The sequence below is a fragment of the Magnetococcales bacterium genome, from assembly GCA_015228815.1.
Taxonomy (GTDB): domain Bacteria; phylum Pseudomonadota; class Magnetococcia; order Magnetococcales; family UBA8363; genus UBA8363.
The window spans coordinates 1-57671 of sequence record JADGCV010000023.1; the positions used below are offsets into that span (position 1 = coordinate 1).

The following is a 57671-nucleotide window of genomic DNA, read 5'->3' on the forward strand; positions in this document are numbered from 1 at the left end:
ATCAAACTCTCCTAATTTATCTCCCTTAGGAGCTTTCGTCTCGCTCTTACTGTCCCCTTTCAAAGTCCATCTTCTCAGATGCCTTCAAAGGGACGCTCGCATTCACTCATTTGGCAATTGACTTGGTTCCTGCTTCCTGTTCCTCTCCTTACGAATCAAAACAAGAACTTAACCTTTGTCTCTACCTGATGTGAACGCATTCTTTGCTTCTTCTCCCCTGGACCCTTCAAACTTCAAGGCCAGGGTTCGTTGACGCACGTCATGCGCCCACACCTATGGTTACACCAGATTGTCAAAGAGCGTTTAAAGGCATACTTCCAATGCCGTGGCATCCACAATCCAACCTTGGGACACTCACTCGGAACCTTCTTTACAGTGATCTTCTCTCAAACTTGTTTTCAGAACATCACCTCCAGAGCCAGTAACTCTACCAAACCACACATCGACCGTCAACAGAAAAAACAAGCAAATCTTCTTTTTTTGAACTTTTTTGCTAACTCACTGATAAAAAAGAATATATTCGCGGACAAACTTCACCCCGAAAAACGCCAGAACCAAAAACAGATACCCCGAGACAATCCACTTCGCCCCCTTCATCCCACGCCATCCCCAGTAGTGCCGACCCACAAACAAAATCAACAAACTCAACCACGTCGCCCAGGTCAACACCACCTTGTGATTGAAAGCAAAGAACGTTCCATGATGCTCCCAGGAATAGACCCCCCCGGAAACAATCGACAGCGAAAGCAGCGCAAACCCCACGCGAACCATTTGATACAGCGTTGTTTCCAATCGATTCAACGCGGGCAGGATGTCGAACAGACGGCCCAGGTGTTTGCTCTTCAAGGCATGATCCTGAAAGGCGTCCATCAGCGCAAATATGGCCGCAATCGTCAAAATTCCGTAGGCCAAGAGCGACATCACCAGGTGGGCGATGAGCATCGGTTCCGTCACCGTCAGAATTTCGATGTTTCGCGACGCGGGCAGCACCCTGGACGCAAGAACCGACAGTGCAAGCATGGGCAATACCACAATCCCCGCCGCCGGCGCCTCCACCCCGGGCAGGCGGCAGCCCAGCAAATAGAGCATGGCCACCGCCAGGGATACAAATTCAAGCGATGTCTTCAAGTTGAAGGAGACCTCGCCATGATGGATCATGAGGGTACTGGACATCGCCGCCACATGGGTGAGAAAACCAAGAGCGACGAGCCACCACCCCATCCGCGAGGGGGCGCCATGGCCGCGGATCTGCCGGTAGGTGACAAGAATGGCCCCAACCCCATAGGCAATCGTGACCCATCCAATGACAAGGTGGTCCATCCATTCACTCATGGTCGCTCCTTCTTTCCGGGTTAAGGTGGCTTGGGACCTTTATTCCCTGGCTGCGGTTTCGATCTTACCCTTTTTTGTGGATTCACGCACATGAACCTTGATCATCCTTTGTCCATCGTCGTTGTCGCCGCCGGCAGTGGCCAGCGTTTTGGCGGACCCAGGCCGAAACAATATCTTGATCTGGCGGGCCATCCCATCCTGTTTCATACCTTGAAGGCCTTTCATGATCATCCGGCCATCGGCGCCATCCTCCCGGTGATCGCCCCGGACGGGGAGGCATTATGGCAACGCTGGCTCGGTCCTCTGCTCGCCCGATTGCCTCGGGTTCTTTCTCCGGTTCGCGGGGGGGCGACCAGACAGGAATCGGTCTGGCGGGGACTGGCCGCCCTTGCCCTTCCTGCCGACGCATGGGTGGCCATTCACGATGCGGCGCGTCCGTTTCCCGGAAAAAAACTCCTCGACCGTCTTCTGGAGGGGCGAAAGGATCATGTCGCCCTGATCCCTGCCCTTCCTGCCGCCGATACCGTCAAATCGGTCGATCCCGGCAGCAACATCATCCTGGAAACCCTCGATCGATCTCGGATATGGTTGGCGCAGACGCCGCAATTGTTTCACCATGGAACCATCCTCGACCTTCACGAACGCGCCCGCGCCGCCGGTTTTGTCGCCACCGACGATGCCTCGCTCGCTGAATGGGGAGGAATTGCCGTCCGCGTTGTCCCCGGGGACCACCGCAACATCAAAATCACCCACCCTTGGGACCTGGAGTTGGCCAATAAATGGCTGGAGGAGAATCAATCATGAAACTGCGGGTGGGTCAGGGACTGGATGTCCATCGCTGGGTCGAGGGACGGCCCTTGATGCTGGGAGGTATCCATGTTCCCCACGATCAGGGGTTGCTCGGCCATTCCGATGCCGACGTGTTGTTGCATGCCATCATCGATGCCCTCCTCGGGGGGGCGGGACTGGGTGACATCGGTCGCCATTTTCCCGATACCGATCCCCTCTACAAAGGAATCGACAGCAAGCGTCTTCTTGCTCATGTCTCCGAAATGATCCAATCGAACCATTGGACAGTCCTCAATGTCGATGCCACCGTCATCTGTCAACGTCCCAGGCTCGTCCCCTTCATGCCTCTGATGTCCCAAACCATCGCCGGTCTCCTCGGCATCGACAGCGACGTGGTCAACGTCAAGGCGACGACCACCGAAAAACTGGGCTTCACCGGACGCAACGAAGGGGTCGCGGCCCAGGCGGTCGTTCTTCTGATGGGGACGATGCCTATTCCATCCTGATGCCAACAAAAAAACGTCGCCGAGAACCCGACTTCGGGAACCAATTCCCCCCGCATCGTGTCCAAGATCAGGGGAAGACGAATAGGGTGTCCGCGTGTCTCGAACTTCCCCCACGAACGGCCCATGTCGTGGCCCGATCATGTCAACCCCATTCCCGTGCAATGGGGCATGACGACCAGACCACAGTCATCGTGCGACCGATACCAGCAAGGCCGGCCGCAATCCTTTCAAGGGAGGTTGCCATGTACCGAAAAACTTTGCTCGGCGTCCTGGATCGGGAAGATTGGCAGGCGCTCAAGGAAATCACCACGACGGTCAAGGTCAGGGAAGGCAAAATCCTGTTCGAGGAGGGAGAACCGGAAGGGTACATCTACTTTATCCGCAAGGGCTGCGTCTCACTGGGACACCTTTCCGACACCCATGAATGGGTCGATTTCGGGATCTATGGTGAAGTCGAAGTCCTCAAACAGATGGAGATGAAACAACTGGAAAACTCCGTTTGGCGCAACCGGATCGTCCTCAAACGGGGCGAAGTGGTCGGCGAACCCGTTGGAACATCGCTGCCCCATCATCACCTTTCGGCACGCTGCGATGCCGACTGCGAACTGCTGCAAATCGATACCGACAAAATGGAACAACTGCAAAAAAAACATCCACACCTTTTCAACAGCCTGAACATGTTCATGAAAGAACATCTTCAGGCCCTCGGCGCATGAAAGGAGGTGCGCCATGATCCGTGCCTACATGGTGTTCAGTGGTACAGGCCCCATCCTGGTTCTGACCCGGTCCGCCGACGGCATGCAATCGGAACGGGCAAAAACCTATTTTTCCGAGAAAGGGATCGATAAATACATCGCCATCGAGGTCTCGGCGGAACATGCCGAAAAAAAATACGGCACCCGTTTTCACACAACCGCCGCATGGTTGCAATCCGAAGAGGACATCCGGGTCCTGGATATCGAAGGACACCATGTCTTCTACAACTTTGAATACGAGGAGATGGGTGAACCGGTCTATGTCTAGGTCGGACAACACGACGGGAAGGGGTGATCCCTTCCCGTCGCCACGCCATCGTCGCGCTCAGAACAATTCACCGGTATAGCCCTTTCCGGCCACCGGAAGCGAAGCCCCGGTCCCGCCAAACACCGCCCCGGCGCGAAACCCGACCGGCAACATGCTGCCCCGGCTTCCCCGGTGTCCCCGCCAGGGTTCAAGCTCGTTCAAGAGCATGTTTTTCTTCCCCGAATCCAGCGTCACCCCCTGATCCGGGTCGAACGTGACGACATCCACCAACATCTCTTCCCGCGCCAGTTTCATGATCCGCACCCCCTTCCCCTTGGCCAACACGGGAAACTCGTCCAGAGTGCATACCAGCAGGGTACGACCACGACTGATGGCCGCCACCATCCCCCCCATCACCGGATGGACATGGAGCAGGACATCCGCCTCATCCTTATACGAAAGCACCTGTTTTCCGGCGCGAAAATTGGTCAGCAGATCCTTTCCAAGAATGCGAAACCCCTGTCCCAGGCGCGTCGCGACAAAATATTCCCGTTCCGCCTCCACCGCCATCCCCCAGACCACCCCATCCCCCGAATCCAGATCGAACAGCACCGACATCGGGTCGCCGAATCCCTTGCCATCGGCCAGACGGTAGGCCAACATCGAATAAACCTTGCCCGACCGCCCGAAAAAGGAAATCTGTTGGGTCGAAACAGCGGAAAAGGCGCGCAATAAATCATCCTCCGCCTTGAACCGGACCTTTTCCACCACCGACGGATCCTGGCCCTTGATGGACTTGACCCATCCCTTGCGCGACAGAATCACCGTGACCGGTTCCTTCTGCACCAGATCCTCCGGACGCAAGGTGATCTCCCTGGCGGCCTCTTCCAGGGTTGTCCGCCGGGGATCGGCGAAGGCCTTTCGGGTCCGGACCAGATCCTTGCGGACATCGCCCCACATTTTTTTTTCGTCGGCCAGCAATCCGCGCAACACGACCGCCCGTTCCTCCTTCTCGGCGATCTCCTTGCGAATGGCCATCTCTTCAAGCCTGCGCAGCGAACGCAGGCGCATGTTGAGAATCGCCTCGGCCTGCCCCTCGTCCAGCCCGAACCGGGCCATCAACGCCGGGGCCGGGTCATCGTGTTCCTTGATGATGGCGATCACCTCGTCAATATTGAGGTACACCACAAGATAACCGGCGAGAAGGTGCAGTCGTTGATCGATTTGCGCCAGTTCATGCCGGGCACGCCGGGTATGCACTTCGAACCGATGGAACAACCATGCCTGCAACAACGACTTCAAGTCCATCACCTCGGGCCGCATCTGCCGGGTGATGACGTTGAAATTGATGGTGACCCGGGTTTCCAGTTCGCTGTTCTTGAACAGATAGGCCATCACCATCTCGGGATCGAGACGGCTGCTGCGTGGCTCCAGAACGATCCGGATCGCTTCGTCGGACTCGTCGCGCACATCCACCAGAAAAGGGCATTTTCGTTCGGTGATCAGCAGGGCGATCCGTTCGATCAGCCGTGATTTCTGAACCTGATAGGGAATCTCGGTGACCACCACCTGCCACTGGCCATATTCAAGAGGCTCCTTGTGCCACCGCGCCCGAAGACGCAAACTGCCCCGACCCGTCTCATAGGCCTCGCGCCGCTCCTCCAGGTCCGAAACCAAAAGTCCACCCGTCGGAAAATCAGGCCCGGGAACCAGATTCAGAAGCGTCGCCACCGTGCATTCGGGATCGTCGATGAGGGCCATGCAGGCATCGAGGATTTCGCCGACATTGTGTGGCGGAATCGACGTGGACATCCCCACCGCGATCCCCGTGGAGCCATTGGCCAAAAGATTGGGAAAACGGGCGGGAAGGACCCGGGGTTCCGTCATGGAGCCATCATAGGTCTCGTTGAAGTCCACGGTATCCTGGTCGAGGTCCTCCAAAAGGGCCATCGCCACCCGGGTGAGCCGGGCTTCGGTATAGCGCATGGCGGCGGCACCATCGCCATCGATGTTGCCAAAGTTTCCCTGGCCATCCACCAAAGGATAGCGGGCGGCAAATTCCTGGGCCATCCGCACCATGGCGTCATAGGCCGCCTGATCGCCATGGGGATGATATTTGCCGATGACGTCACCCACCACCCGCGCCGACTTCTTCGGCGGCAGCGCCGGTTCAAGATGAAGCCCCCGCATCGCAAAAAGAATACGCCGGTGGACCGGCTTCAGGCCATCGCGGACATCGGGCAGGGAACGGCTGATGATCGTCGAAAGGGCGTAGGCAAGATAGCGGCTTTCCAGTTCCAACCGGATCGGCGCATCCTGGATTCGATCATCCGCGGCCATCAAACCGGCTCGGCCCCCGAGGACAGATTTCCCAACCTTCCCGCCATCCCATGTTTGGGAGGAAGGCCCGACTTCGACCGCAAGGTATCTTCCAACTCGTGCAGCAGGCCGGGATTTTCCTTGAGGTATTTCTTGGCGTTTTCCCGCCCCTGACCGATCCGTTCACTGTTGTGGGAATACCAGGCCCCTGACTTTTCGACAAGATTCTGCTCGACCGCCATGTCCAGGACCTCCCCTTCCAGAGAAATTCCCTCGCCATAGTTAATGTCGAATTCGACGCTGCAAAACGGCGGCGCCATCTTGTTCTTGACCACCTTGACCTTGGTGCGACTGCCGACCACCTGGTCACGATCCTTGATCGAGTTGACACGCCGGATGTCCAGACGGACCGAGGCATAAAATTTAAGGGCATTGCCGCCCGTGGTTGTTTCGGGCGAACCGAACGACACACCGATCTTCATCCGGATCTGGTTGATGAACAGCACAATGGCCCGCGACCGGGAAATCGAGCCGGTCAATTTGCGCAACGCCTGCGACATGAGACGGGCCTGAAGTCCCATGTGGGCATCACCCATTTCCCCTTCCAGTTCCGCCTTCGGCGTCAACGCCGCCACCGAATCGACCACCACCAGATCGACCGCCCCCGATCGAATCAGCATATCGACGATTTCCAGCGCCTGTTCCCCGGTATCGGGCTGGGAAATCAGGAGTTCATCGACATTGACCCCAAGTTTCCGGGCATATCCCGGATCCAGGGCATGTTCCGCATCGACATAGGCCGCCACCCCCCCCTGACGCTGCACCTCCGCCGCCACATGCAAAGCCAGAGTCGTCTTTCCCGACGCCTCCGGGCCGAAAACCTCGCACACCCGACCGCGGGGCAGCCCGCCAATCCCAAGGGCAAGGTCCACACTCAACGAACCGGTGGAGACGGTCGCGACATCGGGAACCACCTGGTCCCCCATACGCATGATCGAGCCTTTGCCGTATTGTCGTTCAATCTGCGCCAAGGCCGCTTCCAATGCCTTGGCCTTCTGTGGATCAATGGACATCGAAAAGCTCCTCCTGTTTCAACCCTGGTCCGTAATGCCGCCGCGTTCGGGCAATCAATCCCATTCCCGCACCGGGATCCCTCATCCCATCCATCCCCGATGCCCAACCACATTATCAGATTTCGCCAAATAGACAATGGCCCCGTCTCCCTCCTCCAAGGGTTGCATTCGTCTCTTTAAAAATTGACCTTGAATTGAGAATAATTCTTATATGCCTTTCCCAGGAGGCGAACACGCTTGTCCAGGGAGAAAATGCCATCTCATTTCCACTCGCTCATTGCATCGAAAAGCACTATCTTCGCATTATGAACAGTGCGCACCAGAAGGATACCCATGAACATCGTCGATGATATTCGGCCACTGACGGAATTCAAGCGCGATACCGCGCAATTCGTTGCCCATCTCCGGGAGACGGGTCGGCCCGCCGTGTTGACGGTGAACGGCAAACCTGCGCTGGTGGTCATGGATGCCGCGGCCTGGCAGGAGGCACAGGATCAAATCGAGTATGCACGCACCGTGACTGCCATTCGCCAGGGACTGATTCAAGCCCGTGCCGGACAGGGCACGGAAGCGGCACTTTTTTTCGAGTCTCTTGGCGTCAAGGAACCATGAAGCGTTACCGCGTGGTCATCACTCCCAACGCGGCGGACAACCTCCACAAAGCCCATGAGTGGTTCAAGACGGAAAATCCACGTCATGTCCGACATGGCCGACGGGATCATTGGCAAAAGTAGTCAGGTCGTTCCCCCGCACAAAGATCCGATCCCGATTGCCGCCATCCATCCGATCACGCTACCATGTCCCATCTTAAGGCCCCGGATCCTCCGGGAGCGCCATCACTCCACGCGGCGCCCGAATTGCGCGACCACGATCGCCGCATCGACTCAAGTACCAAGGAAATCTTCCCATGGAAATCTCCGAACTTCTCGCCTTCAGCGTCAAGAACAAGGCCTCCGACCTGCATCTTTCCGCCGGAATGCCACCCCTTATCCGGGTCGATGGCGACATCCGCCGCATCAATGTCCCCCCCCTGGAACACAAGGAGGTTCACGACCTGGTCTATGACATCATGAACGACAAGCAACGCAAGGCCTACGAAGAAACCCTGGAGGCCGATTTTTCCTTCGAGGTCCCCAAGCTGGCCCGATTCCGCGTCAACGCCTTCAATCAAAATCGCGGCGCCGCCGCCGTGTTCCGTACCATCCCCTCCGAAATCCTCAGCCTCGAACAACTCAACTGCCCCGCCATTTTCAAGGAATTCGCCGAAACCCCCCGCGGCATCGTCCTCGTCACCGGTCCCACCGGCTCGGGTAAATCCACCACCCTGGCCGCCATCATCGATTACAAGAACAAAAACGAATACGGTCATATCCTCACCATGGAAGACCCCATCGAATTTGTCCATCAATCCCAGAAATGCCTCATCAACCAACGCGAGGTCCATCGCGATACCCACAGTTTCGCCAACGCCCTCCGTTCCGCTCTGCGCGAAGACCCCGATGTCATCATGGTCGGCGAAATGCGCGACCTGGAAACCATCCGCCTCGCCCTCTCCGCCGCCGAAACAGGACACCTGGTGTTCGGCACCCTGCACACAACCTCCGCCGCCAAAACCATCGACCGCATCGTCGATGTCTTTCCCGCCGCGGAAAAAGACATGATCCGCACCATGCTCTCCGAATCCCTCCGGGCGGTCATCTCGCAAACCTTGCTCAAGAAAAAAGGGGGCGGACGGGTCGCGGCCCACGAAATACTCGTCGGAACCCACGCCATCCGCAATCTGATCCGCGAAAACAAGGTCGCCCAGATGTATTCCTCCATCCAGACGGGTCGGAACTTTGGCATGCAAACTTTGGAACAATGCTTGCAAGAACTCGTGGACAAAAAATTGATCACCAAGGAGGCGGCCAGGGAAAAGGCCAATGTCAAGGACTCCTTCAAATAGATCAACATCCAGAACGTTGCGACGCGCGGGGAAAGCCTCATGAAGAAATTTCTGCCACCCACATCCATGGCCTGTCTTGTCCTGGCCACAAGCCTTGGCGGCTGTCTGGCGCCACCACCGCCACCTGCGCCGGTCCCGGTCATGCCCGTGGCGGGACTTCCGGGGGCGCCGATCATGACGGAACTCCTGCCGCCGAAAATCGATGCCGAAATCGATCTGATCCGCATGAGCCATGCCGTCACCGATGCCCTGGTCGCCGAACTGCGCAAGAATCATCCCTCCTTTCACCGCCGCAAACCGATCCTTGTCGCCAGTTTCGTCGATCGCAACAGCCTGGATTCCAGTTCGGAACTCGGATTGCTGATTTCCGACCATGTCTCCTCGCGGTTCACCCAGCAGGGCTTCCGCATCATCGAGCCCAAGCTGCGGGAAAATCTGGCCATCCGCAAGGACAAGGGTGATTTCATCCTGTCACGCGACGTGGAAAAACTGGCCCAGGAAAACAAGGCCTATGCCGTCGTTGTCGGAACCTATACCGAAACACGCGATCTCCTTGATTTCACCGCCAAGCTCATCCAGATCGTCGATCGTCAAGTCCTGGCCTCGGTCGATGCCAAGATACCCCTGGGAACCACCACCCGCGATCTGTTGTTGAATACCGGCGGTGGCACCCCCATGTCCATTGTGGAACGTTGACGCAAGGGGAGTGGACCTTCATGTTGCGTTTCCTGTTGACCTTTCCTCTGCTCGGCTTCGGACTCTTGACGGGGGGCTGTCTGCATGACACCGAGTCCTATCCCCTGGTGTCGCAACCCTTGACCCTCTATCAGGCCCCCGACCTGAAAATGACCGTCTACATGGCCGCCGATTCCATGATCAACGCCGTCCACGAAAAGATGCACAAGCGGGCCGCCATTCTTCCCGCCAGTTTCGTCGATGAACAGAACATGGACCAGACCACCCCTCTGGGGCGACTGCTGTCGCGACAGATGTCGGCACGGTTCACCCAGGCGGGGTATCGGATCCTCGAAGTCAAACTTAGGGATAACCTGTTGTTGCAAAAAGGAAAAGGACAATTTCTCCTTTCCGACGAGGTTGCCAAGATTCGCGACACCCACGAAGCCCACGTTGTCCTGGCCGGCAGTTATTCCGTCGCCAAGAATCGGGTCTTCGCCAATGCGCAACTGATCCGGATCGGCGATGGCGTCATCCTTGCCGCGGAAGATTTCAGCATGCCCCTGACTCCCGATCTGCGCCGGCTCCTCCAGGTTTCGCAGTTCTGATCGTTTGATGCAGACCTCTTTGGCCACATTTTTCCCTGCCATTCCCTTGTCACGCCCGGGAGGAGGTTCTCCCCCCGGGTCCTTTTCACACCCACGCCCCCTTTTACACCGTGATTGATCACCAGTATCCTAAGGTCGTCGGTTCACCTGCCCACACACGCGCCATGAAACCGACACCCCATGCGTCATCATTGCCGCGCCCTAAGTCCGCAATCAATGATCCACGTCTCAAGAAAAAATATTGAAGAAGAAAAGGGGTCTGTGGGATTGCCCCAAGATTTTGACTTTAAACAAAATCAAAAACTGAGGAATGAAGCTTTTTATTTAAGTTCAACAACAAAATCAAAACCCTGGGGGCAATCCCCCAGACCCCTTTTTTTTTCAATAATCCAGAACCGGGGAAGCATCATGTTCATCTTGATCTTGAGGAGACGGGTTCATGGAACGCGATCAAGCCATTAAATTCATGTTGGACGCCTTGAAGGCGATGAAGTCCCAGGGAGGATCGGATCTGTTCATCACGGCAGGCTTTCCCCCCGCATGCAAACTCGATGGCATCCTGACCCCCCTGACCAAACAACCCCTGGAAGCCAGGGATTCCAACATCCTGGTCCGCGCCATCATGAATGATCGCCAGATCAAGGAATTCGACGCCACCCGGGAATGCAATTTTGCCATCGCCCCCCCAGGCATTGGCCGTTTCCGTGTCAACGCCTTCGTCCAACAGGGACTGGCAGGCATGGTCCTGCGCACCATCACCACCGACATTCCCGATTTTCAACAACTGGGTCTGCCTCCCATACTCAAGGAAGTCATCATGGCCAAGACCGGGCTGGTCCTGGTCGTCGGCGGCACCGGATCGGGTAAATCAACCACCCTGGCGGCCATGATCGGCCTGCGCAACAAGGAAACCCATGGCCACATCATCACCATCGAAGATCCCATCGAATACGTTCATCCGCATATCAACTGCATCATCACCCAGCGCGAAGTCGGCGTCGATACCGACTCCTGGCATGCCGCCCTGAAAAACACCCTGCGCCAAGCCCCCAACGTCATTCTGATCGGCGAAATACGCGACCAGGAAACCATGGAACACGCCATCAACTTTGCCGAAACCGGACACCTCGCCCTGTCCACCCTGCATGCCAACAACGCCAATCAGGCCCTGGATCGCATCATCAACATGTTCCCCTCCGAAAAACGGCAGCAGCTCCTCATGGATCTGTCGCTGAACATTCGCGCCATCATCTCGCAACGATTGTTGCGCAAAAAATCCGGGGGACGGGTCGCCGCCATCGAAATCATGCTCAACTCACCGCTCATTTCCGATCTGATTTTCAAGGGAGAGGTCGTCGGCATCAAGGAAATCATGTCCCGATCCAACGAACTGGGGATGAAAACCTTCGACCAGGCGCTGTTCGATCTGCATGAAACAGATCAGATCAGCTATGAAGATGCCCTTCGTTCCGCCGATTCCGCCAACGAACTCAGACTCCGGATCAAACTCGAAGGAAAAGCATCAAAGAATAAAAGTCATGATTCCGGACTCGAAGGTCTTTCCCTCGTCGATAAAGAGGGCGAACACTGATTCGGTCCATCAGCCAATCAGGAATCCAAAGCCATGGACATCACTCCCCATCTGCACCTGATGATACAAAAAAAAGGTTCCGATCTTTTTTTCACCCCCGGAACCACCGTCAAAATGAAACTTGACGGCCAACTGGCCGCCATCGGCAAGGAAATTCTGACCCCCGAGGTTGTCACCGCTGCGGTCATGGGAATCATGACCGACGAGCAAAAAAAGATATTCGCCGAAAATCTGGAGGTCGATTTTGCCATCGCATTGGACGACAAAGGGCGTTTCCGGGTCAATGCCTTTCGCCAGAAGGGTCATCCCGCCATGGTGTTGCGCCTGATCTCCGCCGAGGTCCCCAACATCGATGCGTTGCATGTTCCCGAGATTCTCAAGGAACTGATCATGCACAAGCGGGGTCTGCTCCTCATGGTCGGGGGGACCGGCTCGGGAAAGTCCACAACCCTGGCCGCCATGCTCGACCATCGCAACGCCAATGCCGGCGGCCATATCCTGACCATCGAGGACCCCGTCGAATATGTCCACCCCCACAAACGTTCCATCGTCAACCAGCGCGAACTGGGTCCCGACACCCGATCCTATGCCAATGCCCTGAAAAGCAGCCTGCGCGAGGCTCCCGACGTCATCCTCATCGGGGAAATTCGTACCCGGGAAACCATGGAGGCGGCCCTCGAACTCGCCGGAACCGGGCATCTGGCCATTTCCACCCTGCACGCCAACAATGCCTATCAGGCCTTGACCCGGATCATCAACATGTTTCCCCAGAGTCACCACAAACAATTATTCATGGATCTTTCCCTGTACCTGCGGGCGATCCTGTCGCAACGACTGATCCGCTCCAGGGATGGCAAACGGCGCGCCGCCGTCGAGGTCATGGTCAATACCCCCCTGATCGCCGAAAACATTCTCAAAGGCGATATCGAAGCGGTCAAAGAGGCCCTGGAAACAGGATCGGAAAAGGGAATGCAATCCTTCGATGCCGCCCTTCTCCAGCTTTATCGCGACGAAATCGTCACCCTGGAAGAGGCCCTGGCCAACGCCGATTCCAAAGCCAACCTTGAAGCCCGGCTGCATTTTGGATGATCCTTCATGGAAAAACTTCCAACCGATCCAATGTATCGGAAAATCGATCCACCATAGTCAATGGAAGACGGCCTGCAGGGAATCGGCTTTGAAAATCTTCCGTGCCCAGACGTTGATGTCGTCCAATTTTGCCGATTCCACATGTTTTTGAACAGATTCCGGAATCAGGCCAAAACGCTCTTGGAGCAGTTCGAGCAGCATTTCAGCCTTGCCGTCATGACGGCCTTTCTCTTCGCCCTTCCGCATTCCAATTCGTTCCACGCTTGTGATATAAGGCATCTTTTGGTTCTCCTCGAAGTTGGATAAATTGACCCAGAATTGGTTGTCCAACTCTTCTGGCAGGTTCAGCACCCAATCATCATCGCCGACCTGTTCCGCAGCCGAACCATCTTGCAGATGGGAATCCTGGTTTTGCGACACCAACTGGCGGTCCTTCAGGGGAATCAACCTCGTCGCTCGATGGATTTGATCTCCATGAGCGACAGGTCTTTATACAGGATTCCAAAGCCAACCGAAGCCCGGCTGCATTTTGGATGATCCTTCATGGAAGAACTTCCAACCGATCCAATGTATCGGGAAATCGGTCCACCATCATGATCAATGCCGCTGCGGTTGGTGGTGGTTTCGTTCTGCCCTGCTCCCAATTCTTCAAGGTCGCTTCCGAAATGCGAAGCCTTCTGGCAAAAACCCCTTGCGACATTTGTCCACGCACCTTGACAATGAAAGCTGGCTCCACCTCCACCGGTGGTTTGGGTGCCACACGGTAGTGCTTCAGGGTCACCTTGCCTTTCTGAAACTCGTTAATATCGTTAATACCGTCAACCAGTTCATCGAACAGTTTGCGCCTGACCATGGGTCCATCCCCTCACAAGCTGATTCAAAGCCTTGATTTCATCTTTGGTGAGGTCTTCAACATCACCTTTCCAGTACAAGGTAAGCAGGTAAATCTCGCATTTGGCCACGTGGTGGAAATAAATGATCCGAAGTCCACCACGTTTGCCAGTGCTGTGTTCTTTCGATTGCCACCTGACTTTCCTGATACCACCACTCCCTGGGATTTTATCCCAAAATTTCGGGTTTTTTATCAACTCCTGCTGCAATTCAGAAAACAAACTGTCCGTTAAATATTTTGGTAAATGGCGTGTAAATACACGAGTTTCTATAAATTCTACAATACCTCCTTTATTGAAATCAGCAAATCCGTCAAATGGACCTGGAAAATGAAATCTTTAAAAATGTACACTAACAACGTATTTGTTATATGGATCTTCATCACGGACCATCAACTAAGAATGAACAGCGATTTCAAAGCTGGAAGAACTGTCATGATAACGATCAAGGCCAACATCCAAGTGAAATTACATTACATTCAAACCCTCATGCCAAGGAGCAGGTTGCCATCCAGATTGTCACCCTCCCGACGAAACGATTGGCCGTGACGGCATAATCGCTCAACTACCGTGCATCCAGCGCCCGCCGCGCCGCATCGGCCAGGAATCCGGAGCGGCTCATCCCCAGATCCTTGGCCGCATGGTCAATCCGCATGACCAGATTTTCCGCCATGGAAAGGTTGATGCGAATCCAACGCGCCGGAATTTCCACCCGAACCAGAAAACGGGTGATTTCCGGTTCGTCGTCCGGTTCCGGCTCAGGCAACACCTCATTCAACCGATCCAACGGGGTTGGATCCGGCAATGGATCTTCATCACGGACCATCAACTCGATATGACCGGTCAATGCCTCTTCAGCATGCATGGCCGCATCATGAATGGAGTCACCATGAGTGGTGCATCCAGGGAGGTCTGGAAAAACTACGCCGTATCCATCTCCCCCACGGTACATCACTGCTGCGTAGTGTCTTATTTCCATTCATTTTTCTCCTTATCGAATCTTCTGGATCGCTTGCTTCTCGATGGATTTGATCTCCATGAGCGACAGATCTTTTACAGGATGCCGAACCGTCACCTTACCCGGCAAAGTCGGGTGCTTGAAATGGTGATGATCGCCACGGACCGAATCGAGCAGCCAACCCGCCTTGTTCAAGACTTCGATCACTTCCCTGCTGCTCATGCTCTTCCCCATCGCCATCCACTCCCGTTGACCACTGTTTTACGTATACGATGCGCAATATAAGATCCATCGTCAAGAGGATTTTCAAGCGTTATCTACTCAAGAAACCTTGTATCTATTGACAGGAACAACCTCATACCAAAAAAAAACCGGATCCCATCCTGGCGACGGGATCCGGGTCGATTCAACAAAGCGGATGCGACGCGGATTTACATATCCATGTCACCCATGCCACCGCCCGGAGGAGCCGGAGGGACCGCCTTCTTGGGAAGTTCCGCCACCATCGCCTCGGTGGTGATCATCAGGCCGGCGACGGACGAGGCCGACTGAATGGCGGTCCGGACCACCTTGGTGGGATCGATGACCCCACGGGCGACCAGATCGGTATATTCATCCGCCTGGGCATCGTAGCCGAAATGGCTGTTGGCCGATTCCAGGATCTTGTTGACCACCACCGAACCTTCCTGGCCGGCGTTTTCGGCGATGATCCGGGTCGGCTCTTCGAGGGCGCGCCGGACGATGCGTACTCCGGCCATTTTGTCCTCCCCGTCCAACTTCAAATTCTTCAGAGCGACCGAACACCGCAACAGGGCGACACCCCCCCCCGGAACGATCCCCTCTTCCACCGCGGCCCGGGTGGCATGGAGGGCATCGTCCACCAGGTCCTTGCGCTCCTTCACCTCGACCTCGGTCGCGCCACCCACATTGATGACCGCCACCCCACCCGCCAACTTGGCCAGGCGTTCCTGGAGCTTTTCGCGATCATAATCGGAAGTGGTCTCCTCGATCTGGGCACGAATCTGGTTGACCCGGGCCTTGATCTGATCGGGCTGGCCACCGCCACTGACGATGGTCGTCTCCTCCTTGGCGATGCGCACCGATTTGGCCCGGCCAAGCATGGACACATTGACGTTTTCCAGCTTGATCCCAAGATCCTCCGACACCACCGTGCCACCGGTCAGGATCGCGATGTCCTCCAGCATCGCCTTGCGCCGATCACCAAAACCGGGAGCCTTGACCGCGGACACCTTCAAACCGCCGCGCAGTTTGTTGACCACCAGGGTGGCCAGGGCATCGCCCTCGACATCCTCGGCGATGATGAGCAGCGGCTTGCCCGATTGCACCACGCTTTCCAGCACCGGCAACAACTGTTGCAGGCTGCTCACCTTCTTTTCCACCAACAGCAGATAGGGATCGTCGAGTTCGCACAACATCTTGTCGGCGTTGGTGACGAAATAGGGGGAAAGGTAGCCGCGATCGAACTGCATCCCTTCAACCACTTCCAGCGAGGTTTCCATCACCTTGGCTTCCTCGACGGTGATCACCCCTTCCTTGCCCACCTTGTCCATCGCCTCGGCGATCATCCGGCCCACGTTGGCATCGCCATTGGCCGAAACCGTCCCCACCTGGGCGATTTCCTCCGATTTGGTCACCTCGCGGGAAAGTTTTTTCAATTCGGCGACCACCGCCTCGGCGGCGGCATCGATCCCGCGACGCAAATCCATCGGATTCATTCCCGCCGCAACCGACTTCATCCCCTCGCGGGCAATCGCCTGGGCCAGTACCGTCGCGGTCGTGGTCCCGTCGCCGGCGGCGTCCGCCGTCTTGGAGGCCACCTCCTTGACCATCTGCGCCCCCATGTTTTCGAACTTGTTCTCCAGTTCGATCTCCTTGGCGACACTGACGCCATCCTTGGTCACCCTGGGGGCGCCCCAGGATTTGTCCAGGACCGCGTAGCGCCCCTTCGGTCCCAGGGTCACCTTGACGGCGTTGGCCAGGGTGTTGAGCCCCTTGATCAGAGATGCGCGGGCATCCCCGCCAAATTTTACCTCCTTGGCTGCCATTGTTCCGATTCTCCCATGCAATGTGTCACTGTCGTTTCATGAACCGTCGCGTACAAAAGCGCACGGCGATCAACCAATGATGCCCAGCACGTCCGATTCGCGCAGAATCAGGTACTCGTCGCCATCCATCTTGACTTCGGTACCACCATACTTGCCAAACAGGATCCGATCCCCCACCTTGACATCCATCGGACGAACCCGCCCCTCGTCATCCACCGCCCCCTTGCCAGCGGCGATCACCTCTCCCTGAATCGGCTTCTCCTTGGCGGTATCGGGAATGATGATCCCGCTCGCCGTCTTCTGTTCCTCTTCCACCCGCTTCACCAACAGACGATCATGCAAAGGGCGAAACTTTGTTTTCATGACGCATTTTCTCCTTCCCAAAGCCTTCTGACATTCAAACCGTCCCTGGACCATACCGGTCACATTCATTCTGGTTCCGGAGCATACGGTCCAATCGATCACCTTCGCCCCATGCGACACCATGTCGCACACGGCCATCATACGCAAAAGAATAGTTGATACCCTGTTTTCCCGCCGTTGTCACACATCTTTCGTCCAGGGCCAGGCGATCGACGACATCGCCAACCGCAGCCAAGACAGGCGAATAAATAGGAAGTCCCACGCCCTTTTCAAGGGGGACGCTCATTTTTTTTCCCGTCTCCCGCCGCATCCTCAGCGAAAAAGAGGCAACGTCGCCATCGCTGCCAACAACAGAAAAAAAATACCGGAGACCCGGTTCACCGTCCGGAGCGAAACGCGACGCAACAGTTTCTGTCCAACGACCACCGCCAACAAGACCGATCCCCCCTCCCCCATCGTCGCCCCGATCCATACCGGTAGCGCCGGCGCCATCGCCGCCAGTCCCGCCGCGGCAATCTGGGTCTTGTCCCCAAGTTCCGCCAGGAACACCATCAGGAAGGCCATGAGAAAAATTCCCCGGCCACCGGTTGCCGTCGGCATCCCCGCCCCCTCCTCCGCCCCGGCACCGCGCAGCGCCTGAATACCAAAAAAGGCGAAAAGAACCGCCACTCCCATGGTCAACCAATCCTCCGGAACCAGTCGGGTCAGCGCCGCGCCAAAAACCACCGCCAGGGCATTGAGCACTCCAAATGCGGCCATGGCCCCCAAAGATACCCAACCCCCATGAAAACGAGACGCCAGGGTCATGCACACCAGTTGGGTCTTGTCTCCAAGTTCGGCCAGAAACACGATCAGAAAGGACGTACCGACCGTTGATGTCCATCCGGCCAGCGCCTCCATCGATGGGCCAGTCGCCATTTGTTCCATATCCACCTCCATGATCAAAACCACTGTCGATTGTATTAATGGTACAAATTTTGCTTGATTCTAAACAAGAATCATGGACAAGAATCATCAACAGGGAATGTCGCCATGATCCACAATGCAAACACCCTTCCTCCCCCAGCCACCGCCGGAACCCCGCGCCGCGACATTCCGGCAGCATCGCAAAAAAGGATGATGGCCAGGAATGAACGCACCGGGTGAACCTTCAATCGCGATACTCCTCGCCTTCGGCGCCTCCTGGGCGTGGCTGGGTCTCCTTCGCCCCCTGGCCCCAGCGATGGGATTGCTGGATCGTCCGGGCGGTCGCAAACAACATTCCCACCCGACCCCCATGGTCGGCGGCATCGCCATGTTCCTGTCCTTCTGGCCAGGGGTATTCCTCCTCGACCTCCCGCCAACCCCGATCCAACGCCTGTTCCTCGTCACCCTGCTCGTCATCGTCATCGGCGCCTGGGATGATGCCCGGAAACTGCGCGTCCGCCATCGCATCGCCGCGGAACTGGTGACGGGACTCCTCCTTTGCGCCGGTGGCGGCGTCACCGTCGTCACCCTGGGCAACCTGCTCGGTCTGGGAACCCTCGACCTGGGCATCCTCGCCGTCCCCTTTTCGGTCGTCTGTTTCATCGGCGTCATCAACGCCGTCAACATGGCCGATGGCATCGATGGTCTGGCGGCGGGAACCTGTCTCGTCTCCACCATCATCATGCTCACGTTGTCCTGGTGGCGCCACCGCTTCGCCGAAGCCTGGATCCTGGCCCTCCTCGTCGCCGCCCTGATCCCCTTCTTCTGTCTCAACGCCCGCCTGTTCACCAACAAAGCCCTCGTGTTCCTCGGAGATGCGGGCAGCCTGTTTTTGGGAACGACCATGGCCTTCTTCACCATGACCCTCTCCCAGGGAGAAAACCCCGCCTTCAAACCGGTCGTCGCCCTCTGGCTGATCGCGGTGCCGCTGATCGACATGTTCGCCTCCTTCCTGAGACGCCTCCTGGCCGGTCGTTCGCCATTCTCTCCCGACCGGCATCATGCCCACCATCTTCTGCGGCAACTGAAATTCAGTGAAAAAAGCGCCACCGGAATCCTCATGGCAACAACCTTCACCCTCGCCATCCTCGGAGTCGTCCTGGAACACCTCGGCGTCCCGGAAGTACTGATGTTTCTGTCGCTGCTGCTGTTGTACGCCCTCTATTGCGCGTTCACCATCCACTTTTGGCAACGCCATGTCTGAACACCGCATCCTTCACCCGCTTCCCGGATCGATTCCCCCCCGGCGGGCCATCCCCGGAATCCTCCTGCTCCTGTCATCGATCCTCGGTCCCGCGCGGCAAGGATTCGCCGATGAACCGCGTGGCATTCCCGTGGGCATCTTCAGGACCAAACCCAAGGTGACCCTGTCAAGCACCTGGGAAGACAACATCTACAAATCGGAAAACAATCCAACCCATGACTTCATCACCGGCATCGAACCCGAAATCACCCTGGTCACCCACTGGCGCAAGGACCGCTACCAGATTTCCTGGAAGGGAAAACATCAGGATTACCTGAACCATAACCGCGAAGATCGCACCGATCATACCCTCGCCGCCACGGCGGAATGGTCGCCAAACCGCAAAACGGTCCTCAACGTCGAATATCAGTTCAAGGATTCCCATGACGAACGCGGCGCCCCCGGTACCGGTACGGTCAATCCCGCCACCCCGCCCAACGAATGGTTCGAAAACATACTCTCCGCTTCCGCCCAGTGGACCTCGGGACGCTTCAGGACGGTGCTCGATCTGGAACGGGGCTTCAAGGATTCGCAAAACAACGGTCAATCCCTTCAGGACCGCTATTGGGATGCCGTCGATCTGACCCTCATGTTTGCCCTCGCCCCAAAAACAAAACTGTTGGTGGAAACCGGATTGAAGGACATCACCTACGACACCAATCCGCAAAACAACAGCCTCGAAAGCCGCATCCTCGCCGGCGTCACCTGGTCCGCCACCGCCAAAACCGAGGGGGGCTTCAAAATCGGCGCCATGCACAAGGAAATGGACGACGAAAACAAACCCGATGGCAATGGCATCACCTTGTCCAGCGATGTCACCTGGAAACCCCTCTCCCGCTCCATGGTCCACCTCCTGGCCAAACGCGGGTTTGACGAGGGAGAAACAGGCGCGGAACATTTCATCGCCACCGATTTCAAACTCGACGCCAGCCATGATATTCGTCCAAAAATAAAACTCAAGGGAGACATGGGCTTCAACAATTCCGACTATGCCGGATCGAAGGACGAAGACTTGTGGACCGCAGGCATCGGTCTTGACTATAAATTACCCAAGTGGTTTTTCGTCAGTGGACGCATCGGCCACAGCAGCAAAAACTCGACCGAGGCGGATGCCGATTACGACAGCGATCTGTTGACGATCGCCCTGACCGGATCCCTGTGATGAAATTCCATGGTCGCCGCACTCCGCACGGTTAGATGGACGCTCCGATCCGGCCCGCGATTGCTGCTGTTGGCGTTGGCGAAACTGGCCCTTGTGTGGTGTTTCGTCCAGTTGGCGGTGATGGCGGGGCCGGAAAACCTGGAAGAGAGCGATTACCGCCTGGGGGCCGGAGATGTCATTCAGATTACCGTCAACGATGAACCCGACCTGACCCTTCAGTCCAAGATTTCGCTCAATGGCAAAATTTCCTTTTCCTTCCTCGGCGAAATCCATGTCTCGGGACTGACCGTCAAGGAATTGGAGGAACTCCTGCGGGCCAAACTTCTGGACGGCTACCTATTGAAGCCGGTCGTTTTCGTCTCGATCGTCGAACACCGGATCTACTTTGTCAACGGCGAGGTGGACAAGGCGGGCGGCTACCCCTTCAAGCCCGGTCTGACCGTCCGCAAAGCGGTCGTTCTGGCCGGGGGGTTCACCGAGCGGGCCGACCGCGACCGGATTGTCGTCATCCGCGGCAACGACCCGTTATACAAGGAACGGCCCATCGGCATGGACGACCGGATCTATCCCGGGGATATTCTGACCATTCAGGAAAGTTTCTGGTAGGAATCGATCATGGACGCGGTGTCAGACATGGGGGACAACCTTCCGGTGATGGAAACCGGCACGGTCCGCAACCAGCGCCGCATGCTTCCGGCACTGTCGGAGGAGGATCGCGACCAGGTCGTCCCCCTGCGCCAATACTGGTTGATCGTCCGCAAGCGCAAATGGCAGATCCTGATGGTCGTGTTTCTGATCTTGATGCCAACGGCGGTTCATGTCTCCTCGCTGGTGCCCCAATACCGTTCCGCGACATCATTGCTCATCGAAAAACAGACGACCAAACTGGTGTCCCTGTCCCTGGGCGACCTTCTGGGGACCGATACCGGCGGCAAGGAATACATGCAAACCCAGTTGGAACTGCTCAAAAGCCGCAATCTGGTCGAGGAGGTGATCCGCAAGGAACGCCTGGACCTGGCCGCCGAATTCAATCCCAAACCCAAAAAAGGACGCAGCGGATGGAATGCCCATGATTGGATTCCAAAAAATTTGCGCGATTATCTCCCCGCCGAAGCCAAAATCCAACCCACGCCCCAATTGGGCAACCTTCAGGAAGCCAACCAGTTCGACAATCTGGTCACCGCGGTAACCAGTCGCATCGGTGTCGCGCTGGTCACCAACAGCCAACTCGTCATCGTCAGTTTCGTGGCGGAAGACCCGGAACTTGCCGCCCGTGGCGCCAATGCGGTGGCGCAAACCTACATCGATCAGCAACTGGAAGCCAAACTCCAGGTGACGCAACATGCCGCCAACTGGCTCATGAAACGGCTGGAAGGATTGCGCGCCGCCCTGGAAGAATCGGAAAAAAACCTCCAGACCTATCGCGAGGAAACAGGTCTGGTGGGTACCGAAGACAAGGAAAACATGGTGTCGCAGCAATTGGACGCCATCAACGTCCAGTGGGTCCGGGTGCAGACAAAAAAGAGCGAAACAAAAGCCCGATATGTCAAATTGCAGGAAATGCTCAAGGAATTCGGCAACAACCTCATCGACATGCCCGTCGATGACAGTCCACTGCTCGTCAGCCTCAAGGAGGAAAAACACAAGGCGGAACTGAAAGTCAGTGAATATTCGGAACGCTACGGCCCCAAACATCCCAAAATGATCCGCGCCCAGAACGAACTGACTGCCATCACCGAAAAAATCACCGACGAGGTCAAACGATCCATCGAACGGATGAACCAGGAATACAACGTCGTCGATGCCCAGGAACGGCAACTGGCACTGCAATTGGACAAACAAAAACAATCGGTCCAGGAATACCAGCAAAAAGCCTTCAAACTCGGCAAACTGGAACGCGAAACCGAGGCCAACCGCCAGCTCTACGACCTGTTTCTCAAACGTTTCAAGGAGGCCGGGGTCATCGAGGGAATGGAAGGGGCCAACGCCCGCATCGTCGATTCGGCCAGACCCCCCCAGTCAAGTTTCAAACCCAACAAAGGCAGAACCATGATGCTGGCCGGTCTGGTCGGATTGGCCATCGGGCTGTTGTTGGCGTTCACCCTCGAATACATGGATCGGAGCATCAAGACCCCCGAACAACTGGAAACCGCCTCGGGATTGCCCATCTTCGCCATCCTCCCATTGTTGCGCCTCAACAAGAAAGACAACATCGCCCCCGAGGAAATGGTGGCGGAACAACCCAAATCAACCTACGCCGAAGCGGTCCGCGGCATTCGTACCGGCATTCTTTTTGCGGACATCGACCATACCAATCAGGTGATCATGATCACCTCCGCCGTTCCGGAAGAGGGAAAGACAACCGTTTCGGTCAATCTGGCCCAGGCCTTCTACCAGGCGGGAGACCGGGTCCTCCTCGTCGAGGCGGACCTGCGCCGTCCCCGGCTGGGCAAGGTCTTCAAGGGCCAATCCACCCAGGGAGTCACGGGATTGCTGGCACAACACGGTTCCATCGGACACCAGGATCCCTTTTCCCTTCATCCGGAAAGGGGCAGCCAATCCACTCGTTCCACGCTCGATCGGGATCGAATTCGAAACGAAATCATCCAATCCATCCATGGACTGCACGTCCTCCTCGCCGGACCGATCCCCCCCTTCCCCAGCGAAATCCTCGCCTCCCAACGCTGGATGGACATGCTGGAACTGCTGCGACAAGATTATGATCGGATCATCATCGACGCCCCGCCAACCCTGATGGTCACCGATTCGCAAATCCTCGGCGCCCGCGCCGATGGCGCCATCCTGGTGGTCCATTCCTCCAAGACAACACTGGAAATGGCCCTGGCGGCCCTCAAACAACTGTATCAGTCCCATGTGCCGATGATGGGATGTGTGTTGAACCATGTCGATATGAAAAAATTGATGTATTACAGCGGCGGCTATGGATACGGTTACGGCTATGGATACGGTTACGGCTACAAACGCGGTTATTACGGCGAGGCGGAACCATCGGTTCCGGTAAACGGGTGACACGGTTGGCCGACGCATCTTCCCCCTTCAAGACCCCATTACCTGCAGCCGACGATCGCCTCCGGTCATCGGACGAAGCGCGGACACGTCTCATGAAGCAAATCCCGCGGCTTTTCCCATGGTTGCTGTTGGTCACAAGCCTCGCCCTGACCGTGGGGGCGGCCATCCATCTGGTCGCCGAACTGTGGGTCAACCCGGCACGCCACCTGATCCAGCACATCGGCAGCCCCGCCACTGCCAACGCCCGCAAGATCGATGAGGAATCCTGGTCGCACGCCATCTCTTCATTGCAATCGGCCCGATTCCTGGTTCCCGGAAACGCCGAATACCACATGTGGAACGCCTGGCTCCATCAACGCCGCGCCGAAGGCTTCCCCCCCTGGTCCGACGCGGCCAAAACGGCGCTGCGGGTCGCCGAAACCTCCTATGGCGACGCGCTCCGCCAGCGCCCCTCGTGGGGATTGCTCTGGATCAACCGCGCCCAGGTCCGCGTCCGCCTCGGTTCCAGTCCGGACCTGGCCATGGCCGACCTGCAACGCGCCGTTCATTTCGACCCGCGCAATCCCCATGTCGTCAAACAGGCCATCCGTCTTGGTTTTGTCCTGTGGCACGGGATGGATCCCGAGGAACGCCGCGGATTTTTGTACCTGATCCGAAACAACGTTCATCGCATGCCCTACGACATCATCGACCTCGCCCGACGCCATGGCCTGCTCGATACCCTCCGTCCCCTCTACGCCACCGATCCCAAACTGAAAGAACTCTGGGAACGTAAACTGGGAGCGGAACAATGAACACCCCCCCCGTCATGAATCAACCCGATCCGCCCGGAAAGGATCCCCTCTCCGACCGGTGGGCCTTCCATGGACTTCTGGTGCTGCTCCTTTGGATCCCCCTTCCCTGGGGATCCAATCGTCCATGGGCCTGGGGTTTGATGGAACTCTGGATCTTCATGATCCTCTTCTTCTGGACCCTGGATCGCCTGCGAAATCCCCGCCCGTTGGCAGGAGTCTTCGTCCATCACCCCCTGGTGTTCGTGTTGCCGGCCCTGTGGACCGCTCTGCCCCTGTTGCAACTGATTCCCCTGCCCCTGTCCCTCCTGAAACTGCTCTCCCCCGCCGCCGAGGAAATCGCCCAATTCACCGAAATGACCCAACAGTGGCGGCCCATTTCCATGGATCCCCATCTGACGCGCATCGCCTGGCTCAAGGGAATGGCCTATCTGGCGGTCTTCTGGCTCACCCTGGTCACCAGCATTTCCCGACCGCGACTGCGGTTGCTGGCCATCACGATCTTCTGCTCGGGGGCCCTTCAGGCCATCTGGGGACTCTTGGCCGGCAACCTGTTCTCGCCCATGGGATTGCATGGCACCTTCGTCAACCGCAATCATTTTGCCGGATTCCTGGAACTGACCATCCCCGTCGGCTTCGGTCTCCTGGTCGCCTGGCTCGATCATCAATCCATGCGCGAGCGGCCAACATGGCGTGAAAGCCTGGAAGATGCGTTCAACTCCCTGGGAACCGGAAAGGGCATGGTCTCGGTCCTCCTGGTGACCATGTTTCTCGCCCTGTTCCTGTCCCGATCACGGGGTGGAAGCATCGCCCTCCTGGTGGCACTGTTCCTGGTCAGTTTCCTCGCCAGGCAACGCATGCATCAATCCAGCCGCGAACGCCGTCTGATCCTCCCTCTGCTCCTGGTGGCGATCATCGCCAGCGCCTGGTTCGGTCTGGAACACCTCGTGGAACGGATGCTCTCCACCCAACTCCTCAAACTGGATCGCCTGGAAATCGCCACGAGCGTGATCGACATGATCCGGGATTACCCATGGACCGGTGTCGGCGCCGGCGCCTTCGCCACCCTGTTTCCCATGTACCGCAATCCCTCACTGACCGGCGAATTCTATGACCATGCCCATAACGATCATCTGGAAATCCTCGCCGAACAGGGAATTGTAGGCTATCTGCTCCTGGCCCTGGCCATGGGTTATGCCTGGAGAATCATGGGACGGGCCTTCATTCAACGGCGCGACCCCTTTGCCCGGGGAATCCTCCTCGCGGGTTTGGCCGCGACCTTCTCCCTCGAACTCCATGCCCTGGTCGATTTCAATTTTCACATTCCCGCCAATGCCGTCTATTTCATGGTCGTCATGGCCATGGGACTCCAGGGGGCCTCGATCCAACATCCCAATCCCTCTTCCAAACGCACCTCCCATGACCGCCCGCCCCAAAATCCGCAACCTTGAAACCAACCCTCGATTCCGGAAAGTCCCATCCCCATGCCGGGGAGCCATCGGATACAACGACCTCCAGACGATGATCCGCTCCCGCTCCCTTCAATCCCCGAACCATCGCCGTCCCTCAGCGTTCCCCCTTTTTGCCGGGCTCCTCCTTTTGCTGTCATCCATCGCCCTCGCCCACGCCGGGGCCCCCGGGGCATTGCGGGGTTCCCTTTCCATCGAAGAGTCGGCGCGACAATGGCTCGATTGGGTTGAACATCATGTTCCGCCTCTGAGGCATCCCCGAGGAAAACGCTGGCCTCTGGTCACCTGGCTCGGTCCGGAACACCTTCCCCTGACCCCTGAACAGGCAAACCTCCTGTTGGCCCGCGGATTGACCCAACATCTGGAAATCGATGTCGCCATGATTCCGGCGGCCAAGATCCTGCAAGCCGCCGGATCGCCCGTCATCCTCATGGAGGGAAAACGGGGACCTTGGCCCTATGACCAGGGCGGCGATCCCACCCTCTGGAGCCACGATCACCCCGACAATCTTCCCGTTCCCGATTCCTGGCGCACCATCCCCTCTCCGGGCCTCTTCCAGGGATGGGCCAGAGCGGCGGACCAGCTGCGTCACACCCTCCAGGAATTCAAAAACCAGGGGGTGACCATCGACGGCCTGTGGCTCGATCATGAAGGACAGCCCAGCCAGGCCGCCTATCTTCCCGCCCTCTTGTCCCCCCGCACCCGGTCCATTCTGCCCCGTGGCGCCCTGAAAGACGAACCTTCATTCGCCATCTTCCGGCGACAACTCTGGATGCAACTCCTCTCCGCCTACATCGCCGCCCCGGCGCGGGAAATCTTTCCCGCCATCGCCGTCACCAACTGGGTCGCCGCCCTTTCCACCCCTGAACACCCCCTCTACGGGTGGGACGACCGCCCTCATCCCCTTACCGGTCCGACCCTGATGACCCATTCCGCGCCGCTCGCCTATGGTGTGGATACCTATCTCCTGACCGTCCGCGACAAGGAAAAGCCCCTCGATGCCGCCATGGTTGACCGTCTGTTCACCCATCTGCTGCTGCGGCAGGTCTCCGAGGATGCCTTCAACCGAACCCGCCTCGCACCCCACCTCGGGTCCCTTCCCTGGGTCGCCCGCCGCGTGGTCGATCATCCCGACACCACCACCCCAGCTCTAAGCCGTTCCACCTACCGGGAAATCCTGCGGCACCTCTGGCTGCGCGGCATCGATGGCATGCAGGTCTTCAATGTCGGTCCCGGCGGCGCCAACGATCCACTGGCCCGCGAGGAAATCCTCGATGCCCAGGCCGTCTACGACGAAATGCTCGCTTTTCGTCCCTTTCTCGAAGAGGGGACCGTCATGAATCTTGACAATCCCGGTCCACGGGATGAAACCATCGTCTGGTCCGGGCTCAGACGGCGCAACCAAGCGCTGATTCGCCTCTTCTTCCACGGCAGGGGACATCAAACCCGTTCCATCGAACCCTGGCCCGGGCAAAAGGTCTCCCTGACGACCTCTTCCTCCGGAACGACCTGCCTCCTGACACGAAAAACAAAACCCGAGGACATCCAGATCGATTGTAATTAAAGAAAAAGGCGCACCGAAGTGCGCCTTTTCTTGAACCAGATCCCTTGAACCGGCTTATTTGGCGGTGAAGGTACCCTTGACTTGGCTGAACGTGGACGTATTGCTGCTGGAATCGACCGCAGACAGCGAGATTCCGCTGAAATCGATCGAGTAGTAGTAGGATCCGGTGGAAACCGCCGAGGTCATCGCCGAAGCAAGAGCAGCATTGCCATGCTTGGAGGCGGTGTTGAACAGTTCGGCGATTTGCAGCTTCAGCTGGGTGGTCTGAGCGCTTTGGCTGGAACCGGAAGAAGTGATGGCCAAGCTGCCGATGACACTCTGAGACAGGGTGGCACTGGAAGCGGAGGTGTCGGTCGATGAATAGTAGGAAACCGAGGCACCCGACGGTGCAGTCAGCGTCAAAGTCGTGCCATTGCTGCTCCAGGGCATGTTGAACGATGCCGTAACCATGCGCTCGCCGGAACTCCGGGTGGAATCGCTGCCATCGAGCAAGGTCATCGCCACCCCGGCGGTACCACTGCCCTGGGGCAGATTGCTCAGGGTGAAATTCATCACCGGCGGCGTGGCGGAAGCCGTGGACGCGGACTTGCTGGCCAGGAGCGACAGGTTGGAGGCGCTCAGGGTCGTGGTCGAGGACAACGACACCGTCAAGGATCCCGAGGAAACCGAACGGGTCGAAGGGGTCAGGGTCGTCGCGGTGTTGTTCGGATAATCGGTCAGAGTGATGGAACTGAGCGCGACATTGAAGGTCGATGCGGCAACAGCGGCATTGTTGGCCTTGGTGACATTCCCGGAGTAGGTCGAAACCTTCGAGGAATCCGCCACATTGGCCGCAGCCGTCGAGGACACCTTCAGAGCGCCACGACCACTGATGGATGTCGTGGTGGAAATGTCGGAGGAAATTCCAAGATCAGCCAAGGAACTGACACCCAGAAGCGCCATGGTCGCGCTCTTGGCCGTATTCCATTGGGCCGCCAGATTGCTGCTCGGTTTCACGCTGTCAAAAGTGGCGGTGGCGGAGCTGTTGACGGTCCCGATGGCTGTTTTGAGGGCTGAAAGGGCCGACTTCTGGCTACCGGCGCTGTCGGTAACCGACAATCCCGTCGTCGAGAAGATTTCGTTCAGAACGAACGTGGCGTTCGACAGGGCATAGGCACGGACCGTACTGAAGTCGAAGCCGGAAATCCCGGAACTCACGGCGGAAGACCCCATCATGCCGTCAAGGCTGTCATCGGAGAGGTCCTGCCCGAGGGATTTCAGAATCAGCCCCAGATTGCTGGCGGAAACACCGCCCGCCGCCTTGGCAACGCGACGGATGGTCTCGGAGAGGGCTTCGCTCGCTTGAACGAAGGTTGCCAGGGAGGTCGTCCCCATCGACTGGGTGATCGGGTTGTAGCTGCTCACGGTGCTGCCATCGGTCAGCGAGTCAACACCAAAACCGAAGGCCTGAATGACCGAGGTCGCCTTGGTGGAAATCTTGTCGCTGGCATTGCTGGTGGTGATGCCGGCGGCGGTAAGGCTCGCGGAATCCTTGATCAGCGAATGATAGATCAGAGTCGAGAACGGAGAGATGTTGGCGACGGTCTGCGTGCTGGCACCGATGATCGAACGCATGGTGGTTTGGGGAACGGTCACACCCAGGGTACTGTGGACCGAGTCGGTGCCGCCGGAGAGTTCAAGTACCAGGGGCGGGGTGCAGGAGCCGATGCTCAACGTGAAGGTGGCGCTGGAGTTGGTCGAAGTCGATGCGGCGGAACATTTGGTTCCATCCGCATTGTAGACGGTGATGCTACCGCTCGTCACCGGACCTTCGACCGCGACACCCGCGACCGATCCCGAGGAAGAGGTTGAAGAGCTGCTTCCACCGCCGCCGCCGCAGGCAGCGATTCCGACGGTAAATGCCGCGGCCAGAGCCAGTACACTTGCTTTCTTGGACATGGTACACATTCCCCATTGTTCCATGGCAGATCACTCCTTACTTAGGTTGAAGTCCCCATGAAGGGGATAGTCCGTATTGGTTAAACGTTGGAAAAAGAAACAGAAAAAAAATACCCATCAAAACTCCATGGCAGGACCACATCAATCCATCCAGGCAAAACATTTAAAATGGCGGGGATTCTGTCAGATGGATAGCATCATTGTCAACAGAAAAACGCATGCTGCCTGTGGATGACGAAGAAAAATCGTGATCTTACCTCGACTTATGATTATCGCAACCTGGTCCGGGAAACGTTTCCCACCACGAATGCTGTCCGGCGGCCAACCCTCTCCCTTGGATACTGGAACGGATTGTAAAGGTATCGGCGGCAAAAGGGAAGGGATTGAGATGAATTTTGCGCCATGAAAGGGAGAATCCATAATAAACAGTTGAAAATATTATCGTTATTATACAACCATCCCGGTCTGCGAACGCATCGGAACCAAGGCATCGAACCGTTTCACCCCCTCTTCCAACCGTTTTACGGTCGGTCCCTTGCCCAGGAGGATCAGGGTTTCGAAAATACCCGGGGAAACGGTCGTCCCCGTCAAGGCCAGACGCACAGGTTGTGCCAGTTTTCCCATCTTGAGTCCATGATCGGCGAGGACCCCCTGGAAAACCTCCGTGACTGCCCCCTGATCCCAGGACGATTCCTCGATCCGATGCAAGCGCCGGCACAAATCCGCCAACGGAAGGCGCAATTCGGGCGAATAATGACGGCGGATTCCTTCCTCGTCATGGGTGGACAGTTCATCGACAAGAAGAAATCGACATTTTTCCAGCATTTCCACCATGGTTTTGCTGCGTTCCCGAAAATGGGGAATGATGGCAAGAAGACGTTCTCTTCCCGGATGCGGCAGCCCGTGACGCGCCAGTTGCCAGGAGAGTTCCGGCTCCAGATCTTCGGGGCTGGCGGCGCGGATGTGTTGTCCGTTGAGCCAGAGGAGTTTGTCGGGATTGAAAATGGAGGCAGAGCGTCCCAGACGGGTCACGTCGAACAGACGTTCCAGCTCCGACATGGAAAAGATCTCCTGGTCGCCATGGGACCAGCCCAGCCGCGCCAGATAATTGTTGATCGCCGCCGGAAGAAAACCGTCATCGCGGTATTGCAGGACACTCACCGCCCCGTGGCGCTTGGACAGCTTGGCCCCATCGGCGCCATGGAGGAGCGGCATGTGGGCATATTCGGGACGGCGGTAGCCCAGGGCCTCGATCAGATGAATCTGTCGCGGGGTGTTGGAAATATGATCCTCGCCCCGCAACACCAGAGTGATTCCCATGTCGTGGTCATCCACCACCACCGCCAGATTGTAGGTCGGCGATCCATCGGAACGGACCAGGATCAGATCGTCGAGTTCTTCGTTGTCGAAACGGATTTCACCCTGGATCAGGTCGTTCCACGAGACCACCCCCGTCACGGGGGTCTTGAAACGGATGACCGACGGGACCGATCCCAACGATGCGGGATCGATGTCGCGGCAACGACCGTCATAACGCGGCTTGATCCCCTTTTCCCTCTGCTCCTCGCGCATGGCATCGAGCCGGGCGACGCTGCATGTGCAACGATAGGCCCGTCCTTCGGCCAGGAGACGATGGGCCTCGTCCAGGTGTCTTTGATGATGCGCCGACTGAAAAAAAGGTCCTTCATCCGGCGACAGCCCCATCCAGCGCATCCCTTCGAGAATCGCCGCCACTGCCTCGCCGGTCGAGCGCTCGCGATCGGTATCCTCGATGCGCAACACCGTCGTACCGCCGTGGGCCCGGGCATGAAGATGACAAAACAGGGCAGTACGCGCCCCGCCGATGTGGAGAAAACCGGTTGGTGAGGGGGCGAAACGGGTTCTAAGCGTCATGGAAACCATCGGGCCTTTCTTAAGAAACTGTCGCACGGGTTACGGTACACAGGGGGTGAACGGGGCACTTCCATGCCTGAAACCTTCCCCAAGAGTACATCATCGAAGCGGGTCTGTCATGTTTTTGCATCCTGGCTTCCTGGACAGGGGTCGATTAGAATCCAGCGGTTTGATGTCCGACATCCTGATTCCTGATCAAAAGGATCGTCGCGTCATCCTCAAGGAAGTGTGGGAAAGGAGCCAATTGCCGTGGGAACACCCAAAGATCTGAACAATCCCGGAATCTATGCCGAAGCCCTTTATCAGGCGGCGAAAATGGGCGATGCCATCGCTCTGGCCCGATGGCTCGCCGACGACCCCGAGGCGGAAAACGGCCCTTTCTGGAAATGGTACCGCCATTTTGCCGAGCGCCTGCTCGACATGGCCCCCGAACCGGAACGCGCTTTTGCCGTCCGCGACCGCCGCGCCGCTCCACCCCCCACCATCGGTCGCAACGACCCGTGCCCCTGCGGCTCGGGCAAGAAATTCAAACAGTGCCATCTGGGTCGGGAGGAAAAGGTCGACTGGAAACTGGGATCGCCAACCCCCGTCATCCGCGCCATGGCCACCGCCCGGCTGATTCACGAATGTTCCCCGGAAACCCTCGACCGGGTCCCCCGCGAAAAAGCGAGTCCCATGGTCCTGACCGAAATGGCCGCCACCTATCATGGCCATGGCCTTCTCGACGAAGCCCTGGATCTTCTCGAAGAGGTGTTGGAAGGTGACCGCGACGACCCCCATATCCTGTGGGATTACTGGATCGCCCGTTTCGCCGAATGGCTCGTCGAGGCGGACCGGGAAAAGGATGGCGAGGAATTTCTGCTCGACGAATACGATACCCCGCGCCAGGTCCTCAAATGGCAGGTCGCGCAAAAACTGGCCGCCTTCTATATCGATCTTGGCGATACCGACAACGCCGAAACCTGGGTCACCGCCGCCATGGAGGGCAATCCCGACAACCCGTTCAACCATTATCTCAAGGGAATGCTCCTGCACCTTGTCGAATCCTGGGACGCCGCCATCGACGCCTACCACCGCGCCGGGGAATTGATGACCGATTTCCGGGAAGAGGAAAAGATGTACATGAATCAACTCATCACCGAATCCCTCGCCCGGGCGAAAAACCGGCAACCCCTCGAAGAGGACGACGCGAATGGAGAAAACCCCTCGTCGAACTCCGAAACTTCCGAGGATCGTGCAACCGCCGCCCAGGATCCCGCTCCATGAACAGAACCCACTATTGCACCGATGTCCGCGATCCTCTGATCGGCGCCCGGGTCACCCTGGCAGGCTGGGTCCACCGACGCCGCGACCATGGCGGGGTCATCTTCGTCGATCTGCGCGACCGTTCCGGGCTGGTTCAGGTCGTCTTCAGCCCCGAACGGGATGCGGCGGTCCATCGCCTCGCCCACGAACTCAGAAGCGAATACGTCATCGAGGTCGCGGGTCTCGTCGCCCCCCGGCCCCGTGAAACCGAAAACCCCAACCTTGCCACCGGAATGATCGAAATCAACGTCGATCACCTGGTCATCCTCAACGCTGCCAAACCCCTTCCCTTTCAAATCGACGATGACCTGGTCAGTGAAACGGTCCGGCTGCAATACCGCTACCTTGACCTTCGCACCCCCAGAATGCAGAAAAACCTCCAGTTGCGCCATCGGGCCAACCAACTGGCGCGCCGCATCCTCGATGAGGCCAATTTCCTGGAAATCGAAACCCCCATGCTCACCCGCAGCACTCCGGAAGGGGCGCGCGATTATCTGGTTCCCAGCCGGGTCAATCCCGGGCAGTTTTATGCCCTGCCGCAAAGTCCGCAATTGTTCAAGCAACTCCTGATGATTTCCGGCTATGACCGGTATTTCCAGATTGTCCGTTGCTTTCGCGACGAGGATCTGCGCGCCGACCGTCAGCCCGAATTCACGCAACTTGATCTTGAAATGTCCTTCGTCGGCCCCGATGATGTCATGTCCGCGACCGAACAGGTGGTCGCCGGCATCTTCAAGGGGACCCTGGGCATCGACATTCCCCGCCCCATCCCGCGCATGACCTATGCCGAGGCGATGCGTCGCTACGGCCTGGATGCCCCCGATGTCCGCATCCCCATGGAATTGGCGGACCTGACCGAAACCATGGCCGGCACCCGTTTCAAGGTGTTCGCCGACCAGGTCCGCCAGGACGAACAGGGACGCCGCCGGGGCATCATCAAGGCATTGCGTGTTCCGGGGGGAGGAAACCGCCTGAGCCGCAAGCAGATCGACGATTATACCGGATTCGTCTCCGTCTATGGCGCCAAGGGGCTTGCCTGGATCAAGGTCAACGGTCCCTGGCAACAAGACGGCTGGCAGTCCCCCATCGTCAAGCATTTCTCCGAAGAGGAAAAAAACGCCATTCAGGAACGGACCGGGGCCGAAGCGGGTGATCTGATTTTCTTCGGCGCCGATACGGCCAAGGTCGTCAACGAATCGCTGGGACGACTCCGGGTTCGTCTGGCAAAGGACCTGGATCTTTACGAGGACACACCCTTTTCGCTGGTCTGGGTGACCGATTTTCCCCTTCTGGACTGGGATGCCGAGGCCAAACGTCCCGTCTCCGTCCATCATCCCTTCACCGCCCCGGCGGCGGCGGACCTTGCCCTGCTCGATTCCACCGACATCCATGATCTTCTCGGAGTCCGGTCCCGCGCCTACGACCTGGTCCTCAACGGCATCGAGGTCGGAGGCGGATCGATCCGCATCCACGACCCCGCCTTGCAGCGAAAAATCCTTGCCCTCCTCGACATCGGCGAGGAGGAGGCCGCGCGCAAATTCGGCTTCCTGCTTCAGGCCCTGGAATTCGGCGCCCCGCCTCATGGCGGCCTGGCCTTGGGAATGGACCGCCTGATGGCCCTTTTGTCGGGTTCCGAGTCGATCCGCGACGTCATCGCCTTCCCGAAAACGCAAAAAGCGGGATGCGCCCTGACCCAGGCACCCTCGGAGGTCGATGAACTCCAATGGCGCGAACTGCACCTTCGTCGGGCCATCCGCCCCAAGGGAGAAACGGGATAAGGCTTCCTGGAAACAACGGCACGAAACATGGCCCGGACTTGCGGATGGAACACTTTGTTGGCGGTCCATAGGCACCCAAGTAAATTGCCAACGCCACCATCGGGAAGATTTGTCATGACTGGAAATTCATCCGAATCGGGGGGCCTTTTGGATGCCATCCATGAAACCGCCTGTGACCTCCACAACTTGCCTTCAGCCCGTTCCAGAATGCGACGTCTGTAAAAGCCAGAGTTGATGCCCTGACAAAACTGGTCGTCTTATCCAGGTTGCGCAGGCTGGAAACGATCGCCAAAACGGAGGCTGAAGAAATGTCATCGTAAACTATAAAAAGAAAAATAAGAACCTTGGGGCGTTGCCCCAAACCCCACTGGGAAGGGGTTCCCCCTTCCCAGACCCATCCGTAATAATGAAACCACTGAGGTGGATCCGCGTGGTCATGTCCTTTCTCAGGCTGTTGATCGGACGACTGTTTCGCCTTCGACCTTTGGGCCTTGAACATCTGCCGGGCCGTCTGGTGGCGGCCAACCGCCATTCCCGATGGGATTGGCTGATCCTGGCCCCCTTCCTGAAACCCGAGTCCCGGATCGTTCTTCCACGGGCGGAACTCCCTGCGACAACCGTTGCCTTCCTGTTTCGTGGTCTCCATTTTCTCGCCGAGGACGACCTCGACGACGCGCATCTGGCCTTCCTGGTCCAACAGGGCCATACCGTCCTTTTTTTTCCCGAACCTCCGGGTCCGGCCTCCGGTTTTTTTCGCAAGATTGATTTTCTTCCAGGGCTTTCTCTCCCCTGGAGCGTCCTTGCCCTGGAAGGAACGGAGCGGTGGCAGCGCCTTCCCCGATGGAACATGACGGTCGTTCCCCTCGCAAACGCCGATGATCCCCCACCAACGGCCCGCGAACTTCAGGATGGGCTGGGTCGGGCGCTGCTTGCGGCCCGGGAGAAAAGAATGACCCTGTGGCACTCCTTGATCACCGCCGCCCGGCGCCAGGGCCGGAAAACCGTCATCCTGGAAGACGCGGACGGACAGCGTCTCGATTACCAGACACTGATCTTCAAGGCCATCCTTTTGAGCCGTCTCCTGGAATCGCGTACCGCACCGGGAGAACATGTCGGTCTGATGCTCCCGACCACCGTGGGGGCCGTCGTCACCTTTTTCGCCTTCCAGGCGGGGGGACGGATTCCCGCGATGCTCAATTTCACGGCAGGATCCCAACCCCTTCGCGCCTCCTGCCGAACGGCGCATATTCGCCGGGTGGTGACGGCGCACCGGTTCGTTCGCAAAGCCCGGTTGCAAGACCTGATCTCGGACCTCGACGACCTCGACTTCATCTACCTGGAAGACCTGAAACCCTCGGTCACGTTGCAACTCCTGCTCGGCTCCTGGTGGTCGTCGCGGTTTCCCCGACCGGCACCCATCAAGGAAAAAACGCATGAGATGGCGGTCATTCTCTTCACCTCGGGGTCGGAGGGCGACCCCAAGGGGGTGGCGCTGTCCCACGACAATCTGCTGGCCAACATCACCCAGTTTCTTTCGCGACTGGATTTCGGCCCGAAGGATGTCATCCTCAACATGTTGCCGATGTTCCATGCCTTTGGTCTGACGGTCACCACCCTGGCGCCACTGTTCAGGGGAATGCGGGTATTCTGTCACCCGGCCCTTCTCGACTACCGCGCCGTGGCGCGAATGGCCTGGAAATCGGGGGCGACCGTCTTGGCGGCAACCGATACCTTTCTTCGCGGCTATGGCCGCGTGGCCGATCCGGTCGATTTTTCTTCCGTGCGCTATTGTTTCGCCGGCGCCGAACCGTTGCAGGAACCGACACGCACGCTGTGGATGGAAAAGTTCGGCATCCGCATCCTCGAAGGATATGGCGCCACCGAAACCGCCCCGGTATTGTCGTTCAACGTCCCGGAAGCCTGTCGCACGGGGAGCGTCGGACGGTTGTTGCCCGGAGTGGAATGGCGCCTGGAACCGATTCCGGGAATCGACGCGGGAGGACGCCTGGTGGTTTCCGGTCCCAACGTGATGATGGGCTATTTCAAACCCGAGGACCCGGGGCGGGTGCATCCTTCCCGAACGGAGGACGGGTTCACGGGATATGACACGGGAGACGTGGTCCGGATCGACGCGGATGGATTCGTCTGGGTCCTGGGACGGGTCAAACGGTTTGCCAAGATCGGCGGCGAAATGGTTTCCCTGGCCGCCGTCGAAGCGGTGGCAATGGCCCGATGGCCCGAGGCAACACATGCCGTGGTCGCCCTGGCGGACCCACGAAAAGGGGAAACCCTGGTCCTTGTCACAACCGAACACACCCTCGACCGCCTCGACTTCGTCCAGGCGCTCAAGGATCGAGGGGCGAGCCTCCTCATGCTCCCCTCGCGCCTGGTCCATTGTGACACAATGCCGCTCCTGGCCAACGGCAAGGTCGATTTTCCCCGGCTGCATCGGTTGATACAGGAAGAAACACCCCTTTGAAACACCACGTCGCCGATCCCGACATCTCCGATTCATTCCATCCGAAAAAAGATTGTCCCTTGACCGACGCGATATTTTCCTTATCCGCGCCACGCCCCCTGCCGATACCATCCTGCGGAAAACATCGGAAAAGTCCGGCAACCCATCTCCCAAGGATCGCACCTTGTCCCGTCGAACGTTCTTCCCCCCCACGATCCCGATGCTCCTTTTGGCAGCCCTCCTGCAATCGGCCTGCGCCGTCAAGCCGGAACCCCTGGCGGAAACCCAGATCCTGCGCCGGGCCCAGGAGGACAAGGTCTCCTTCCGACAGGGGGTGCAGCCGGTCGTCCGCCCCATCTCCCTGGCGGAGGCGATGGCCCGGGCGATCCGTTACAATCTCGATCACCGCCTCAAGGCCATGGAGACGGCCCTGGCGCTGGGGCAATCCCGTCTTTCGCGCTATCAACTCCTCCCCCAGGTCACCCTCCAGGCCGGATATTCAGGCCGGAACAATGATCAGGGATCGTCCAGCCGCTCGCTCCTGACCGGAGAAAGCAGCCTTGAGGCCTCGACCTCCTCCGACCGATGGGTCGGCGACGCCGATCTGGCGATGACCTGGAATGTCCTCGATTTCGGAGTGAGTTATTACCGCGCCCGACAACAGGCGGACCGTCATCTGGTTGCCCGGCAACGGCAACGCAAGGTGATCCACAACATCATCCAGGAGGTACGTCAGGCCTACTGGCGCGCCGCCGTCGCCCAGGAATTGTTGCCCGACATCGACACCTTCCTGGCAGAGGCCAATCTTGCCCTGGAAGACGCGAAAAAATCGGAAGAAGCGCTGTTGCAACAGCCCATGGATACCCTGCGCTATCGGATGGGTCTCCTGGAAACGGTGTATCAAATCATCACCCTGCAACGTGACCTGTCGGTCGCCAAGACGCAACTGGCGGCATTGATCAACCATGATCTGACGAAGGAATTCACCCTCGAAATTCCCGATCATGAAAAACTGCCCTTGCCCGCGGTCCCCCAGGACATCCAGCTCATGGAACGAATGGCGCTGTATCTGCGTCCGGAGTTGCGCGAGGAGGATTATCAAAAACGGATCGATGTCGCCGAAACCCGACTGACCTTGTTGCAGGCCCTTCCCGGCCTTGGTCTGGAAGCGGGGGTTCACGGATCGACCAATCGATTTCTCTATCATGGACAATGGGCCGATGGTGGACTCAAACTGGCGTGGAACCTGATCAATCTGGCTGCCGGCAACGATACCCTCGCCGCCGCCGACCTCCGGGAGGAGACCGGAAATGTGCGCCGTCTGTCCCTGGGAATGGCCATCCTGACCCAGCTTCATGTGGCCCTGATCCGCTACAACCAGACCCTGGAAGAGTATGAACTGGTCAAGAACATGAGCCAGACCGCCGACCGGATACAACACCATGCCAACGAGGCCCGCCAGACCATGACCGGACTGGATGTCATTCAGGCGCAGGCGCGGGCCATCTACCGCCGCATGCAACTGGGACTTTCCCATGCCGAACTGCAAAACGCGGCAAGCCAGATCCAGGTCACCATCGGCCTCGATCCCCTTCCCTCTTCCCTGGAATCGGGCGATCTGAAAAGCCTGACCCACACCCTCGAAAAAGTCCTCCAACACTGGCAAACGGGAGAAATCGAACTGGGCACCCTTGCCGCGCACTCCCAGGAGCAGGACAAAGGATGAAGATTTTTGTCGTTCCATGGATCCTGGGAATCGTTCTGGGACTCGCCCCGCCACTTGCCGTGGCAGGTCCTGATACTGCCGATGCCCCGTCAAAAATCCAGACAGCGGAAAATACAGAAGAGGCGGAAGGATTGCGCGGATTACTGGTGGCTTCCCAGGAGGCGATTCTTTCCAGCGACCTGGCGGGACGCATTCTTGAAATCCGGCGCGACACCCGGCAAAAATTCAACAAGGGCGAAGTCCTGATCCGCTTTCATTGTCCCGACCGCGAGGCGCGACTGCAAAAGGCCAAGGCACAATTGGCCGCCATCGACAAACGGTTGAACGTCCAGCGCAAACTTGTCGAACTGCGCTCGACCAGCCTTCTGGATGTCGAACTCCTCGAAGCGGAACGGCTGGGCGCCCTGGCGGAAATGGCCATTCACCAGGCCGAAATCGGCCAATGCACCCTGCTGGCCCCATTCGACGGTCGCGTCGCCGAACGCCTCGTCAAACCGTTCGAAACCGTCACCCAGGGACAACCCCTGTTGGACATCACAGGTCTGCTCCCCTTCGAAATCCATATCCTCCTGCCATCGAACCTGTTGTCGCGCATCAAATCGGGAATGCCGGTCTCAATCGACCTGGATGAAACGGGAAAACATTATCCGGCCCGCATCGACCACGCGGGGGGACGCATCAATCCCGCCGGACAAACAGTGCGCGTGGTCGCCAGAATGGCCACCTTCGAGGAAGAACTCCTCCCCGGAATGAGCGGACCGGTCCGCATCGAATTTTCCCCCTCGATCGAAAACCGGTCTCAATAATTCCGATTGCGCCGCAGACTGTAGACATAGGCCAAAACCTGGGCCACCGCCTTGAACAGTTGCGGCGGGATGACCGCTTCCAAAGGGACGTCGGAATACAATGAGCGGGCCAGAGGCGGGTTTTCCACCAGAACGACCTTGTGTTCCCGGGCGATTTCCCGAATACGCTGGGCAATGCGGCCACGCCCCTTGGCGATCAGCTTCGGGGCCATCATCTCCCCCTGCTTGTAAAGCAGAGCCACGGCATACTGGGTGGGATTGGTGATGACGACATCCGCCTTGGGCACCTCTTCCATCATGCGTCGCTGCGCCATTTCCCGTTGAATCTGACGGATCCGCCCCTTGATCAACGGGTCACCTTCCATCTGTTTGAGTTCGTCCTTGACCTCCTGTTTGGTCATGCGCAAATTTTTGACATAATCATGCTGCTGATAGACAAAATCGACGACCGCCAAACCGACGAAGGCAATGGTCACAAGGATCAACAGATGCATCACATCGGCACCGAGAACCCGAACCACATGGCCCAGATTGGTATCGGAAAGACGGAAGATTTCCAGAGCGCTGCCTTCGAGGGCAATATAGACCGCGACCGAAATGACCGAAATCTTGATGATCGACTTGATCAATTCGACGATGGATCGCATCGAGAACAGACGCGACAACCCCTGAATCGGATTGATCTTGCTCAACTTGGGCATGATCGGGTCGAAGGTGAACAAAAATCCGTGCTGCATGATGGACCCGAGAATGCTGACGATGGTCAACAGAATGAACAAGGGCATCAGGTCGAGCAGCAGACCGGTGATCATTTCCTGGACCAGGACGACGACCCCCTGGGGTTGAAGACCGTCGTTGATGAATCCGGCAAAGAAGATCCGCATTTTATTCTGCATCGACATCCAGAGGTTCTCCCCCTGGAAATAGAACGTTCCGGTCGCGGCCATCAGCAGCAGGGCAGTGCCAACCTCCCGAGAAGAGGTGACCTGTCCCTTGTTGCGGGCATCCTGGACCCGCTTCGAGGTCGGTTCCTCGGTTTTTGACTCCTGGTCGGTATCCTCGGCCATCGATCGAAACCCTCGATTTCCTTAACGCAAAAAACTTGCCGTCAAAACCCCACTGCCTTGAACGCAAAGGCAAAAAACGTATCCATTTCCTGCATCATGACCTTGCCGAACAGAATCAGGGTCAGCCCCATGATGAGGAAACCGACCATCTGAGCCACCGGCATGGCCAGGAAAAACACCTGGATCTGCGGCGAGGCGCGGTTGATGAGTCCCATGCCGATGTAAAGCAGCGTGGTCGCCACAAGGATGGGGGCGGAAATCAACAGGGAAAGCTCGAACATGGTCGCCATCGCCTTCATGGCCGATTCCAGAAGGTTGCCCGCATGGGGCAATCCTTCACCCAGGGGAAGGGTTTGAAACGAACGGGCGATTCCCTCCAGAAGCAGGTAATGTCCGCCAACCGACAAAAACAGCATCAGCACCGTCAGATAGAGCAGGTTGGAAAGGACCCCTTCCTGCATCCCCGAGGTCGGATCCATCACCATGGCCATCGACAGGCCCATTTGAAAGCCAATCAGGCTGCCCGCGACCTGAACCGCCACCAACACCCAGTGAACCAGCATGCCGATGACGGCGCCGATGACGACCTCGGAGACCCCGGCGGCGATCATGGAGGTCACCTGTCCCTTGCCCTCGCCGCTCCACGGGTCCACCAGCGGAAAAAGAACCACCGTAAGGGCCAGGATCAGCGCCGATTTGACCCGTCTGGGACCCGCGGCCCGCGAATAGAACGGCGCCGCGAGAAACAGACCCGTGAGCCGCGACAGAATCAGAAAGGCCCGTTCCACCTCACCGACGCCAAAACCGAGAAAATCGATGAGCGCCAATGGATCCAACGCCGTTCTCCAACCCCGTCTAATTGACGATTCCGGGGATGGAATCGAACAGCCGCTTGAAATAATCCATCATGGTTTCAAGCATCCACGGCAGGGTCAGCGACAGCGCCAGAAAGGTTGCGAGAATCTTCGGAATGAACGTCAGGGTCATTTCCTGGATTTGGGTGACCGACTGAAACAATGAAATGACGATGCCCACCACCAGCGCGGTCAGCAACATGGGTGCGGAAATGATCAAGGCGGTTTTCAGGGCATCGATGACCAGTTCCAGGACAGTTTCGGTGGGCATGAGTCTTCCTCATGAGGCGGCAAGAGGGACGACCAAAGATCGGGCGGCTCGGGGACATTGTAGCCGAACGGTGTCTCATGTCCATGGAAAATAATGAATCCCAGAAATCGATCTGGTCAGGATTGGTCCAGGCGATCGCGATTGATCCTTTCGTAGAGTTCGAAGACGGCAATGGCCATGGCGGCGATGACCGGGCCAAAGAACAGGCCCAGAATGCCGAAACTCATGATCCCGCCAAACGTCGCCAAGGTTGTCAACAACGTATGTCCCAGGGCGGAAAGATCGTTGCCGGGATCCCCGGTCGCACACCAGGAGGAAAGACGCCCGATCAGGATGGGACGGAGAATATTGTCGATGAGAAAACCATTGACGATGGCCCCCCAGAACAACAAAAACATCCCCGCCCCCGTTCGTCCGCTCGCCAGAAGATGGTACCCCAGAGGTCCCCAGACGATAAACCCGCCGAGAATGGGAATGAAGGAAGCGACCGCAAGAGCGACCCCGAGGAAAAACCAGGGCAACCCCAGGATCGCGGCGATCAATGCGAAGGAGAGCCCCTGAGACAAAGCGATGGTCAGGGTACTCAAGGTAAGGACGGTCGCAAGGCCCGAGAACCGTCCGAGAAGAAAGTCGTCATGATGATTGGGCAACGGTGTCAGCAATCGCAGCCGATGGATCAGTTTCGGGCCATCGCGATAAAAGAAGAACAACGAAAACACCACCCAGATCAAAGAGGAAACGAACGCCAGGCTGTTGTTGGTGATTCCCCGGAACAGGAACAGCACCCCCTGGGTCGCCCCCTGGATCAAAGCCTCGCGGTTTCCCGTCGCCTGCTCGATGAGAAATTGGGAAAAAAACGCCGGCAGGGGAACGGATTGGATCACCCCGCCAAGCCCCTGGGCCAGGGCATCCCTGTTTTCGAATCCGGTCAACCATTCGCGCAGCGCACCCGCCATTTCTCCCGCCGTGACGGCGATGGCCGACAACAGATAAAGAACCGGGGAAACGACAAGGAGCAGGATCAAAAGAGTCATGATCAGGGCCGCTTTTTCCGATCCTAATGAAAAGCGCCGGGCAAGGTGTTCATACAGGGGATAGGTGGCGGTCGCCAGCAACACCGCCAGAAACAGCCCCGGAAGAAACGGGATGAACAACCATAGAAGCCCCCCCGTGGCCAAGGCCAGGAGCAACAACAAAAATCCACGCTGGTGCGGCGCCGCGCCATCGGGATCGAGTGTTTTCTGTTTTTTTGCCATGGGATGCACACCTGTATCGTGTATTGAAAATTTTGGAACCATCCGACATGGACACGCGCATGTCTCGGGAAAGGGACAACCCAATCATTGTGGAGGAGCACCATGAAGTTCAAACACGGATTTCCGGCATTCCGGATGATTCTGGCCTGTAGCGCGCTCGCCATGGTCACCTGGATCATGGCCCCCCTGCCCAACGCCTTTGGGACGGGGTACTGGACCTATCCCGAAAACGGGTCGGACAGGATGCAACGGATTCAGGAATTGAATGGCGCACTGGAAGGACTGAGCGCTGCCCATGTCCAGCAACAGATGGCGATCGGTCAGGGCCAGAAGGCGCTCGCCGACACCGAGGCGGAACTGGCCGCGGCACGCAAAGCCCTGGTTTCCGAGGAGCGTCCCGTCACCGAAGCGCTCAATCAATACCGCAAGGCCCAGGAACTGTCCCTCGTCGATCCCCTGATTTCCACGGAACAGCAACGACTGGCGGTCGTCAAGGCCAAGGAAGCCCATGCCGCCACCATCAACAAACGCAAGGGACAAATCGAGACCCTCGAAGGGAGAATCCCCTTGATCCGCACCGACATGGAGCGGGGGCGGCAGCAATTGAACGTCATTCTGCAACAGATCGATGCGGTCATCAAGCAACGCGATGAAGTGGCGGAACATGTATTCCTGAAAAATGTCGCCAACTGAACACCCAGGATTCCGCTGCAAACCCCCTCCGGGAAGAGGCCTGCCCCTTCCCGGATCCCACCAGAGCGAATGCTGATCCAGGCTCACGATGGACTGGGGACGGCGCCATTATCGATGAGCGGAGAATCAATCTGTTGCCCTGCCGATCCGGCCGACTCGGCGGTACCCGGATCCATTCCCGACCGAACCGCCGTATCCACGATGGCGCGCACCTGATCGGGGGCTGCCGATGTTGCCCCGACCACCACCTCATAGGGTTGCCCCCCCGCCGCCAAAACCGCCTGAACCACTGCTTGGACCTCACCGCCCGCCCGGATCAGCGCTGCGGTAACCGCCCCCACATTGGCCCCGGCCTGAACGGCAGCGGTGGCCATGGCGGCAGGATTGGCCCCCGAGGCCAGAGCGGCCTGCGCCACTTCGCGAACATCCATCCCCAATCTCGACGCCGCGGCCAGCGCCGCGCCGGCATCCCCCCCGGAAGAAATGATCGCCTGGGTCACCCCCCGTTCCCCAAGCCCCACCTGCAACGCCCCACTCATGATCGCCCCGGTATCGGCTCCCGCCGCGAGCAACGCCCGGGCGATCTCTCCAGTGTTGCCTCCCGACTGGATCGCCGCCCGGGTCAGCGCCGCCACATCCCCCCCCATGGCCATGGCCGCGGCGGCGATTTGCGCCGCATCGCCACCCGAGGCGATCGCCGCCGCCGTCACATCGACCGCATTGCCACCCGCGCCGATGGCCGCCTGGGCCATCGATTCGGGATCCCCCCCCGCACCGATGGCCGCCGCCGCCACCTGCGCCGAATCGGCCCCCGCCGCCACCGCCGCCGCCACCACCTCGGCGGGATCGATCCCCAATCCGACCGCAGCCTGAGTCAAGGTGGCCGGATCGATCCCCGCCGCCACCGCCGTGGCAATGATGTCGGCGGCACTCATCGACCCTTCGCGCTGGGCCTGCATGAGAACCACCGCTACCGGAGTTCCCGAGGCAATGGCCGAGGCCATCGCCCGTGATTCGGGAGTCTGGGGAAGTTGTACCGGTTGTTCGGAGGTCGTCAAGGAACGAGAAGCCTCCCCCGGCGCCGCCGAACCGGTTTGACCGGTTACGGAAGATGAAGAAGCCTGTGATTCCGGAGTATTTCCCCCCTCGCGCGTCGTGGCTGGGGGAGATTGTTTTCCGTCTTCGACGGGGGCGGTCGCCTTGTCGGCCTTGTCGTCCGCCTCCCTGGCCTTGTCGCCGCTGGTACGGGCCTGATCGCGAATTTCCTGAGATTGTTTAAGAACCTGAGCGATTTCCGGAGACGATGCCGCCTGGGTGACATTTTGTTTGAAGGCCTCCGTCCCGATCCCCACCGATCCGGCCACTGCCTTGACGATGGCATCAGCGGCACCAGGGCCTGCGACCTGGACCACCACGGCGGCCACCTTGGCCGCCGTTGCGGGATCGAGGGAACGGGCCACTGCCGCCGCCACCTGGGCCGCGGCCTCGCCACCCGCGACCTGAGCGACCGCCGCCGCAACCTTGAGGGCGTTGCCGGCCCCGGCGCTCGCCATGACTGCCTCGGCCACCTTGGCCGCCGCCGCCGCGCCCGCGACCTGGGTCACCGCCGCCGCGACCAGGGCCGCCCCGTCCGGCCCCGCCGCCCTGGCCGCCGCATCCGCGACAAGGGCAGCACTGCTCACCCCAGCCGCCAGAGTCACCGCCGCCGCGACATCACCGGCCATCTTGGCCCCCGCAACCTCAATAACTTTGGTCGCGATACTCGCCGCCGCTTCCGGGGCTGCTTTGACCGCGGCGGAAGCCACCTGGGCCGTCGCCTCGGCCCTTATCCCTTCCGGCAATCCCGAGATTGCCGCCCCCGCCGCCACCCCTGCCACCCCCGGATCCGCCGTCGCCGCGGCCTGGGCGATCAGGGATGCGGCATCGGCATTGTCGGTCGTCCCCTTGGCGGAAACCGCCGCGCCGACAATGATCGCCGCCACCGCCCCATCCCCCTTGGGCGAGGCCTCCACGGCACTTTTGACAATGGAGGCGACCTCCGATCCATCCTTGGCCACCGAGGCGGCCCCCTCGATGACGCCCTTCGTCGAATCCATGGTGTTGCGCCGGTTCGATTCGGCCTGTTTTTCCTGATGGGCGCCGAGGATGGCCTGGGCATCGGGAACGGTGTCGCGGGCCTCGCGTTGAAATGCCTCTCGTGCCTGAATCTGCCGCGGCGTCTGGTTTCCCGTCACGGGTTCAAGAATTCCCACCTCCGCCGCCTTGACCAGGAGGGACAGGGATCGCAACCCCTCTTCCGCCGACGCCGCCATGGCCTGCCGGACAAACGAACCGGCCAGATGCTCCAACCATTCCCCCAGGGTGGCAACCCATCCCCGGAGCCGTTGCACCAACCAGCGCACGACGGTCCGGAACAGTCCCGATAACGAAAAGGAATCGGAAACCGCTTTTTCCCCCCCGGAAATCTGTTGCTCCACCGACAGACGGTTGGCAAGGGCATCGGCGCGAATCTGTTCCTCCGTCAAAGGCAGTCCTTCGGGGAGTTCGTCACCGATTTCGCCGCGCAACAGCATGATCCCCTGGGCCGCGATCGCCTGGGGCAGGTGTTCGGATGCGACCGGCGGGTTGGCGGCAGCCGCCGACGCGGCATAATGGCCGTCCGAAAGATCGATCGATCCGGCGCCGGTTTGCATCGTGGCCGTCCCCTTGGGCAGATTGATGAACTCCGGAAGGTGTTCATCGACAAACCCTTCCGCCACCGTCCCGCGGACGCCGATGGCGGCAGTGCGCGTCCGCACGGTGACATCGGAATTCTTGGTCTTGAACCCCGAGGTCAGACGAAAGGCCCCCTTCTCCACCTTGACCGAGTTTTTGGTTGCGCTGCCGGCGGGGTTGAAGACAAATTCATCGAGGACCACCTTGCCGTCGGGACCGACGGTGAACGTCGTCCCATCGCGAAACTTGAGGATGGCGACCGCACCCGCCTTGGTGACGATCTCCTCGCCCGCCATGAGTTCATCATTGGCCCGGAGGGGTTTGGCCGGTTCTCCCTTGACCACCCCCTGGGCATCGCCGGTGACATGAAAAACCCGTCCGATATGAACCGGTTCCGCCTCGGCCCAGACCGGGGCGATTGCCAATGACAGAGATCCCTCCTGGAAAACACTTCCGAAGGCCAACAAGAACGAAAGAAGAAAAGATAACAACCGACCGATCCCGCAACGCACCCCACCCACGCGCGTCATCCTTCTCCCGCGATCATGACAATATCCGAAGGAAAACAAATTCCCGATCATGGCCGACCGTTGACGAATGAATTGAAGAACCCGAGAATCCGGAAAACAGAAACGACAAAGGACATCCCGACCGACGCCCACCGGATCATAGTATCATGTCACAGTCCGGGATTTCATCATTATTTCCACCCGTTTCGTTGACGACAAGGGTATCATCGCGCCACGTTTTTCAGTATTCTTCCATACCAGGAACAACGTCACCCTCCGAATGCACCGTGATCCATGATCCCAATCCGTACCGTGACCCTGCTGGCATGTTTCTGGCCGTTTTTACCCATTCATGCCGAATCGGACCCCCCCGCCACCCCTTTTCGCCGTTTCCTGACCGTTCCCGCCCCGTCCAAAAGCCTTGTCGAAAGCTGGAAAAACCAATCCCGTGGCGAACGCGAGGCGGCCTTGCATCTGGTCGGAAATGTCGCGAACGGTCTGCGGGTCTATCTTGAATCCTGTTCCAACAAATGTCACCTCCCCCACGGTCAGGGTTCGATCAACGGGGAATATCCACAAATCGCCGGGCAGTTGCGCGAGGTCACCATCAAACAACTGGCCGACATCCGGGCCAAGAACCGCGACAATCCCACCATGTACCGCTTTGCCCTTCCCAGCGAAATCGGCGGGGTTCAGAACATGGCGGATGTCGCCGCCTACATCGAAACGATGCCGATGACCCTGGATACCGGCAAAGGCCCCGGCACCGAGCTGGAACTCGGTCGGCGCATTCATGACAGGGATTGCGCGATCTGTCATGGCGCCAATGGCGAGGGCAAGGCCGAACAGTATTATCCTCTGATCCAGGGCCAGCACTACGAATACATGGTGCGGCAGTACCAATGGATTCGCGATGGACGCCGCCGCAATGCCCACCCGATGATGGTGGAACAGATTCAAGGCTACAGCCAACGCGATATTGCCGCGGTCATGGACTTTGTATCGCGACAGGTCCCCAATGCGGCCAAACTCAAGGGATCGGCTCCGTCCACCCCACCCCCTTCCCCTGTTTCCACTCCCGGGGATGATCCGCGAAAAGATGATCTGCTATGAGGCCCCCCCTTTTTCCAGGCCGTTGGCTGGCTGGCCTCCTGATGGGATTGGTCTTGTGTCTGACCGCGGCGGAGACGGTCGCCGGCGCCTCTGACCCGCTCGACCAGACGGCACAAAGCGAAGCGGACAAGGGACAGGTGGCATGGGACCAGAAGGAGATTGCCACGGCCCTGGGCCATTTTCTCGCCGCCCATGCCCTGCGCCCCGACAATCTTGATTATATCCGCAATGCCGGCACCCTCGCCATGATGGCGGGCGATCACGCCGGCGCGTTGGATCTTTTCAGAAAGGGCATCGAGACCGCGGTCCAGGCGGAGGATCGCGCGACACTGGCCCTGTTTCACGAGCAACTCGCCAAACTCCTGGAGGAATCCCTTCCGGAATGGGTCGAAAGCCGACTGGCGGCGGCGGAATCCCTCCCGGACACGCCCGAAATCCAGACCGCGGTCGCCGTGTGGAGCGCGCTCATGGAACAGGTCGCCACCCTGCGCGCCGCGGGAACACCCGACCAGGCACTGCCCCTGGCCAGGGAAGCGATGAAAACCGCCTCGACCCAATTCGGTCCCGATCATCTGGCCACCATCAACAGCCTGCGTGAAATGGCGGCGTTGCATACCGAAATGGATCAGGGCGAACAGGCCGGGGCCATCTATCGGCAACTTCTCGAATCGGCCCGGAAATCCTTGGGGGAAGAACATCCCGAAACCCTTGCCGTCCAACAACAGATTGCCGATTTCGAACACCTGCGCGGCAACGGAGAGACGGCGGAAAAAATTCTGGAACACATACGACACACCCAGACCACAGCCCTTGGCCAGGATCACCCGCTGACCCTGGGGGCGGAGGTCCGATGGGCTTCCTTTCTGATCGGACAGGGACGATTCGCCGAAGCGGTCGCCATTCTTTCGCCTGTCTGTTCGCGGTATGCCGCCAGTCACGGGGAATGGCATCCCCTTGTTTTCGATTGTCACCGCAGGCATGCCGAGGCCGCCATGGGCCAGGGAGACATGAAAGAGGCGGAACGCCACTTTCTCCGCGCCCGGGATGCGAGTCGTCTGTCCGGTCCGGACACCGATCCCAAACGAATCGAGATTCAAACCGGATTGGCCGAAAGCCTCCGCCTCCAGGCGCGGTTCGACGAGGCGGAAAAAATCCTCGCGTCCCTGCTGGCCCTGCCTCTTTCCAAGGATGCGCCGGGCGATACGGTTCGATCCCAGATGCTTGGCGCCATGGCCCGTCTGGACGAAGACATGGGCCGCTTCGGGCCGGCGGAGGATCGCTACCGTGAAGTGTTGGCCCTCGAAAAGAAAACCCTTGGAGAAAACCATCCCAACACCATCGCCACCCAGAGCGACCTGGCGGGACTGTTGCGCCGCAAGGGAGAACTGGTCCAGGCGGAAAAAATGTTCCTCGATGCCTATGAACGCTTTCGCCGCCTGCTCGGACCACGACATCCCAACACCCTGGTCGCGGCCAACGATTTTTCGCTGACTCTGGAAGAAGAGGGGCTTTACGAAACCGCCGAACCCTTGTTTCGCATGGTCTACAACCTTTCCAGCGAGGTTTTTGGCGCCGAACACCCGAGCACGCTGGCCAATCTGAACAATCTTGCCCTGTTGTACGAAAGCCAGGGCACCTTCGACAAGGCCCAACCTCTTTATGAACAGGCCATCGCCATCGCCCGGAAGACCCGGGGCGACGGTCATCCCGATACCGTGGCCTTTCTCAACAATCTTGGCTATCTGCACATGTTGCGGGGGCATTTTACCAAGGCGCGGGAAGTATTCGACGAGGTCTACACCTCCTGGAGCGTCTCCCTGGGCGAGGAACATCAAAAAACCCTCAAGGCATTGAACAATCTGGCCCGGTCCATCCTGGGACAACAAAAGCCCCAGGAAGCCCTTTCCCTGTTCGAAAAAGCGCTCGGCCTGCGCCGTTCGGTTCTGGGCGATCGACATCCCGATACGCAACGCACCATGCTCGATCTGGGCCGGACCTTTCTGGCCCAGGGAAAGACCTCCGAGGGCCGGGACCTTCTCGCCCGCACCCTTGAACTGAATGAAACAACCCTGGGGCCGGAACATCCCTATACCTTCGAAACCCGCAATGCCCTGGCGGAGGCGTTCGAACAGGGCAACGACATGAAGGGGGCCTTTTCGGTACGCAAGGAAGGATTTGTCCGGCGCAACCGTTTTCTTGAACGGGTTCTCTGGGTTGCCGGGGCGAATGCCCGCGAGGGATACATTCGCCTGCACCGTCCCGAGCTTGATTCCTTCATCGCGCTGTTGGCGCGCATGCCGGGGACGGATGAGGAGATCGCCCGGATGGCCCTTGACATCAGCCTGGAACGCAAAGGATTGCTGTTGAAGATTTCCTCGGAGGTTCAACAGATCGCCACCCTTGGCCAGGACCCACAACTGGCGCCCCTGGGACAACGGTTGAAAAATCTGCGCAAGAAATTCACCGCCCTGACCCTTTCGGGACCTACGCCGCAAACGGGAACGCGCCATCTTTCCTATCTCAATGCCCTTGAAGAAAAAATTGAACGCCTCGAAGGTGAATTGGGACGAGCGAGTCAAAAATATCGTCAGAGCGTCGCCCCCGTCGGGATCGATGACCTTGTCGCTCATCTGCCGGATCAGAGCCTTCTGGTCGATTTCATCGTCTACCACACCGATGACAAACAGATGCTTCTGGCGGCGACCCTGCGGATGGACGAGGATACCCCCCACTTCCAACTGATCACCTACGATGATTTCGACGGCATCAAAACCCTGATCGCCGAATTCCGCGAGAGCATCCAAAGCGAGGAATTGGAAGAGGACGAGGTCAAACAGGTCGGCCAGAAGCTGTACCGCCAGTTGTGGGGGCCCATTGCCCATGTGGCGGGTTCCCTGGAAAAGGTGTTCATCGTTCCCGATGGCCTGCTCAACATTGCCCCGTTCAACGCCCTGGTCAACGAAGAGGAGGAATTTCTCCTGAAGGCGGTGGATTTGTACATTCTCCCTTCGAGCCGCGATCTTGTCCCCAGGGAGACCCCGCGGGCCAAGGGTCCGATCTTCATCGTGGCGGGTCCCGATTACGATGCCAGGGAGGACGTTCTGGAGGAAAATCTGGAGGTTCTCGACAAGAAGCGCCGTTCGAGTGAATTGCCCGATGCCATGCGCGGCGCCTCCACCGGCATGCGCGGGCTCAAGTTCGATCCCCTTCCCGGTGCCGAAAAGGAAGGAAAGGTCATCATGCAGACCATCGGGCATCGCGAATCCTGGGGAAGCCGTTTTTTCAAAAAACAGGTGGCCATGGAGATGGTTTTGCGTGAGATCGCCGCATCACCTGAAATCGTGCATATCGCCACCCATGGATTTTTCCTGAAACCCGATACAACCTTGAAGAAGCGGTTGCTCAAGATGCAGCGGGGGGCCGAAACCAACATTCCTCCTCCGGGTGACAATCCCTTGTTGCGGGCCGGTTTAGCCTTCGCGGGGATCAATCAAAGCGCTCCTTTCCTTGGAGAAATCGATACCGACAACGATGGTGTCCTGACTGCCATGGAGGTTCTGGGGCTCAATCTGGGGGGGACTCGGGTGGCGGTGTTGTCGGCGTGCGAGACCGGACTTGGGGAAATTCATGAAGGAGAGGGGGTCTACGGTTTGCGCCGTGCCTTTACCGAAGCCGGGGTCCAGACGGTGATCAATTCCCTGTGGGAGGTCAGCGACGCGGGAACCCAGGCGTTGATGACCCTGTTCTATGGCAAGTTGATGAAGGGGATCCCGGCCCATGACGCTTTGCGGGAATCCCAGATCGAACTTCTTGATTCATCCGAATGGAGCAATCCCTACATCTGGTCTGCCTTCTTCATGGTAGGAATGGGATGATGAACCGCATCGCCTCGTGTCGGAAACAGGGAAAACCCCTTGTGATCCAGTGGATCGCGCTGTGGTTGATGGTCATGGGGACATGGTGTGCCATGAGTGAACCCCAGGCGCGGGAGCGACTGGTCGTCGCGAGCGCGACCAATGCTCCTCTGATGCGGGTTGCGGCGAACGCCTTATGCCGTCTGACCGCCAGCGAAGAAGATTTTTCCTGCCGTTCCCTGGCTGCCGTCGATGCCACCGACGCCATCGACCTGTTACGCCACGGCAAAGTCCATTTTGCCATCGTCTCCAGCCGGGATGCCCTTCGCGCCTGGACGGGGGCCGCCCCTTTCAATGGCAAGGTGGAGGGACTCAGGCTTGTCTTCCGCCTCCATCCCGAGGCGGTCGTCCTGGTCGGACGCAAGGATGCGGCGATCGGCCAGTTGAAGGACATCTTCGAAAAGAGGGTCAACATTGGTCCTGCCGGGTCGGAAATCGAACAATGGGTGCTGGACCTGATGGTGGCCTGTCAGGTCTGGCCGAGCGACCTTTTGGAAATCAGACGCGAAGACCTGGCGGCAATGCCCGGGGCCTTGCATGAGGGGCGGATCGATGCCTTTTTCGTGATGGGCGGACATCCGGCCCGGGTGATCGGTCCGATGGGAAAGCAATCCTCCATCGACCTCGTCCCCTTGAATGATCCCTGCATCGATGGGTTGATCAAAAACCATCCCTCCGTGCGCAAGATGGTGATCGAAGGAAAAACCTATCCTGGGATCATCCGCGACGTTCCGACCTTTGGCACCGACGCGCTGCTCCTGACCCATGCGGAAGTTTCTCCGAAACTCGTTGGTCTCTTTGCGGAGTTTCTGTTGCGCAACATTGACGATTTCCGGCAACGGCACTCCGCCTTTGCCCCCATCGACAGAAAAACTCTGCGCCTGCGCTTTCCCATCCCCCACCATCGAGGAATGAAAGGCTTGGTGGATCCCTGAAAACCAATTCAAAATTATTGAAAGAAAAAAGGGGTCTGGGGGATTAGCCCCCAGACCCCTTTTTTCTTTCAATAATCCCGAACCGGGGGGAACCGGAGGAAGGGTCTCTGGACAGTTACCTGTCGGTTTTCAACAGGGAAGAAAGACGAAACATCCCCCTGCGGGAAACCTTTCTTTGCAACTGATCCGTAAGTGATCGCCTGTCCCGAGCCAGATGATGAACCCCCAACGCCTCGCCAATCGCCTCATCGACCGAACGAAATTCCAACACCTGATGCAACAAGGTCTGGATAAAATGATGCCCCGTTTCAGGCTCCCAGGCGATGACCACCGGATAGGTCCGCTCCCGTGTCTCCAGAATCACCCCCTGCCCCGCGGCAATCCGCCCTTCAGTGTCCAAATCCAATTCCGCCGCATAACGCACCGGCGGGATGGATCCTGGCTGATTGAGATGCCAAAAAACCCGTTCCACTGCCCAAGGAGTCACAAGAATGGCATGGACCGGATCATCCCCATCTCCAGGAGATTCCATCCGAACCGTCACCCCCAGGCGACGGTTCAGAGTCGGATCATCGATCGGACGACCCGCGAGAAGACGATCCGAGGCCACCTTGAGCGCCACCGGATCGGGCCAGCGACAATCCCATCGGGGTTTGGACGAAGGACGAAACACAAAAACACCTTGCAATTCAGAAGGAATCATGTGGAAGAATCCGAAGTGGGTCCCTTCCGCCCAACCCCACCACACCGTTTTCAGAAAAAAGTTCCATCCAGAGGACTCGAAGCAGTGGCATAGAGTTTTCTGGGAATTCTTCCCGACAAATAGGCGTCACGCCCCGCCTGGACAGCGCGTCGCATCGCCCGCGCCATCCGTACCGGATCCCTTGCCCCGGCAATGGCAGTATTCATGAGAACCCCGTCACACCCCAACTCCATCGCCAAGGCCGCATCGGAAGCAGTCCCCACCCCCGCGTCCACCAACACCGGAACCTTGGCCTGCTCGATGATGATGCGAATGGTATAGGGATTGCGGACTCCCAATCCGGAACCGATCGGCGCAGCCAGAGGCATGACCGCAACACAACCCATCTGTTCGAATACCTGACACAAATAAGGGTCGTCGGTCGTGTACACCATGACCTTGAAGCCGTCGCGAATCAACACCTCGGCAGCCTTGAGTGTCTCGGGATTGTTGGGCCACAGGTATTTGGGATCGGAAAGGACCTCCAGCTTCACCAGATCCCACCCACCCGCCTCCCGCGCCAGACGAAGAGTCCGCACCGCATCCTCGGCGGTGAAACAACCAGCCGTGTTGGGCAGATAGGTGTATTTTTTGGGATCCAGATAGTCGGTCAACATGGGCGCCTTGGGATCGCTGACATTGACCCGCCGCACCGCGACCGTGACGATCTCGGCCCCCGAAGCCTCGATTGCCGCCCTGGTCTCGTCGAAATCCTTGTATTTTCCCGTCCCCACCAAAAGCCGACTGCCAAAAGAACGCCCCGCCACCACCAGAGGATCGGCCACTTCCTCCTGACCACCACCGATAAAATGAACCACCTCCACCCGATCGCCATCCGTCAAAAAAATCTCGGCAAAACGCTCCCTCCGGGCCACTTCAAGATTGCGTTCCACCGCCACCCGCCCCGGTTCAAACCCCAGACGAGCCAAAAGCCCGGCGATGGTCGTAGGCTCGGCCAGCTCGGTCGATTCGCCATTGAGAATGATCTTCATGATTCCCTTCACTCCCTGTCTCACGCCACCGCCCACGGTGGCCATCGTCACCAGAACGCCATTCTAGCCAATTCAGACTTGAGGACAAGGAATTTCCACGTGGTATCCCCCTGGAAAGAAATTGATGATATGCCATTATTGAAGAAACAGACAATTGACAAACCAAGCAGGATTCAGAAGACAATCCATGGTATATGAAAACATTATCGATATGTAAAATTTACACATTTTTTCACAATCATCCGCCATCTAATATATTTTATTTACAATAAAATATATTATCATACATATTCCATTGAAACGCCACTCAATTCTCAACGTCTCATCACAAAAATATATTGCTGATAATTAAATAAGCGCGATATACTGTAACAGCAATGAAGAAAGAATGCCGCACAAGGATCTGTCAATCCTCTGGTCATGGCCATCGGCGTCGTGCGTCACGAAGGCAAGTACACGTTTCATGATGTCAGCGCAATCGCCCTCTCCGGCATCTCCTGCACCCTGGCCCTTTGGCTGATGCGACTGTAGGGAAATCTTGACAATTCAATGGAAATATGGCATAGCCTCGTGACTGATGAAGCGTGATCGGAGGGCCTTAACGGAGATCCACACATGGATGATTTGATGTCGGAGGTGAACCAGCGAACCAATCTGGCATTCAGCAATGAAATGGAAATGCTGACCTTCTTTTTGACCGATGGCCAGCTGTACGGACTGAACGTCTTCAAGATCATCGAAATTCTCGAAACCCCGAAAAACATCACCGTCATGCCCGACTCGGGTCCCGGAGTGATCGGCACCATCGATTTTCGCGGGCACCCCATCACCGTCATCGATCTGTCGATCGCCCTCGGCCTGCCCCCCACCGACCTGTCGCAAGGGGTTTCCTATATTCTTGTCTGCGAATACAGCGTTTCGACCCAGGGGTTTCTCATCTCCCGCCCCGACCGATTGATCAACAAAAGCTGGACCGACATCATCGCGCCACAGGGAACCATCTTCGAAGGCAGTTTTCTGACCGCCATCACCTACCATCAGGGGGTTCCCATCCAGATTCTCGATGTCGAAATGATCCTGGCCAACATTATCGGCATCGACGATCATGTCTCGGCAGCGGTGGTCGCCCAGGGAAAAACCATCGTCCACAAGGAACACCACATCCTGGCCGCCGACGACTCCAGAGCCGCCCGGACCCTGCTCGCCTCCGCCCTCGATCAGCTCGGAATCAAGCATACCATCGTCGAAAACGCAGAACGGGCCTACGAACTCCTGGAACAATCGGTCCGCGATGGCCACGGGCATTGTCCCTACAATCTGGTCATCTCCGACATCGAAATGCCGATCATGGATGGCTTCACCTTCACCCGCAAAGTCAAGCAAAACCCGAAGCTCGCCCACATCTATCTGGTGCTGCACAGTTCCTTGAGCAACAAGTCCAACAGCGACAAGGCCAGGAAAATGGGTGCCAACGATTTCATCCCCAAGTTTCAACCCGACAAGATCATGTCGGTCATCCTCGAACAACTGGCCAATGCGGAAAACCATGGCCAGCCCGCTTCCTGAAGAAAGCGGGCGGCTGATTCAATCGAAAAAAAAATGTCTCCGTCACCCTCTGGCCCGGTCCGAAACCTTCAATAACGTTTCGAATGGCGCCAGTTCTGTCGGGCCGACGGAGACATCGGTACAGCGTCAGGGGATCACGAAGATCCCCTGATGGGTCATGGCTTACTTGCCACCCTTCTTGACGCACTCGTCGATGAAGGCTTTGGCTTTGTCGCCGGCCAGCTTCTGCTCTTCGGCCTGCTTGACGCAAGCAGCATGCACCGGATCAGCCGCATCCGCAGCGGAAGCCAGGCCGCTGAAACCAACACCGACAAACATGGCGACAAAAACGGGGATCAATTTCTTCATGGTAAAACTCCTCAGTCAAAGTTGATTGTCACTTCTTGATGCACCACTCGTCCTGAAGGCGCTGCATGGAATCTCCTTCAGGAAAAAGCCAAAAAAATAAACTCCGTAGATACATTCCTTATAAAAAAAGCGACAATTACACGATCGGACTATAATACCCGGCACCCAGTTTCATTCTGTCATTCTCATACTTCAAGCCGCCGATCCTACTACCGATCCCATCCTCTTTTCAAGTGTTTTATTACAGGTTCCTTCTGAATCCGTTCCCCTCTTCAGCCCCCTCTTTGACTCTTGAGTACCGTTCCTGGGCGAAAAGGTTTCAAATTTTCTTGCGACCGGGATTTTTTTCTCTTTCTTTATTATCGAACGCTAACGATGTAACCGCGACACAAGAACACCATGAATCACCCGGCAATTGTGCAGTGAGTATCAAACCGAAGGAGAATCGTTTCATCGATTTCTCCATTTTTTCCATGATTCCGTTTGAAAAATATCCTTGACAATTACGATATAAAATGTTCTCCATCACCATCTGGATCACGGTGGCCCTGGATGTATCAACCACGGGAGAAGTAGGATGAACCATGAAGAACCCCTGCCGACTGCCCTGACGCTTCCCGCCCTGATCCGCCACCTGGGCCTGACGCCACGCAGGGAAATGGGGCAAAATTTCCTGGTGGATGAAAACATTGCCGAGAAAATCGTCCGTTGTGCCCATCTGCGTTCCCAGGACCGGGTCGTCGAAATCGGTCCGGGACTTGGAAGTCTGACGCTTCCCTTGTCGCAAGCTGTTGGGCGTTTGTGTGTCATCGAACGCGACCACCGTCTCCTTCCCGCACTGCGACTTCGGCTTGGGGAAACGTTTCCCTTGGTGGTGGAACAGGCGGATGTCCTTGAGTTCGACTTTTCGGAGTTGGGAACGCGCCTGGGGGGGGCGATGAAGATTGTCGGCAATCTTCCGTACAACATCAGCTCCCCTCTTCTCATCCATCTTCTGGACCACCGGCAGGCAATCGAGTCCATGACGTTGATGTTTCAAAAGGAGGTCGCCCAGCGCATCACCGCCTGTCCCGGAAGCGGGAATTATGGATCGTTGGCGGTGCAGACGGGGCAATGGATGGTGGCGGATCGATTGTTCGACATCGGACCGGGGGCATTTTTTCCCGCGCCCAAGGTTCAATCGAGCGTTGTTCACTTTAAACGGCGCGACCAGCCCCTCGCGCCGGTCGTGGACGAGGCGTTGTTTCGCCGGGTTGTCCGCACAGCCTTCAATCAACGCCGTAAAACCCTTGCCAACGCCCTGCATCCCATGCACCCGGAGACAAAAAAATGGCTGACGGTGGCGGGGATCGACCCCTCCC

The 57671-nt window shown here is 58.1% G+C and carries 49 protein-coding genes and 1 pseudogene (1 of these 50 running past the window's edge); 29 read left to right on the forward strand and 21 right to left on the reverse strand.

The window, feature by feature from the left end; all coding sequences use genetic code 11:
* Positions 1-498 precede the first annotated feature (498 nt).
* The gene (gene ccsA / locus HQL76_10685; protein MBF0109631.1) at positions 499-1332 is read right to left on the reverse strand and encodes a cytochrome c biogenesis protein CcsA; all 834 of its coding nucleotides are present in this window, start codon (positions 1330-1332) and stop codon (positions 499-501) included.
* Between the two features lie 90 nt (positions 1333-1422).
* Between ccsA and ispD the strand changes: the two genes are divergently transcribed.
* The 4 genes from ispD to HQL76_10705 all read left to right on the forward strand — a co-directional run bounded on the left by ispD (position 1423) and on the right by HQL76_10705 (position 3650).
* Positions 1423-2136 carry a 2-C-methyl-D-erythritol 4-phosphate cytidylyltransferase gene (gene ispD / locus HQL76_10690; GenBank protein ID MBF0109632.1) on the forward strand — a complete coding sequence of 238 codons (714 nt, stop codon included), beginning with the start codon at positions 1423-1425 and terminating at the stop codon, positions 2134-2136.
* The gene (locus HQL76_10695) at positions 2133-2627 is read left to right on the forward strand and encodes a 2-C-methyl-D-erythritol 2,4-cyclodiphosphate synthase (GenBank protein MBF0109633.1); all 495 of its coding nucleotides are present in this window, start codon (positions 2133-2135) and stop codon (positions 2625-2627) included. The genes ispD and HQL76_10695 overlap by 4 nt, the downstream gene beginning before the upstream one ends.
* Before the next feature lie 242 nt (positions 2628-2869).
* The gene (locus HQL76_10700; GenBank protein MBF0109634.1) at positions 2870-3343 is read left to right on the forward strand and encodes a cyclic nucleotide-binding domain-containing protein; all 474 of its coding nucleotides are present in this window, start codon (positions 2870-2872) and stop codon (positions 3341-3343) included.
* Positions 3344-3356: 13 nt separating this feature from the next.
* Entirely contained in the window at positions 3357-3650 is a 294-nt protein-coding gene (locus tag HQL76_10705; protein ID MBF0109635.1) for a hypothetical protein, read from the forward strand.
* Positions 3651-3707: 57 nt separating this feature from the next.
* On the opposite strand, the gene parC is transcribed toward HQL76_10705, so the two are convergent.
* The gene (parC, locus tag HQL76_10710; GenBank protein ID MBF0109636.1) at positions 3708-5969 is read right to left on the reverse strand and encodes a DNA topoisomerase IV subunit A; all 2262 of its coding nucleotides are present in this window, start codon (positions 5967-5969) and stop codon (positions 3708-3710) included.
* Entirely contained in the window at positions 5969-7021 is a 1053-nt protein-coding gene (recA, locus tag HQL76_10715; GenBank protein MBF0109637.1) for a recombinase RecA, read from the reverse strand. Before recA ends, parC begins: the two co-directional genes overlap by 1 nt.
* Positions 7022-7354: 333 nt before the next feature.
* Here recA and HQL76_10720 point away from each other — a divergent pair, with 333 nt between their 5' ends.
* The 6 genes from HQL76_10720 to HQL76_10745 all read left to right on the forward strand — a co-directional run bounded on the left by HQL76_10720 (position 7355) and on the right by HQL76_10745 (position 12929).
* Entirely contained in the window at positions 7355-7633 is a 279-nt protein-coding gene (locus tag HQL76_10720; protein ID MBF0109638.1) for a type II toxin-antitoxin system Phd/YefM family antitoxin, read from the forward strand.
* 295 nt (positions 7634-7928) lie between these two features.
* Positions 7929-8966, forward strand: a complete 1038-nt coding sequence (locus tag HQL76_10725; GenBank protein ID MBF0109639.1) for a type IV pilus twitching motility protein PilT — start codon at positions 7929-7931, stop codon at positions 8964-8966.
* 39 nt (positions 8967-9005) lie between these two features.
* Complete coding sequence (locus HQL76_10730; GenBank protein MBF0109640.1) at positions 9006-9662, forward strand: hypothetical protein; 657 nt, start codon at positions 9006-9008, stop codon at positions 9660-9662.
* Between the two features lie 20 nt (positions 9663-9682).
* Positions 9683-10249 (forward strand): hypothetical protein, encoded by a 567-nt coding sequence (locus HQL76_10735; GenBank protein MBF0109641.1) that lies wholly within the window; start codon positions 9683-9685, stop codon positions 10247-10249.
* Positions 10250-10688: 439 nt separating this feature from the next.
* Complete coding sequence (locus tag HQL76_10740; GenBank protein ID MBF0109642.1) at positions 10689-11840, forward strand: PilT/PilU family type 4a pilus ATPase; 1152 nt, start codon at positions 10689-10691, stop codon at positions 11838-11840.
* 33 nt (positions 11841-11873) lie between these two features.
* Positions 11874-12929 carry a PilT/PilU family type 4a pilus ATPase gene (locus HQL76_10745; protein MBF0109643.1) on the forward strand — a complete coding sequence of 352 codons (1056 nt, stop codon included), beginning with the start codon at positions 11874-11876 and terminating at the stop codon, positions 12927-12929.
* A gap of 57 nt (positions 12930-12986) precedes the next feature.
* Here HQL76_10745 and HQL76_10750 read toward each other — a convergent pair whose 3' ends face one another.
* Complete coding sequence (locus tag HQL76_10750) at positions 12987-13376, reverse strand: hypothetical protein (GenBank protein ID MBF0109644.1); 390 nt, start codon at positions 13374-13376, stop codon at positions 12987-12989.
* 94 nt (positions 13377-13470) lie between these two features.
* Positions 13471-13782 (reverse strand): helix-turn-helix domain-containing protein, encoded by a 312-nt coding sequence (locus HQL76_10755; GenBank protein ID MBF0109645.1) that lies wholly within the window; start codon positions 13780-13782, stop codon positions 13471-13473.
* Between HQL76_10755 and HQL76_10760 the strand changes: the two genes are divergently transcribed.
* Positions 13781-14053, forward strand: coding sequence for a hypothetical protein (locus HQL76_10760; protein MBF0109646.1), 273 nt, complete (start codon positions 13781-13783; stop codon positions 14051-14053). The genes HQL76_10755 and HQL76_10760 overlap by 2 nt on opposite strands.
* Before the next feature lie 331 nt (positions 14054-14384).
* Here HQL76_10760 and HQL76_10765 read toward each other — a convergent pair whose 3' ends face one another.
* The 5 genes from HQL76_10765 to HQL76_10785 all read right to left on the reverse strand — a co-directional run bounded on the left by HQL76_10765 (position 14385) and on the right by HQL76_10785 (position 18106).
* A complete protein-coding gene (locus tag HQL76_10765; GenBank protein ID MBF0109647.1) occupies positions 14385-14798 on the reverse strand; it encodes a type II toxin-antitoxin system HicB family antitoxin in 414 nt (137 codons plus the stop codon).
* A 12-nt stretch (positions 14799-14810) separates the two neighbouring features.
* On the reverse strand, positions 14811-14999 hold the full coding sequence (locus HQL76_10770; GenBank protein MBF0109648.1) for a type II toxin-antitoxin system HicA family toxin: 189 nt from the start codon (positions 14997-14999) through the stop codon (positions 14811-14813).
* A 209-nt stretch (positions 15000-15208) separates the two neighbouring features.
* Positions 15209-16843: a chaperonin GroEL gene (gene groL, locus HQL76_10775; protein MBF0109649.1), complete on the reverse strand. Its 1635-nt coding sequence runs from the start codon at positions 16841-16843 to the stop codon at positions 15209-15211.
* Between the two features lie 69 nt (positions 16844-16912).
* Positions 16913-17206 (reverse strand): co-chaperone GroES, encoded by a 294-nt coding sequence (groES, locus tag HQL76_10780; GenBank protein ID MBF0109650.1) that lies wholly within the window; start codon positions 17204-17206, stop codon positions 16913-16915.
* A gap of 312 nt (positions 17207-17518) precedes the next feature.
* Positions 17519-18106 (reverse strand): TMEM165/GDT1 family protein, encoded by a 588-nt coding sequence (locus HQL76_10785; protein ID MBF0109651.1) that lies wholly within the window; start codon positions 18104-18106, stop codon positions 17519-17521.
* A gap of 229 nt (positions 18107-18335) precedes the next feature.
* On the opposite strand from HQL76_10785, the gene HQL76_10790 reads away from it, so the two are divergent.
* From HQL76_10790 to HQL76_10820, 7 genes are all read left to right on the forward strand, one after another.
* A complete protein-coding gene (locus HQL76_10790) occupies positions 18336-19376 on the forward strand; it encodes an undecaprenyl/decaprenyl-phosphate alpha-N-acetylglucosaminyl 1-phosphate transferase (GenBank protein ID MBF0109652.1) in 1041 nt (346 codons plus the stop codon).
* Positions 19369-20577, forward strand: a complete 1209-nt coding sequence (locus HQL76_10795; protein MBF0109653.1) for an outer membrane beta-barrel protein — start codon at positions 19369-19371, stop codon at positions 20575-20577. The genes HQL76_10790 and HQL76_10795 overlap by 8 nt, the downstream gene beginning before the upstream one ends.
* 9 nt (positions 20578-20586) lie before the next feature.
* On the forward strand, positions 20587-21183 hold the full coding sequence (locus HQL76_10800) for a polysaccharide export protein (protein ID MBF0109654.1): 597 nt from the start codon (positions 20587-20589) through the stop codon (positions 21181-21183).
* 9 nt (positions 21184-21192) lie between these two features.
* A complete protein-coding gene (locus HQL76_10805; protein MBF0109655.1) occupies positions 21193-23607 on the forward strand; it encodes a polysaccharide biosynthesis tyrosine autokinase in 2415 nt (804 codons plus the stop codon).
* Between the two features lie 92 nt (positions 23608-23699).
* Positions 23700-24401: a hypothetical protein gene (locus HQL76_10810; protein MBF0109656.1), complete on the forward strand. Its 702-nt coding sequence runs from the start codon at positions 23700-23702 to the stop codon at positions 24399-24401.
* Positions 24398-25849 (forward strand): O-antigen ligase family protein, encoded by a 1452-nt coding sequence (locus HQL76_10815; GenBank protein MBF0109657.1) that lies wholly within the window; start codon positions 24398-24400, stop codon positions 25847-25849. The genes HQL76_10810 and HQL76_10815 overlap by 4 nt, the downstream gene beginning before the upstream one ends.
* A gap of 148 nt (positions 25850-25997) precedes the next feature.
* A complete protein-coding gene (locus HQL76_10820) occupies positions 25998-27431 on the forward strand; it encodes a hypothetical protein (protein MBF0109658.1) in 1434 nt (477 codons plus the stop codon).
* A 54-nt stretch (positions 27432-27485) separates the two neighbouring features.
* On the opposite strand, the gene HQL76_10825 is transcribed toward HQL76_10820, so the two are convergent.
* Positions 27486-29369, reverse strand: coding sequence for a hypothetical protein (locus tag HQL76_10825; GenBank protein ID MBF0109659.1), 1884 nt, complete (start codon positions 29367-29369; stop codon positions 27486-27488).
* A 447-nt stretch (positions 29370-29816) separates the two neighbouring features.
* Positions 29817-31262, reverse strand: a complete 1446-nt coding sequence (gene gltX, locus HQL76_10830; GenBank protein MBF0109660.1) for a glutamate--tRNA ligase — start codon at positions 31260-31262, stop codon at positions 29817-29819.
* Positions 31263-31682: 420 nt separating this feature from the next.
* Here gltX and HQL76_10835 point away from each other — a divergent pair.
* The 5 genes and pseudogenes from HQL76_10835 to HQL76_10855 all read left to right on the forward strand — a co-directional run bounded on the left by HQL76_10835 (position 31683) and on the right by HQL76_10855 (position 39335).
* Positions 31683-31814: pseudogene (locus tag HQL76_10835) on the forward strand (SEC-C domain-containing protein).
* A gap of 710 nt (positions 31815-32524) precedes the next feature.
* Positions 32525-34345 carry an aspartate--tRNA ligase gene (gene aspS / locus HQL76_10840; GenBank protein MBF0109661.1) on the forward strand — a complete coding sequence of 607 codons (1821 nt, stop codon included), beginning with the start codon at positions 32525-32527 and terminating at the stop codon, positions 34343-34345.
* A 436-nt stretch (positions 34346-34781) separates the two neighbouring features.
* Positions 34782-36824, forward strand: coding sequence for an AMP-binding protein (locus HQL76_10845; protein MBF0109662.1), 2043 nt, complete (start codon positions 34782-34784; stop codon positions 36822-36824).
* Between the two features lie 163 nt (positions 36825-36987).
* Positions 36988-38529 carry a TolC family protein gene (locus tag HQL76_10850; protein MBF0109663.1) on the forward strand — a complete coding sequence of 514 codons (1542 nt, stop codon included), beginning with the start codon at positions 36988-36990 and terminating at the stop codon, positions 38527-38529.
* Positions 38526-39335: an efflux RND transporter periplasmic adaptor subunit gene (locus HQL76_10855; GenBank protein MBF0109664.1), complete on the forward strand. Its 810-nt coding sequence runs from the start codon at positions 38526-38528 to the stop codon at positions 39333-39335. Before HQL76_10850 ends, HQL76_10855 begins: the two co-directional genes overlap by 4 nt.
* On the opposite strand, the gene flhB is transcribed toward HQL76_10855, so the two are convergent.
* The 4 genes from flhB to HQL76_10875 form a co-directional block, all read right to left on the reverse strand.
* Entirely contained in the window at positions 39329-40402 is a 1074-nt protein-coding gene (gene flhB / locus HQL76_10860; GenBank protein ID MBF0109665.1) for a flagellar biosynthesis protein FlhB, read from the reverse strand. The two genes, HQL76_10855 and flhB, sit on opposite strands and share 7 nt — an antisense overlap.
* Before the next feature lie 41 nt (positions 40403-40443).
* Positions 40444-41238: a flagellar biosynthetic protein FliR gene (fliR, locus tag HQL76_10865; GenBank protein MBF0109666.1), complete on the reverse strand. Its 795-nt coding sequence runs from the start codon at positions 41236-41238 to the stop codon at positions 40444-40446.
* A gap of 19 nt (positions 41239-41257) precedes the next feature.
* Positions 41258-41527 carry a flagellar biosynthesis protein FliQ gene (gene fliQ / locus HQL76_10870; GenBank protein ID MBF0109667.1) on the reverse strand — a complete coding sequence of 90 codons (270 nt, stop codon included), beginning with the start codon at positions 41525-41527 and terminating at the stop codon, positions 41258-41260.
* A 116-nt stretch (positions 41528-41643) separates the two neighbouring features.
* A complete protein-coding gene (locus HQL76_10875; GenBank protein ID MBF0109668.1) occupies positions 41644-42783 on the reverse strand; it encodes an AI-2E family transporter in 1140 nt (379 codons plus the stop codon).
* A 102-nt stretch (positions 42784-42885) separates the two neighbouring features.
* Here HQL76_10875 and HQL76_10880 point away from each other — a divergent pair, with 102 nt between their 5' ends.
* Positions 42886-43476, forward strand: coding sequence for a hypothetical protein (locus tag HQL76_10880; protein MBF0109669.1), 591 nt, complete (start codon positions 42886-42888; stop codon positions 43474-43476).
* An 83-nt stretch (positions 43477-43559) separates the two neighbouring features.
* Here HQL76_10880 and HQL76_10885 read toward each other — a convergent pair whose 3' ends face one another.
* Entirely contained in the window at positions 43560-46721 is a 3162-nt protein-coding gene (locus tag HQL76_10885; protein MBF0109670.1) for a FecR domain-containing protein, read from the reverse strand.
* Between the two features lie 273 nt (positions 46722-46994).
* Here HQL76_10885 and HQL76_10890 point away from each other — a divergent pair, with 273 nt between their 5' ends.
* Genes HQL76_10890 through HQL76_10900 form a run of 3 tightly spaced genes read left to right on the forward strand, consistent with a single transcriptional unit; the run spans position 46995 to position 52662 of the window.
* Complete coding sequence (locus HQL76_10890) at positions 46995-47813, forward strand: c-type cytochrome (GenBank protein ID MBF0109671.1); 819 nt, start codon at positions 46995-46997, stop codon at positions 47811-47813.
* Positions 47810-51688, forward strand: coding sequence for a CHAT domain-containing protein (locus HQL76_10895; GenBank protein ID MBF0109672.1), 3879 nt, complete (start codon positions 47810-47812; stop codon positions 51686-51688). The genes HQL76_10890 and HQL76_10895 overlap by 4 nt, the downstream gene beginning before the upstream one ends.
* Positions 51685-52662 (forward strand): TAXI family TRAP transporter solute-binding subunit, encoded by a 978-nt coding sequence (locus HQL76_10900; protein ID MBF0109673.1) that lies wholly within the window; start codon positions 51685-51687, stop codon positions 52660-52662. The genes HQL76_10895 and HQL76_10900 overlap by 4 nt, the downstream gene beginning before the upstream one ends.
* A 115-nt stretch (positions 52663-52777) precedes the next feature.
* Here HQL76_10900 and HQL76_10905 read toward each other — a convergent pair whose 3' ends face one another.
* Together HQL76_10905 and thiS are read right to left on the reverse strand one after the other, a co-directional pair.
* Positions 52778-53365, reverse strand: coding sequence for a hypothetical protein (locus HQL76_10905; protein MBF0109674.1), 588 nt, complete (start codon positions 53363-53365; stop codon positions 52778-52780).
* 50 nt (positions 53366-53415) lie between these two features.
* Entirely contained in the window at positions 53416-54396 is a 981-nt protein-coding gene (gene thiS / locus HQL76_10910; GenBank protein ID MBF0109675.1) for a sulfur carrier protein ThiS, read from the reverse strand.
* A gap of 615 nt (positions 54397-55011) precedes the next feature.
* Between thiS and HQL76_10915 the strand changes: the two genes are divergently transcribed.
* Complete coding sequence (locus HQL76_10915) at positions 55012-55962, forward strand: chemotaxis protein CheV (protein ID MBF0109676.1); 951 nt, start codon at positions 55012-55014, stop codon at positions 55960-55962.
* A gap of 162 nt (positions 55963-56124) precedes the next feature.
* On the opposite strand, the gene HQL76_10920 is transcribed toward HQL76_10915, so the two are convergent.
* Positions 56125-56310 carry a hypothetical protein gene (locus HQL76_10920; GenBank protein ID MBF0109677.1) on the reverse strand — a complete coding sequence of 62 codons (186 nt, stop codon included), beginning with the start codon at positions 56308-56310 and terminating at the stop codon, positions 56125-56127.
* Between the two features lie 319 nt (positions 56311-56629).
* Positions 56630-56896, reverse strand: coding sequence for a hypothetical protein (locus HQL76_10925; protein ID MBF0109678.1), 267 nt, complete (start codon positions 56894-56896; stop codon positions 56630-56632).
* Here HQL76_10925 and rsmA point away from each other — a divergent pair.
* Positions 56888-57671, forward strand: the 5' portion of a protein-coding gene (gene rsmA / locus HQL76_10930) for a 16S rRNA (adenine(1518)-N(6)/adenine(1519)-N(6))-dimethyltransferase RsmA (protein ID MBF0109679.1). It continues 95 nt past the right edge of the window; only the first 784 of its 879 coding nucleotides appear in the window; the start codon lies at positions 56888-56890; its stop codon lies beyond the right edge, outside the window. The two genes, HQL76_10925 and rsmA, sit on opposite strands and share 9 nt — an antisense overlap.

Excerpts from the sequence above, each read along its gene's own strand:
- ccsA (MBF0109631.1), bottom strand. The coding sequence starts at position 1,332 with ATGAGTGAATGGATGGACCACCTTGTCATTGGATGGGTCACGATTGCC.
- ispD (MBF0109632.1), top strand. The coding sequence starts at position 1,423 with ATGAACCTTGATCATCCTTTGTCCATCGTCGTTGTCGCCGCCGGCAGT.
- HQL76_10695 (MBF0109633.1), top strand. The coding sequence starts at position 2,133 with ATGAAACTGCGGGTGGGTCAGGGACTGGATGTCCATCGCTGGGTCGAG.
- HQL76_10700 (MBF0109634.1), top strand. The coding sequence starts at position 2,870 with ATGTACCGAAAAACTTTGCTCGGCGTCCTGGATCGGGAAGATTGGCAG.
- HQL76_10705 (MBF0109635.1), top strand. The coding sequence starts at position 3,357 with ATGATCCGTGCCTACATGGTGTTCAGTGGTACAGGCCCCATCCTGGTT.
- parC (MBF0109636.1), bottom strand. The coding sequence starts at position 5,969 with ATGGCCGCGGATGATCGAATCCAGGATGCGCCGATCCGGTTGGAACTG.
- recA (MBF0109637.1), bottom strand. The coding sequence starts at position 7,021 with ATGTCCATTGATCCACAGAAGGCCAAGGCATTGGAAGCGGCCTTGGCG.
- HQL76_10720 (MBF0109638.1), top strand. The coding sequence starts at position 7,355 with ATGAACATCGTCGATGATATTCGGCCACTGACGGAATTCAAGCGCGAT.
- HQL76_10725 (MBF0109639.1), top strand. The coding sequence starts at position 7,929 with ATGGAAATCTCCGAACTTCTCGCCTTCAGCGTCAAGAACAAGGCCTCC.
- HQL76_10730 (MBF0109640.1), top strand. The coding sequence starts at position 9,006 with ATGAAGAAATTTCTGCCACCCACATCCATGGCCTGTCTTGTCCTGGCC.
- HQL76_10735 (MBF0109641.1), top strand. The coding sequence starts at position 9,683 with ATGTTGCGTTTCCTGTTGACCTTTCCTCTGCTCGGCTTCGGACTCTTG.
- HQL76_10740 (MBF0109642.1), top strand. The coding sequence starts at position 10,689 with ATGGAACGCGATCAAGCCATTAAATTCATGTTGGACGCCTTGAAGGCG.
- HQL76_10745 (MBF0109643.1), top strand. The coding sequence starts at position 11,874 with ATGGACATCACTCCCCATCTGCACCTGATGATACAAAAAAAAGGTTCC.
- HQL76_10760 (MBF0109646.1), top strand. The coding sequence starts at position 13,781 with ATGGGTCCATCCCCTCACAAGCTGATTCAAAGCCTTGATTTCATCTTT.
- HQL76_10755 (MBF0109645.1), bottom strand. The coding sequence starts at position 13,782 with ATGGTCAGGCGCAAACTGTTCGATGAACTGGTTGACGGTATTAACGAT.
- HQL76_10765 (MBF0109647.1), bottom strand. The coding sequence starts at position 14,798 with ATGGAAATAAGACACTACGCAGCAGTGATGTACCGTGGGGGAGATGGA.
- HQL76_10770 (MBF0109648.1), bottom strand. The coding sequence starts at position 14,999 with ATGAGCAGCAGGGAAGTGATCGAAGTCTTGAACAAGGCGGGTTGGCTG.
- groL (MBF0109649.1), bottom strand. The coding sequence starts at position 16,843 with ATGGCAGCCAAGGAGGTAAAATTTGGCGGGGATGCCCGCGCATCTCTG.
- groES (MBF0109650.1), bottom strand. The coding sequence starts at position 17,206 with ATGAAAACAAAGTTTCGCCCTTTGCATGATCGTCTGTTGGTGAAGCGG.
- HQL76_10785 (MBF0109651.1), bottom strand. The coding sequence starts at position 18,106 with ATGGAGGCGCTGGCCGGATGGACATCAACGGTCGGTACGTCCTTTCTG.
- HQL76_10790 (MBF0109652.1), top strand. The coding sequence starts at position 18,336 with ATGAACGCACCGGGTGAACCTTCAATCGCGATACTCCTCGCCTTCGGC.
- HQL76_10795 (MBF0109653.1), top strand. The coding sequence starts at position 19,369 with ATGTCTGAACACCGCATCCTTCACCCGCTTCCCGGATCGATTCCCCCC.
- HQL76_10800 (MBF0109654.1), top strand. The coding sequence starts at position 20,587 with ATGGTCGCCGCACTCCGCACGGTTAGATGGACGCTCCGATCCGGCCCG.
- HQL76_10805 (MBF0109655.1), top strand. The coding sequence starts at position 21,193 with ATGGACGCGGTGTCAGACATGGGGGACAACCTTCCGGTGATGGAAACC.
- HQL76_10810 (MBF0109656.1), top strand. The coding sequence starts at position 23,700 with ATGAAGCAAATCCCGCGGCTTTTCCCATGGTTGCTGTTGGTCACAAGC.
- HQL76_10815 (MBF0109657.1), top strand. The coding sequence starts at position 24,398 with ATGAACACCCCCCCCGTCATGAATCAACCCGATCCGCCCGGAAAGGAT.
- HQL76_10825 (MBF0109659.1), bottom strand. The coding sequence starts at position 29,369 with ATGTCCAAGAAAGCAAGTGTACTGGCTCTGGCCGCGGCATTTACCGTC.
- gltX (MBF0109660.1), bottom strand. The coding sequence starts at position 31,262 with ATGACGCTTAGAACCCGTTTCGCCCCCTCACCAACCGGTTTTCTCCAC.
- aspS (MBF0109661.1), top strand. The coding sequence starts at position 32,525 with ATGAACAGAACCCACTATTGCACCGATGTCCGCGATCCTCTGATCGGC.
- HQL76_10845 (MBF0109662.1), top strand. The coding sequence starts at position 34,782 with ATGTCCTTTCTCAGGCTGTTGATCGGACGACTGTTTCGCCTTCGACCT.
- HQL76_10855 (MBF0109664.1), top strand. The coding sequence starts at position 38,526 with ATGAAGATTTTTGTCGTTCCATGGATCCTGGGAATCGTTCTGGGACTC.
- flhB (MBF0109665.1), bottom strand. The coding sequence starts at position 40,402 with ATGGCCGAGGATACCGACCAGGAGTCAAAAACCGAGGAACCGACCTCG.
- fliQ (MBF0109667.1), bottom strand. The coding sequence starts at position 41,527 with ATGCCCACCGAAACTGTCCTGGAACTGGTCATCGATGCCCTGAAAACC.
- HQL76_10875 (MBF0109668.1), bottom strand. The coding sequence starts at position 42,783 with ATGGCAAAAAAACAGAAAACACTCGATCCCGATGGCGCGGCGCCGCAC.
- HQL76_10880 (MBF0109669.1), top strand. The coding sequence starts at position 42,886 with ATGAAGTTCAAACACGGATTTCCGGCATTCCGGATGATTCTGGCCTGT.
- HQL76_10885 (MBF0109670.1), bottom strand. The coding sequence starts at position 46,721 with ATGACGCGCGTGGGTGGGGTGCGTTGCGGGATCGGTCGGTTGTTATCT.
- HQL76_10890 (MBF0109671.1), top strand. The coding sequence starts at position 46,995 with ATGATCCCAATCCGTACCGTGACCCTGCTGGCATGTTTCTGGCCGTTT.
- HQL76_10895 (MBF0109672.1), top strand. The coding sequence starts at position 47,810 with ATGAGGCCCCCCCTTTTTCCAGGCCGTTGGCTGGCTGGCCTCCTGATG.
- HQL76_10900 (MBF0109673.1), top strand. The coding sequence starts at position 51,685 with ATGATGAACCGCATCGCCTCGTGTCGGAAACAGGGAAAACCCCTTGTG.
- HQL76_10905 (MBF0109674.1), bottom strand. The coding sequence starts at position 53,365 with ATGATTCCTTCTGAATTGCAAGGTGTTTTTGTGTTTCGTCCTTCGTCC.
- thiS (MBF0109675.1), bottom strand. The coding sequence starts at position 54,396 with ATGAAGATCATTCTCAATGGCGAATCGACCGAGCTGGCCGAGCCTACG.
- HQL76_10915 (MBF0109676.1), top strand. The coding sequence starts at position 55,012 with ATGGATGATTTGATGTCGGAGGTGAACCAGCGAACCAATCTGGCATTC.
- HQL76_10920 (MBF0109677.1), bottom strand. The coding sequence starts at position 56,310 with ATGAAGAAATTGATCCCCGTTTTTGTCGCCATGTTTGTCGGTGTTGGT.
- HQL76_10925 (MBF0109678.1), bottom strand. The coding sequence starts at position 56,896 with ATGGTTCATCCTACTTCTCCCGTGGTTGATACATCCAGGGCCACCGTG.